Genomic DNA, 49,090 nt, shown 5'->3' with positions numbered 1-49,090 from the left:
CCTCCGGATGGACGACGATGTCGGGCCGCAGCTGCGCGATCATCCGCCGAGGTTCACCGCATCGCCGATGCCGGTGTTCATGCCCTGCCCACCGGCCGGACTGTGGATATGGCCGGCGTCGCCGGCGATGAATACCCGCCCGACGCAAAAATGCTCGGCGACCCGGTGGTGGAGCCGATAGGTGGAGAACCAGTTGGCCGCCTTGACCACGACGCCGGTGAGCCGCTCGACCTCGGCGCGGATCGCCTCGAAGCGGACCGTCTCCTCCGCCGCATGGCTGCCCGGCACGATGCCGATCAGCCGCACCGAGCCCGACTGGCGCACTGGCAGCACGATCGCGAAGCCATGCGTATCGAGGCAGACGTTCAGGCCGCTGCAGGCATTCTCCACCGCCACATCGGCGACATAGAACGACTGCTCGTAGGTGCCGCCCGGAAAGCCGAGCTTCATGCCATGGCGCACCGTGCTGCTCGCGCCGTCCGCGCCACAGAGATAAGCGGCCCGGATGACCTCGCTAGTGCCGTCCTTCGTGACGGTCGCGGTCACGCCTGAGGCATCCTGCTTGAAGGTGACGAATTCCGCGCGCCGCTCGACGGCAACGCCCATTTTTTCGAGGTGGCCGATCAGGATGCGCTCGTGAATGTCCTGCGGTAGCGCGAAGGCGAAGGCATAGCGGCTGAGCCCGGCACCGAAATCGCCGAGCTTCAAGGTTGCGGCGATCCCCGACGGCGTGCGCACGGCCAGGCGCTCGACACGGATGCCGGCCGCCAGCGCGTCGTCGACGATGCCAAGCTGGCGATAGAATTCGAGCGTGCGTGCCTGCACCGCGATCGCCCGCGAGGTCTCGCCCGGCCCGGGCGCCTTGTCGATGATCCTCAAATCGATGCCGAGCCGCTTCAGCCACAGCGCCAGAACCAACCCCGTAGGTCCGGCGCCGACGATCAGAACCTCAGTCTCGGAAGTCTTCATCGAACCTACATTGCCTCCGTGGGCTCCCCGAACAGAGGTCACTTTGAACTACTTCATCGTTCTGTACAGCTGCAAGCAACGAGCTCCGCCTCCACCGGGCGACACTCGGGACTTTAGCGATTGCTCATCAATGGGATCGCACATAGACTGCAACACGCGAGATGAGATAACAGCGGGGGCGATAATGGCCATCTTCATGGACCGGCATGACCTCAAGGGGTACACAGCAGCCGACGTCGCCGAGGCGCATCGCAAGGATCTCGAAATCCAGGATCAGTATGGCGTAAAATTCCTCACCTACTGGTTCGACCAGCAGCGCGGCACCACTTTCTGCCTCATCGACGCCCCGGGCAAGGAAACCGCCCAGTGCGTGCATCGCGAGGCGCATGGGCATGTTGCCGGCGAGATCGTCGAGGTCGCGCTTTCGGCCGTCGAGGCTTTTCTCGGTCGTATCCAGGACCCGGAGCCGCTCGCCGGCGATCTGCAGAACAACAAGGACTGTGGGCATCGCGCCATCATGTTCACCGATATCGTCGGCTCCACGGAAATGACGGCGCGCCTTGGGGACCGCATGGCCACCGAGTTGGTCAGAGCGCACGATTCGATCGTGCACAGGTGCCTGAACGAGTTTGGCGGGCGCGAGGTGAAGCACACCGGCGACGGGATCATGGCATCCTTCGCGTCGACGAAGCACGCGGTTGATTGCGCAATCGCGATTCATCGTGATTTCCGGCGCTACAACAGCGGAAACGCCGAACCGATCCACATCCGCATTGGCATCGATAGCGGAGAGCCGGTCGAGGACAGCAACGATCTTTTCGGCACCACGGTGCAACTCGCGGCCCGCCTGTGTTCGGCTGCTGCCGCCGATCAGACGCTTGTTTCGGAGAACGTCTATCGCGAGCTTGGCAGCCCGGACGCCTTCAGCGCAATGAAACGTCGGCGGCTCAAAGGGTTTTCCCGGCCCGTTGCGGCATTCGAATGCGCCCCGGCAGGGTCCGGATCGCGGTGATTTTTGGCCCATGAAATGAAGACCCGCCGCGCTCGTCGACGGTACAGTCCGCACCGTCACCTCATGAGCCTGGGCAACTGGGCCGCTAAGGCATCGACCGCAAATCGCACCTTCAGCGGCAGATACGGCGTCTGCAGCCATAGCGCATGATTGTCGAAGTGGAGCCCGGGTTGATCGGACAGGAGCGGCACGAGCGCACCTGCCTCGATGCGCTCTCGAACAAGCCAGCCGGGAAGCCAGGCAAGCCCCAGGCCGGCGACGGCGGCGTCGGCGATCGCGTCGAGATCATCGAGGCGCAGGCGGTTGCGCGGCGTCACCTCTGCCGGAAGCCCATCGTCACGCGGAAACAGCCAGGGGTGAACACGGCCCGACCGGCTGTAGATGATGCCGTGATGGCTGCCGAGGTCCTCGATCTGCCGTGGCGGGCCGTGCCTATCGAGATAGGATGGCGAGCCACAAACGACCATGTGATGGCGCGCGAGGCGACGCGCGATCGTCCCTGCCCTGTCCTCCAGATTGCGGCTGCTGGCTGCCAGGCTGCGGATCGCAAGGTCAAAGCCATCGCCCGCAAGGTCGGCGAAGCGATCGTTGAACGACAGGTCGAGTTCGAGGGCCGGATATCGCTCGGCAAGCTTGAGAAGGATGGGGACGACACAGCGCCGACCGAAGAGCGCCGGCATCGTCACCCGAAGTCGTCCGCGCGGCTCGGAAAACTGATCGGCCGCGAGCGCATCCGCAGCCTCGGCTTCGGCGAGCACCACGCGGCAGCGCTCATAATAGGCCCGACCGAAGTCCGTCAGGCTCTGGCGCCGCGTCGTGCGGTTGAGGAGGCGTACGCCGAGCCGCTCTTCAAGGAACCGCACATGCTTGCCGACCATCGGTCCGGACAGATCGAGAGCACTCGCGGCAGCCGCAAACGAGCCGAGATCGACGGCCTTGACGAAGACGGCCATGCTCGCAAGGCGATCCATATTCATAACTCCTGGTTTCGACTTTCCTGCCTTGATCGCTATTTATCCCCCGACAGCGCGCTGGCATAGCTCATTCAGTTAAAATGTTTTGGAGTTGTGCCGATGGTCCGTGTCGTCCGTTTCATGAGCTCGGTGGTCCCGAGGTCCTGCGCATCGAGGATATCGATGTTGCTGGGCCCGGTTCGGGCGAGGTCCAGATCCGCGTCAAGGCGCTTGGCCTCAACAGGGCCGAGGCGCTGATCCGCTCCGGCACCTATATCGAGACGCCGCCGCTGCCCTCCGGTCTGGGTCTCGAGGCGGCGGGCATCGTCGAAGCGGTCGGTGAAGGTGTGGAGGATTTCGCACCGGGCGACGCCGTTAGCGTCGTGCCGCCCCCATCGATGGTCCGCTGGCCTGCCTATGGCGAGCTTGCCAGCTTTCCGGCGAGGCTCGTCGTCAGGCACCCGCCATCGCTGGGCTTCGAAGCGGCCGCCGCCGTCTGGATGCCATATCTCACCGCCTATGGCGCGCTGATCGACATCGCCGGACTGCGCCGGGAGGATTTCGTCGTCATCACCGCCGCATCGAGCAGCGTCGGACTCGCCGCGATCGAGATTGCCAACAGGGTGGGCGCGACCGGGATCGCCGTCACGCGCACGTCCGCCAAGAAGCAGGCCCTCACCGAATTCGGCGCCGCGCATGTGATCGCCTCCGCCGAGGAGGATCTCGAAGCCCGACTAAGGGAGATCGTCGGCCCGGCGGGCGTGCGCGTGGTGTTCGACGCAGTCGGCGGCCCCGTCTTCGAGCCGCTGACGGCGGCCATGTCACGGGGCGGCACCCTCATCGAGTACGGCGGCCTGAGCCCCGAGCCCACGCCCTTCCCGCTCTTTGCCGTGCTGAGCAAGAGCCTGACGCTGCGTGGCTACCTGGTCCATGAGATCGTCGCCGATCCGGCGCGGCTCACTGCCGCCAAGAGCTTTGTCCTCGATGGGCTGGCGGACGGTTCGCTCCGGCCAGTGATCGCCAGGACCTTTCCGTTCGAAAAGATCGTCGAGGCGCATCGCTTCCTGGAGTCGAACGAGCAGTTCGGCAAGGTCGTCGTGACGGTGTGAAAAGCGGCACGCCTCAATCGCCGGGAAAGCATTCGTATTGCGGCAGGTCGTCGGTGATCTGGAACCATTCCGCCTTCGACCCGACGAAGATGTGCGCCGAGGGCCGGATCGCCGGCGCATCGACGAGCGTGCCGAGCGTCACATGCGCATAGGCACCCTCGCGCACGACGGAATAAAGCAGTGAGCCGCAGGCCGAGCAATGAACGTCATGCGCCTCACCCTCGTCTCCATAGACGAGGCGCGCGTCCTCGCCCCGAACGAGGCTGAGTTCGCCGCGCTTGACGCCGGCGAACGGTTTGAAGGCCGAACCGGTGGCACGCCGGCAATTCGAGCAATGGCAGTTCATCGCATATTCGAACCGGTCCGCCACCCGGTATTCGACTGCCCCACAGAGACATTTGCCGGTCAGCATCCTGGCGGTACCGGAACTCGAGTCAGCCATGACCTCCTCCTGTCCTTGGGCGGCAAGCTACACGACAGTCCACCGAATCCGCAACCGCTCGCACCGACCGAGGCAAACTCCGGGCCCGCTCCGCTTTTGCGTTTCAAAAAGTTGGAGCGAAACCGGGTCGCGGCGAAGCAATTTCGCAGAAGTGTGCTGACACCCCTCTGCCCTGCCGGGTATCTCCCCCACAAGGGGGAAGATTGGCAAGGCGCGGGCTCCCCCGCGTGTCTCCTCGACAGGGTCAACCTCACTCTAGGAGGTGGCGGTGGTGCAGAGCGGTGCCTCCTCGGTCTCCTCCCTTGTGGGGGAGATGCCCGATAGAGGGGTGTCGCCCTCGGGAGGTAGAAGAGGCCGCTTAAATCGGATGCGATCCAGATCGCTCGAACCCGCATCAATACCATTGCGATTTAATCGGATACGATTTATATAAACTCCGACAGCAAAGAACCGGATTGAATAATGCCCATGACTCCTTCCCAGACAGCAAAGAACCAGGACGCGATCACGCCCGATTCCCCGCAGCCAGGCAAGGAAAAGCCGAAGCTGGCGAACTTTCTGTGCTTCGCGATCTACTCGGCAAATCTTGCCTTCGGCCGCGCCTACAAACCGATCTTGGATGAGCTTGGCCTCACCTACACCCAGTACATCGCCCTGGTGGCGCTCTCCGAAAAGGACGACCAGACGGTCGGCGAACTCGGCGAAAAACTGTTCCTCGAATCCAACACGCTGACGCCGATCCTCAAGAAGCTCGAGCAGATCGGTCTGATCAGCCGTCGCCGCGACCCGGAAGACGAGCGCCAGGTTCGGGTGAGCCTGACCCCGGCCGGCCGCAGCCTGGTAGACGCCGAGCCCGGCGCGTCGCTGACGGATGCCACCGGGCTCGGAGACGACTTCCACTCGGTACAGCAGAGCGTGGCGAGGCTGCGCGACAACCTCCTGCGCGCCATCCAGGGCGAGCGGTGATCGGCTTACTGCATGTCACGGAACAAAGTGTGAGCTTCGGAATTTATAGGACGTCGTCCTTCATCCGAGGTCGGCGTACACGCCACACACAAACCAGCAGCAGTGTCCGCAATCCGGCGGGCACTGCCGGGGTTGCGGCAATGTCCCTAGTGCGCAACGGAAGAGCCAGGCTCGCACTGGCGTTACCACGTCACCGACAAAAGCTTCGGGCCATCAAAAACCAGGAGATGGAAGATCTGTTCGAAGCCTACGCTCTTGCCGCGGGAGCCATCGAAAGCCTGCGGAACGAGTATCCTCTGCGGGAGGAACTGTTGCGCGAATATCAGAACCTTTGCCTCGACATGCAGGCCGAGGTTGTGGCGTTTCTGGAGGGCGGCCCTGCCCCTGACGCCCCACAGCCGCAAGATGGATGACAAGCTCCCGTCCGGCTCGGACAGGCCTGTAATTAATCCCTTCGTTGAATGAGCAGCAGCAAACAGAGCCCCAGTCATCTCTCAGGGCTCTGCTCTAAATTGCTACTGAAAAGGAATGGGTGATGATATGACCGCTACAAAGTTGTAGCCGAATCATTCTGCCAAACTGAAATTGCATGTCTACTAGCCCATAAGAGCTATTCTGCGAGCGCCGGCGGGAACGCCCAGCACCGCGCTTTTTATCAGACGCGCAAGGGATGCTGCGCCGCCTGCATCGACGTTTCCGGAAGCAGTGAAAAAAGAGCCCGCCATTTGGAATGAAACCGGCGGGCCTGAGTTTGACGTCAATAATGTTGGCCCTGCAATCGTGCCAGAATTGGCCGATTGTCCGCCAAAGCGCGTCGCGTTCAATCGGCCTCGTGCGACGCGCTTGGGTCATTGATCTCATGCATGTCGTTGTCCCGAAAACCGGCACACCCTTTTTGGCGACATGCACTAAATCGATAGGGCCACCAATCGCCGCTTGCGGCGGCAACGGCATTGCCTACGCGAGCGTGTTCGCCATTTGTTGGGTGAGAAGAGGCCACCATCCAAAGGAATTAAAGAAGCCCACTTCCGGAGAAGTGGGCCCTGAAAACGTGCTAAAATGGTTTAACAACACGAGTACAACCTGCCAGATTTTTCCCACTTTTCCACTAACATTTTGGGGGTAATCGCAATCCGGCGTCCATGATGTCTTGACTCGTCATCGACCGACCGGTGGCCCTATGCCGCGTGAGTCGGCTTTTGCGATCGCGCGACGATGATGATGCCGGCGAGCGAAACGACCAGCCCGCCGGCCATGGCAAAGGACAAGGGCTCGCCAAACATCACCCAGGCCCAGATCATCGTCACCGGCGGGCTCAGATAGAGGATTGCCGTAACCCGGGCCGGAGACGATTTGCGAAGGGCGATGTAGTAGAGGCTCCATGCTCCGAATGTCGCGACGAAGACGAGCCAGAGAATGCCGCCGATGAATCCCCTGTCGAGAACCGGGAGAACAGCTCCCTCGTGCCAGGCGAACCCGGCGAAGATCGCGGACGCTGAAAGGCACTGGATGCACAGGCTCTGGTAGACGGGCATGGCGCTGGTGGGGCTGCGTTTCTGCAGCAGCGTCGCCATTGCGAGCGAAAGCGTGCCGAGAACAGGCAGGCCATAGGCCCAGAGCGGCACGTCGCCCATGTTGAGTGACCAGCCAGAGGCGATCAGGACGCCGGCCATGCCGAGCAAGGATCCGAGCCACTGGCGCGCTGTCAGCGCCTGCCCGAGGACTGGCCAGGACAATATCGCGACCGCCAGCGGCAGCATGTCGGCGATCAGGGCGACGAGGCCCGTTGGCACCCCATAGGAGATCGCAAGCGCGAACCCGGCGAGGTAACCGGACATCGCCAGCGCGCCGAATAACATCTGCGAGAAGGCATCTTTCCACCTCATCGCCGGCCCCATGATGAGCGCAAAGGGAAGCAGGAGCAGCCCGGACACGAGGCTTCGCCAGAGAAGGATCAGGAATATCGGCGCGTGATCGATCGCAAACCGGATGCCGACGAAGCCGGCGCTCCAGGAAATCACCAGAGCCGCTTCGAGAATGACCAGGATGAGAACCGACCAGATTCCCTTTCTCGTGCGGTACGAGGCCGCGGCTACAGCTTCGCTCATTTATGGGGTCCGTTCTGGCGTTGGCAGAAGTTGTGAGAATTCGGAAGACTTGAGCGCGGGAAAAAAACGCGCTCTTACAGCGCCGCGCGTCTAACCAGAGGTGCAACAGTGGCTGTAGAACTTTGAATCGTTGCGGGATGAAAACTGCGCGCGGCTTTCCGCCAGCATCTCGCGCTACTTATGAAAATCGCTCCAGAATCGAGATAGCGATCTTGCGCGCCGTCTTCAGCCGTGCGTCATGCCCGTCGAGACCCGCACGCGACATCGCGCCCTCGAGCAGAAAGGAAAGATGTTGCGCGGTCTCGTCGATCGAGACGCCGGCTTCCGGTTGCATCTCGAGGAGGTGTTCCTTGAACAGCCTCTCCACCTCTTCCTTCTGGACGGCGACGACCGCCCGGCCGGGATCACCGACGGGAAGCTCCGCCGCGGCATTGAGGAGCCCGCACCCTCGAAACCCCCACTCATAGGCAAGGGCCGCATGGTCCACATAGGAATCGAACACCGCCAGGATACGCTCCTGCGCAGTTGTCGCGTTTCTCAGCCGCTCCCGATAGACGTCCCGCCATTCATCGAGACGTCGCTGCATATACGCATTGACGAGATCCGCCTTGGACGAAAAGTTGTTGTAGAGGCTCATTTTCGCGACCCCCGCATGGGCGGTGATCGCATCGATCCCCGTCGCCCCCACTCCCTCGCGGTAGAACAGCTCGGCAGCGGCGTTCAGCAGGCGCTCCTTGGCAGGCGTTCGCTCGGTCATTTTGTCTCTCCAACTAATAGGCAGACCGATCTACCTATTTCGGCGACCTGTCAAGTCTGCCTTGCGCAATTATTCGCGCTGGATGGGCAGAAGGCGATTCAATGAACATGCAGCAGTCTCCCAGCGTCGCCGACGCCGTGCGGCGCGTCCGCGCCGTGAATGACTTTGGAAGGTCACTATGCGGCTCGGTTGATCGCGGAGGTTGAGGCTGATAACGCCGCGAGCGGGAAGAAGTTGATGTTTCTTCACCTTACGTGACGACGCAGCGGCAAGCTCCTTCGCCTCCCTGGTCTCGGCCGCCTTGGCATAGCCGCCGTCCACGCCATCGAAGAAATGCAGGTGCGACTCCGACCGGCCGAAGGCACGAGGCAGCTCATCAGGGCATGGGACTGGCGATCCAGTCCGAAGTCGACCTCTCCGCGCGCCTTTGCCGTGACAAGGATGGCTTCGACCGTATTGATCTGTTCAGGCGGCTGTCGGGCATTCGCGTGTCCTATCTTGTTGTCGTGTCAGCAAATTCGGCGAGGCGTCGGGTCCGCCTGCCGGGGCGGCTCACTGCTTCGCTGAGTGAACCGCCCTGCCCTTTGAAGACTCAGCAATTCGGACGGAAAACCGCTTCGCACATTCCCTGGAATTGCTTGAGAGGAAGACCGGACTGATCCCGTTCAGGCGAGGCTGGTAGTCACGTCGATGTTGCCGCGCGTTGCCTTGGAGTATGGGCAAATGCCGTGCGCCGCCTCGATCAGCTCCTCTGCAAGCTCGCGCTCGACCCCCGGCAGGCTCACGTTCAGGCGCGCCCGGAGGAAATAGGAGCCGTCATCGAGGTTCAAGTCGATCTCGGCGTCGACCTCGGGTCCGGCCGGAAGCTTGACGCTTCGCTGCGAGGCGGCGAGCTCGATCGCTCCGATGTAGCAGGCAGACCAGGCTGCCCCGAAGAGCTGTTCCGCGGCCGGGTGCGGCTGCGAAAGCTTCAGGTCGAGCTTGCCGTCGCTGCTCCGCGTGCCGCCATTGCGGCCGCCGGTGTTGTGAGTCTTGCCGGTGAAAAGAAGCTTCTCGGTCATGGGAAATCCTTTCTGTTTCAATTTACATCGTATCCGCTTCAATCGGATGCGCGTTAAATACGTGAGAGAAAGGGTGATGTCAAGCGGTTTCGATTTAATCGGATGCGATTTATTTGATGGCCAGATCCGCGGACGGGCGTTCATTCTGATTTTTCCTGTGCCCGGAGCGCTTTTTGTGCGACATTGTCGCTGCCCATTCTGGAGGCAGTACGGCTCTGTGTGTCTCTAAAGTGCTACAGCGTCCCTTTCGCGTCTTATAAGACGCGCGGCGCTGTGGGGGCCGCAGCGGATATGGAGGATATGCCGCTGCCGCGCGTTGTGAGTTCCGACGTCCGCATCTCGTAAATCGTCGCCCTGTGACATTCCGGCTTCGATCAGGAGGATTCGATGTCTACGCTTGAAACCGCACACGAAATCCAAACCGATTCCCCTCTTTCGCCTGACGAGTTGCATCTGCTCGATGCTTACTGGCGGGCTTCCAACTATCTCTCGGTCGGCCAGATATACCTGCTCGACAATCCGCTGCTCAGAGAACCGCTGAAGCGCGAGCACATCAAGCCGCGATTGCTCGGCCACTGGGGAACCTCCCCGGGCCTCAACATGCTCTATGTGCACCTGAACCGGGTCATCAAGCGCGACGACCTCAACATGATCTACGTCATCGGCCCCGGCCACGGAGGGCCGTCACTTGTCGCTCACGCTTACCTCGAAGGCACGTACAGCGAGGTCTATCCCAATATCAGCCAGGATGCGCAGGGCCTGAAGCGGCTGTTCAAGCAGTTCAGCTTCCCCGGCGGCATACCGAGCCACGTCGCGCCCGAAACGCCCGGTAGCATCCACGAGGGCGGCGAACTCGGATACGCGCTCAGCCACGCCTATGGCGCGGCATTCGACAACCCCGACCTTATCGTCGCCTGTGTCGTCGGCGACGGAGAAGCCGAGACCGGGCCGCTTGCGACCGGTTGGCAGGGCAACAAGTTCCTAAATCCCGCCCGCGATGGCTGCGTGCTGCCGATCCTCCACCTGAATGGCTACAAGATTGCCAACCCCTGCTTCCTCGCCCGCATCCCCAAGGAGGAGTTACGGAAGTACTTTGAGGGCATGGGCTATAAGCCATATTTCGTCGAAGGACGCGACCCCGAGGACGTCCACCGGCAGCTCGCCGGAGTGCTAGACACCGTCGTCGGCGAAATCCGGGAAATCTGGGCCGATGCGCGAACCAACGGCAATCTCAAGCGCCCGGCATGGCCGATGATCGTATTCCGCACGCCAAAGGGCTGGACATGCCCGGCTGAGATCGACGGCAAGAAATGCGAGGACTACTGGCGTTCGCACCAGGTGCCAATGGGCGAGATGGACAAGCTGGAGCATATCCAGATCCTCGAACAATGGATGAAGAGCTATCGGCCGGAGGAGCTTTTCGATGACGACGGCCGGTTCAAGGCTGAGATCGCAGCGCTCGCTCCGGCGGGCAATCGCCGCATGAGCGACAATCCGCACGCCAACGGCGGACTGCTCCTGCGTGATCTGAAGATGCCGGATTTCCGCGACTATGCCGTCGAGTTTTCCGGCCACGGTGCGACAGTCGCCGAGTCGGCCCGCGTCATGGGCATGTTCCTGCGCGACGTGATGAAGGCGAACATGGAGAGCAAGAACTTCCGGCTGTTCAGCCCGGACGAGAACAACTCCAATCGCTGGCAGGATGTGCTGCAGGTGACCAACCGCTGCTACATGGCGGAGATCTATCCGGAAGACGACCATTTGTCGCCGGACGGCCGTATCATGGAGGTGCTGAGCGAGCACCAGTGCCAGGGATGGCTCGAAGGTTACCTGCTTACCGGCCGCCACGGCTTCTTCTCCTGCTACGAAGCCTTCATCCACATCATCGACTCGATGTTCAACCAGCATGCCAAGTGGCTGAAGGTGTGCAACGAGATCCCGTGGCGCAGACCCATCGGCTCGCTGAACTACTTCCTGAGCTCCCATGTCTGGCGGCAGGATCATAACGGCTTCAGCCATCAGGACCCCGGCTTCATCGATCACGTGGTCAACAAGAAGGCCGACGTGATCCGCGTCTACCTGCCGCCGGATGCCAATACGCTGCTGTGCGTGACGGACCACTGCCTGCGCAGCCGCGACTACGTCAACGTGGTCGTCGCCGGCAAGCAGCCGGCACCGCAATGGCTGACGATGTCGGAGGCCGTGCGGCACTGCGCCATGGGCGTCAGCATCTGGGATTGGGCGAGCAGTGACCAGGGCAGCGAGCCCGATGTGGTCATGGCCTGCTGCGGCGACGTTCCAACGCTCGAAACGCTGGCGGCGGTGCAGCTGCTCCGTGAACACCTGCCGGAGTTGAAGGTCCGGGTCATCAATGTCGTTAACCTGATGAAGCTGCAGCCTGCGAAAGAGCACCCACATGGCCTGTCGGACCGCGATTTCGACGGCCTGTTCACGCGGGACAAGCCGATCATCTTCGCCTTCCATGGCTACCCGTGGCTGATCCACCGGCTCACCTATCGCAGGACGAACCACGATAACCTTCACGTTCGCGGCTACAAGGAAGAAGGCACGACGACGACCCCGTTCGACATGGTGGTGCTGAACGAGCTTGATCGCTTCCACCTCGTCGAGGACGTCATCGACCGGCTGCCGCAGCTCGGTGCGCGGGCGGCCTATTTCAAGCAGGCGATCCACGCCAAGCTGATCGAGCATCGCGAGCATATCGAAAAATACGGCGACGACATGCCTCAGATTAGCGGATGGAAGTGGGGAGCGAAGAGCACACCGCCAGCCCGCCCGAGGACATCGACCGAGGGAGACAACGTCTGAGCGAGACTGCTGGCGTAGCGGACTAGCAATATGTCACGGATGCTCTCGATCGCCCCGAAACTCGAGCGCATGCCGACCGAACAGGACCTCGGTCGGCTGCAGTTCACGACGATCCTCTATTGCCTCCATTGCACCAACCCGGACAACGGCCTCGTTCGCGACAAGACCGCGCCTGACGCGCCGGCGAGCATCGCCGCCATCGGCATGGCACTGGCGACGCTTCCTGTGGTCGTCGAGCGCGGCGTCCTGATCCGCAAGTTTGCGGCCAAGCTCGCCCGCAAGAAGCTGGCGTTCCTGCTTGCCTGCCCCGAGGGCCCGGAGCCCGATGCCTCCGGCTACAAGGGCTTCTTCTATCATTTCCTCGACATCGAGACCGGCCGCCGGGTCTGGCAGTGCGAGCTGTCGACGATCGACTCCGCCTTCCTCTTCGCCGGCGCCTTGACTGTGGCCACCTACTTCGACGGAGACAGCGCCGACGAGGTCGAGATCCGGCGGCTTGCCAATACGCTCTACGAGCGGGCCGACTGGAACTGGGCCTGCGACCACGGGCTTACCTTGACCCACGGATGGCGACCGGAAAGCGGCTTCATCCCCTATCGCTGGCGCGGTTACGACGAGGGCCTGCTGCTCTACATCCTCGGATTGGGTTCGCCGACGCATCCGCTGCCGCCCGAAGCCTATGCCGCCTATACCGAAAGCTACGAATGGCGAAACATCTACGGGCGCGAACTGCTCTATTCGGGACCGCTCTTCACCCACCAGCTCTCGCACATGTGGATCGACTTCCGCGGCATCCGCGATGAATTCATGCGCCACCACGACAGCGACTACTTCCAGAACAGCCGACACGCGACCTATGTCCAGCGTGAATACGCCATCCGCAATCCGTTAAACTTTGCCGGCTACGGCGAGCACTGCTGGGGCTTCACCGCGAGCGACGGTCCCGGCTGGATCACGAGAAATGGCGATGGCGGGGAAAGGGAATTTTTCGACTACATCGCGCGCGGTGCGCCCTTCGGACCCGACGACGGCACCGTCTCGCCCTGGGTGGTCGTGGCGTCCCTGCCCTTCGCTCCGGAGATCGTCATTCCGACAGTCTGGAACTTTGCGAGGATGCCTTTGGGAATGACCCGCCTCTACGGCTTCAAGCCGTCCTTCAACCGGACCTTCACGGTCGAAGACAGCGACCCGGGCTGGTGGGTAAGCCCTTACCACTTCGGCATCGACCAGGGCCCGGTCGTTCTGATGATCGAAAACTACCGCACCGGCCTCCTCTGGAACATCATGCGCCGCTGCCAGCCGATCGTCGCTGGCCTGCGCCGGGCGGGATTTACCGGCGGCTGGCTTTAGCTGATGTGCGGGCGCGAGCACCGGATGCCGAACGGCTGCGCGAGGGCTTGAGCAAGCGGGGTTGCCGGCCTGAACCCGTCGCCGCGAGGCTTGCCACCAAGCTGCGAGCGCATCCTTCACAAGGCCCTGAAACAAACCTTACGCGTAGGCGGAACGACCGAAGATTGGTAGACTAGACAATCGGCAACGTTTGGGGGCCAGCTGGCCGATCGAGGCGCGCCGGGAGGGGGCGATCATGGCTTTGGACATCATTGGAGCCGGCTTCGGCCGCACCGGCACGCATTCACTCAAGCTGGCGCTGGAGCAGATCGGGTTCGGACCCTGTCATCACATGAGCGAGGTCGGCCGCAGCCCCGAGCAGAAGGCGCTGTGGCGCGCCGCCGGCAAGGGTCAACTGCCAGACTGGGACGAGGCCTATGCCGGCTATCGTTCTGCGGTCGACTGGCCGACGGCACATTTCTGGCGCGAACTCAGCGCCTATTATCCCGATGCGAAGGTCATACTCACAGTTCGCGACCCCGAAGCCTGGCACAGGAGTGTCATGCAGACGATCGGGCCCATGTCGGATCCGGCTACGAACGACCCGGCCTCCTTCGGCGTGGCGGTGGTTGGACAGACCGTATTCGGCGGGCGCATCGGCGACCGCGACCACGCAATCTCTATTTACGAAGCGCACAATGCGGCGGTAACAAAAGCGTTTCCCGCGGGGCGCCTTCTCACCTACGAGATTTCCGACGGCTGGAAGCCGCTTTGTTCCTTTCTCGGGGTGCCGGCTCCCTCCCAACCATTTCCGCACAGCAATTCGACTGCGGAGTTCCGCTCGCAGTTGGCGCGGTGAAGCGCACCAACGACAGGTGCAATTGTCTTGGGCGGTCGGTGTTCCGGCTGCGCCTCCAGCAATTGCCGACTAGGGTCACTCTGGCAGGCCCGCCTTCAGCAATCCCTGGCGAAACAGCTCGCGCTGCTCGGGCCGCTCCAGAAGCAAGCCGCGGTTGATGAAGTCGTCCGTCGAAAAATCCGGACACAGTTTCAGAAGGCGCGCCTTCGCCTCCTCAGTCGCGGCCGCGTTTCCGGATTGCGCATAGCAGGCAACGAGGCGTGCGCAGGTGAACTGACCGGGATTGGGCTGTTCCTTGAGCGCCGCCGCCGCTTCTTCGTATCGCCCGAGGATGTAGAGGGTGTTGCCGAGGGTCACGCTGTACCATTGCGGAGGGAATGGGTTGAGGCGTAAACCCTCGTCGATCCACCGCATCGCCTCGTCGAGCCTGCCACGCCGCGTGAGCAGCCCGCCCATCTGCACCAGTGTGTTCGCATCATTGGGATTGAGCTGATAGGCGCGGCGATAATGCCGTTCCGCCAGCTCGAAATCCCGGCGGAAGTAATGAATGAGGCCCAGCAAGCGCTCGCAGCCACTATCACCCTCATCGAGCCGCACCGCCTTTCGCGCAAGTGCCAGTGCCGCGTCGAGAATGTCGGCCGGCGCGTTGGCATAGCCGCGAAGCGCGAGCCTCGCGAGTGCCAGATATGCGTGAGCGAGCGCAAATTGCGGGTCGCGTTCTATGGCCGCCTCGAACATGAGCCGGGCCTGCTCATTGTCGTCGGGGCCATAGCTGCGCATATGCACGAGCCCACGCAGGTAGAATTCGTAGGCCGCAAGACTCGTCGTCGGCTTGCGCAGCGCCTGTCGGACATTGGCGCTCTCGATCTGCCCGACGGTTGTCGAGACGATCATCCGCGTCACCTCGTCCTGAACGGCGAAAATATCGGTGACGCTCCGGTCGTAGTGCTCCGACCACAGGTGCGCTCCGCTTGCCGCCTCTATGAGCCGCGCCGTGATGCGGATCCGTTCACCTGACCGCCGAACGCTGCCCTCGACCAGATAGGTGGCGGAGAGCCTTTTGCCGATTTCCTTGAGCCCCGCCTCCTTGCCGCGAAAGCTGAAGGATGAACTGGCGGCGATGACGGAAAGCGACCGAAACCGCGCAAGGCCGCCGATGATGTCCTCGGTAATGCCGTCGCTGAAAAAGTCCTGATCCGGCGCTCCGCTTAGGTTCTCGAACGGCAGGACTGCGATCGACATTCGCGCGGCCGGCGAAGACGTCGATGGCCCCGCCATCGGTGCGTCCCTCCAGTGCCAGACGTGCACGGGCCGCGCAATGTTCTTCAGCGCTACCTCGCCTCCATCCCGGAAATCCGAACGGCACTTTGCGCCAAGCTGCCGGTGAACAATATCGGCGACGCAGATGCCGCCAGGCTCGGCCGACGCCTCCAGGCGGGCAGCGACGTTGACGCCGTCGCCGAACAGATCGCCTCCCTCGATGACCACGTCCGCGAGATTGATGCCGATCCTGAGCAGGATACGATCGTCGAGCGCCACGTCCTTCTGATCGGACGCCAGTTCTTCCTGAAGCGAGATCGCGCAGTCCACCGCGTCGACCGCCGAGCTGAAGACGACAAGCGAGCCGTCGCCCATCAGCTTCACGATGCGGCCGCCCCGGGCAGCGATGTTCGGTGAGAGAATGGAAGCCTGCAACCGCTTGACCGCGTCGAGCGTGGAAGTCTCGTCGGCCTCCATCAGGCGGGAGTAACCGACGATGTCGGTGGCCATAATGACCGCAACTCGCCGTTCGACGCGCTCGTTCATCATCCCGCCTCCACACGCAGCACGTGATAGATTAGCCCGTCCTCATAAAAGTCGAAAGGCATTCGAGCGAGAAGCGGGGCGCCATCCGATCTGCCACGATGGCGAACGCTATCTCCCGTTCTTCACAAAAAGCCATTCGAGGATCGGCGGGATGAAACCCGGATAGTTGTGTGCCTCAGGATCTGGCCCGCGGATCGCCACCGCCTCGTCGATTTCCGGATGCGGGTCGGCCGCGACATGTTCCGCCACCCGCGCAACGATTTCGTCGGCCGTACCCTGCAGCCGGTGGATGCGGAAGACGATCAGGGTGCTGTTCATGTGCACCGCCTGGTAGCCGGGCTCCGCCGTCGCCTCGGAGAGCTCGATGCCGGTCTCCTCCCGCACCTCGCGGACAATGTTGCCATCGAGATCGCAGCGCCCATCGACGATATCCTCGGGTTCCAGCGAGCCGCCGGGGCAGTAGACGCGTCCAGCATTGGCGGTGTGGCTCCCCATGCGGATCGCGATTATCGCCCCGTCCGACGAAAGCAGCAGCGGCATGCCGAAGATATGCAAGGCTTCGGGCGCGCGGCTCCTGCGCCACCAGAGAAAGGTGGAATAGGGAACGATGTGGCCGCTCGCGGCAATGCGTCCGTCCTCGATGCGGATCGCTCGCTGCAGCACCATCCTGCCGTCGAAAAGATGCGGATTGGCGGCGATCTCGCGCTGCCAGCTTTCCCGCGCCCGCTCCACCTCCGCCACATGGAACGGATGCGGCTCCGGGGAAACATCGATTCGGACGACCGAAATCGGAAAGATCGTGCCCTCGGCGGGCCATTCGGCGCGGTTGCTTTGAAGATGGCTCATGGTCAGATATCCAGTGTCATCACGATGGGGCAATGGTCGGAGGCCTTCGGCCGGTCCCAACCGGTGCGCGGGTAGCGCTCCACCTCCTGCCCTTCCGGAAAGATGGTGCGGAATGGCTGGCCGGCGCGGATGATCTCCGGCGTCCGACTGGCATTGCGGCTGTTGAGCGCCGGTGACAGCCAAATATAGTCGAGCTGGCAGAGATGCCGCTCCTGTGGCCCGCGGCTGTGGAACAGCGTCCAGCGGTCGAGCACCGGCCGGCGCAGCATCGGGTTTTCGACGAAACCGTCGAGCGAAAGAATGTCGAGTGCGCTGGTCTCCTCCTCGCTCGGCACGAATTCGTAGCCGTTGCGCCGGTCGCCGCGGATCTCCACCTTCTCCTGGTAGTCGTTCATGTCGCCGCAAATCGCAAACGTCTTGTCGGCGGTGCGGCCCCGCCCGAAGCGGCTTTCGATGATGTGGCGCACGGCCTTGGCTTCGGCGACGCGGAGCGGCATCGTCGCCTGTCGGCCGTCGAGCCCCTCCCGTGCCGGCCCCATCGACTTGAAGTGCACGACATAAAGCGTCAGCGGCCGGCCGCCGATCCTCAAGTCCACCTCCAGGCAGTCGCGCTTGAAAATGCGGTCGCCCGGCCGGTTGGTCTGCGCCAGCTCGTCGTTGAAAAGGTCGAGGTCGGCATAGGTGAGCCCCGCATGGCTCTTGACGTCGAGGCACTCGATCGGCTGGCCGTCGCGGGTCTCCTCGCGCATCAGCACGGCCACATCGATGCCCCGTGAATCGTTGCCCTCGATCAGGTATTTCTGTCGATAGCCATTGCCGACCATGCGGAAGAGATAACCGTATTCGAAGGCCTGCAGCGCAGCCATGTTGTCGGCTTCCTGCAGGCAGAGGATATCCGCGTCGCAATCAGCGATCGCCAGCGCCGACATCTGCCGCGTGTCGTCCGTATGCGCGATCGTGCGCGCCTCCTCCAGCCGCTGATACTCCGCCTCGCTGCGGACGTCGAAAAGCCGCAGCACCCGATCCTGTTTCAACTGATTGCGAAAGCCGGAAAAATCGAAGCGGCTCATGAGGTTTTCAATATTGAAGGTGGCAAGGCGAAGCGACATCAGGCAATTCCGCAAAACAACGTGTCGCGGAGCTTAGGCATTGAACGGCAAATGTCGAGGGGTTCCTGCTGCAGGGTCCGATAAATCGGAGATGATCCGGAGACGAGAATCGCGCGACAAATCAAAGCGCTGGAGAAATCTTTGCGCGTCTGACCAGACGCCTGGCGTTGTCGCCCAACTTCATGCCGGAATGCACGGCATCACCGCGCCGGCGCGCCGTTCGCGTAAAGATGAAGCGCCCGGTAGACCGCCGTGTGCCCCGGGGTCGGCACGCCGAGTTCCTGTCCGAGGGCGTGCATCCGCCCCGATAGCCATTCGAGCTCGATCCGCTTGCCGCGCTGAAGGTCGTTGGCCATGGAAGATTGCGTTTCCGGCGGCAGCATCTGCCAAAGCGACATGGCCTGCTGCACATAGCCCTCCGGCATCGGGTGACCCTTGGCCGCGGCGATCGCCATGCCTTCGTCGCGCAATTGCTCCATGAACTTCCGGCCTTCCGGATCGGCGATGATCGCCCCGATGCCGGAGCGCATCAGGCTGGTGCCGCCGGAAAAGGCCGCAAGAGTCACGAACTTCATCCACAGCACCGGCTCGACATCGTCGACCACCTGGAGGGAGATTCCCTCGGCCCGCGCACAGGCCTCGCGGAAGGCGGCAACCATCAGATCGCTGCGCCCGCCGACCGTCATCTGCGTCATCCCGCTTGTCTGCCTGATCAGACCGGGCTCTTCCAGATAGGTGGACATGTAGATGGCGCCGGCCACGACCTGCGAGCTTGGTACGAAACGCGCGAGGATATCGACACCGTCGACGCCGTTCTGCAACGTCAAGACGGTCGTCTTCGGCCCGACCATCGGGGCGATCGCGGCCCCCGCTTCCTCGCTGTCGTAAAGCTTGACCGCGAAGATCACGAGATCGACGACACCGACCTCGGCGGGATCGTCGGTAGCCTTGACATTCGACAGGCTCACATTGCCGAGCGGGCTTTCGAGCCGGAGCCCCCGGCTGCGCATCGCGTAAAGATGCTCGCCGCGCGCGATGAAGGTGACGTCTTCGCCCGCTTTCGCGAGCCTGAGGCCGATATAGCCCCCGATCCCGCCCGAACCCATCACCGCGATCCGCATGGCCTTTCCTCCCCGCGTTTTCCGTCCGCGCAGGATATCAGCTTCGCCAAGCCAAATCACGCCTCCGCCACACCCCGCAATGTCGCCGTCAGACTCGCCTCAGGCAACCGACCAGCCGCCATCGACAAGGAGATTCAAGCCCGTGATCAGCGATGCGGCTGGCGAGGCCAGGAAGACGACGGCGCCGACGACGTCATCGGTGTCGCCGATCCGGCCGAGCGGAATGTGTGCGAGCGTGCGTTCGTAGAAGTCCTTGTCGGAAAGCGCCGGCTTCGTCCCGTCGGTCCAGATGAAGGTCGGGGCGACGGTGTTGACAGTGATGCCGTAGCGCGCCCATTCGGCGGCGAGACAGCGGGAGAGATGGTTGATCGCCGCCTTGCTCATGCAATAGATCGCCTCCCTGCGCAGCGTCACGGTGCCCGCCTGCGAGCTGATGCTGATGATGCGGCCTGCCTTCTGCGCGATCATCTGCCGGCCGACCGCCTGCGTCATCAGGAACGTGCCCTTGACGTTGACGTTCAGAATTTCGTCGAGATCCGCCACGACGACGTCCTCCGCGAGATTGCCGGGCGCGACCCCGACATTGTTGACGAGCACGTCGATCCGCTCGAACATCGCGATCGCCTCAGCAACCGATGTCTCGATGTCGGCGCGTTTCGAAAGATCGAGCTGCACGGGAAGAACTTTCCGTCCCATCTCCTGGACTTCGCCGATCAGTTCCGCGGACGCCGCGATGTCGCGCAGGCCGAGCACGATGTCCGAGCCGGCGGCCGCGCAGGCCAGCGCGCAGGCGCGGCCGATCCCGCGCGAGGCGCCCGTCACAAAGGTCACCTTGCCCTTGAGGCTGAAATCCGGCGCATGCTTGAGTTCGTTTGCCACGGTCGCCCTCCTCCGCTAGCCGCTCGCAAAGCCATGTCGTGAAGCCGACGGGAGCGATTCCGCGCCGGCCCCACTCGGGTGCGCCGAAATCGATCTTACCCCGCCCGCTCCCTTCGATCACTGCTTCAGTGCGCCGCTTTTCTTCGCCACCCAGGTGGCGACGAAGTCCATCAATTCCGGCGACAGGCAGTCATAGGGTTCCAGCCCGATCCGCCTCAGATGATTGCGCACGCCGTTCATCTTCGCGGGATCGACGCCGCTTTCGATGATAGAGGAGACGAAGGCGGCAAAGCCCGGCTCCGGCCAGCCGCTCTCCTCGAACCGTTCGGGATGGATGAAGTCGAGTCCCTGGAAGGGGTGCTCGCGCTCCACCGGCCCGTACATATGCACGCCGCATTCCTTGCAGGCGTGCCTCTGGATAAGCGCGGTCGGATCGACGATTTCGAGCTTGTCGCCGTTTTCGACGACCGTGATGCTGTCATGCGGCGCAACCGCGACGATCGAGAAGGCCGCCCCCTTCGGCTTCCAGCACTTGGTGCAGCCGCAGGCGTGATTGTGGGCAATCCCGCCGCTGACGCGGACCCTGACGGGACGATCCTTGCAGGCGCAGACCAGCGTCCCACCGTTGAAGGTGGCGCTAGCCTTGCCCATGCCGGCGTCAAGATAAGGGTGTAGTGGAACAGGAATTTCCATGCTTTCCTCCCTTAACCGCTCGCCGGGTGCTCCCGTGCCGGCGGCGGCAACCTCATGTTTCATTCTCCCCTTCAGAATATACCACGGAAGGCCGCTTCAATTCGCGCCTCGCTTCCGCGGAGCGGACATTGGCGGCGTACCCAGATGTGCTACGATCGCCGAGCGACAGGAAAAGGGCGGTGGTGAGATGTCGTTTTCTCAATCGAGGATTTGCAAGGGCTGCTGGGAGCAGATGCGCCTTCCCGTGCCTCTGCGCGGACCGGCTTCCATTCCCTTTCGCGCCTTTGGCATCCGCCCAAGCCGGATGAATCCGAACACCTGCACGATTTGCGAACTCATGTTCACGCGCGTGATGAAGGCTCGCAAGATCACTGTTGATGTGTCTGTGCTTTTCGCGGACCTGAGAGGCTATACGACGCTTTCGCAGTCGCATTCGGCAGATGCCGTCTCGTCGCTGCTGGATGATTTCTACGATGAATGTGCCGCAGCCATTTGGGAATTCGACGGTCTTCTCAACAAGACGGTCGGCGACGCGGTCATGGCTATATTCAACTTTCCGATCCCCCGCGAGAACCACGCCGAACGTGCTGTCCTCGCTGCGAGGGAGATTCAGCGCCGCTGCCAATTGCGTCGTGAACGTCACTCGGCTGAGGGTGTCGGACTGCGCGGAAGTGAACTCGGCGTCGGTATCGGCATCGACTCCGGCGAGGCCAGCTTCGGAGAGTTCGGCCGATCGCATCGCGACCTGACTGCGATTGGTACGGTTGTGAATACGGCCGCTCGCGCCCAGTCAGCCGCTGAAGCGGGGCAGATTCTCGTCACCAGGGCCGTTTGTGAGCGGGCGAAGAGCCAACCGGCCGAAAGCGAAGGCCGCGAATACCGCCTGAAAGGCTTCGATAAGCCGATTGAGCTTTACGCAGTCTGAGCACTGTTGAAAGCGGAGCCTGTAGCGAATGTCCGCCATGAGTCGATGGCGGTAATTCGAGCCTGCGGCGGCCTCTGGCGCCAAAACTGGTCATCCCCGCTTCTTGCTCAGCCTCGACCCGGCATGCGCAGCCCTCGGCGGGCCCCGTCGCGTCCCCGCTTTGCACCAAACAACGCGTCTTCCCTGCCGCAATGGCCGTGCTACAGTCTGCGCATGCGTCAAAGGGGGCTGGCGGGGGTGGGATCCGGATGAAGGCTTTGATTGCGAAGGTTGCTGCGGCTGCCTTCGTTCTGTTCGCCCGCGCGATAACCGCGGTTCGCGCCATCTGGCCGGAAGAGGGATTGCCGGCCAAGCCTTGCGTCTATTTTGCCAACCATTCGAGCCACGGCGATTTCGTCCTCGTCTGGGCCGTGCTGCCGCCGAGGCTCCGCCACCGGACCCGCCCCGTTGCCGGCGCCGAATATTGGCTGAAATCGCAAACGAGCGCCTTCATCGGGCGCGACGTCTTCAATGCGGTGCTGATCGAACGTGAACGGGAGAAGCGGACGCAGGATCCGATCGCGCTGATGGTCTCGGCGATCGATGCCGGCTCGTCGCTGATCCTTTTTCCTGAGGGCACGCGAAACCAGACGGAGGAACGGCTTCTCCCGTTCAAGAGCGGCATCTTCCATCTGGTCGATCAGCGCCCGGAGGTCGATCTCGTGCCGGTATGGATCAACAATTTGAACCGGGTCATGCCCAAGGGCGAGATCGTGCCGATCCCGCTGATCTGCACCGTCACCTTCGGCCGCGCGCTCCGCCTCGCACCCGGCGAAGACAAGGAAACATTTCTCGAACGGATGCGGGCCGCTCTCCTGGCGCTTGCTCCGAAACCGGCAGGGAGCGGCGAATGACTGCGGCAGGCTCCGATCTCGTGACCCTCGTCCTCGGCATCTTCGGCGTGCTCATCGTCGCCTCCACGGTCGGCTACATACTCGAGCGACGTCTCGCGACCAACGAACCGAACGCCGCGGTCGAAAACCTCAACGCCCGCATCCGGGCGTGGTGGGCGATGGTCATCCTGATCGGCCTTGCCTTCATCGCCGGCCGGATCGGTGTCCTTTTCCTCTTCGCCTTCTGCTCCTTTGCGGCGCTCAGGGAATTCATCACGCTGATCTACACCCGGCGCGCCGACCACTGGGCGCTCGCCTCGGCCTTCTTCCTCGTCCTGCCGATCCAGTATTATCTGCTCTGGGCCGAGGAATACGGTATCTTCTCGATCTTCATTCCCGTCTATGCCTTCCTGCTTATGCCGATCATCTCGGTGCTCCGGGGCGATACCGAGCGCTTCCTGCTTCGCGTCGCCGAAGTGCAATGGGCCTTGATGATCTGCGTCTTCTGCGTCTCGCATGTACCGGCGCTGCTGACCCTCGACATACCCGGCTACGAGGGGCGCAACGTGCTGCTGATCGCCTTTCTGGTGATCGTCGTGCAGCTGAGCGATGTGCTGCAATATGTCTGGGGCAAGCTCTTCGGCCGCACCAGGATCGCGCCGAAACTCTCGCCGTCGAAGACGGTCGAAGGCTTTGTCGGCGGCGTTGCCAGCGCCACACTGATCGGGGCCGCCCTGTGGTGGATCACGCCGTTCACGCCGCTTCAGGCCGGCCTCATGTCGTTCATCATCACCCTCATGGGCTTTCTCGGAGGGCTGGTGATGTCGGCAATCAAGCGCGACCGCGGCGTCAAGGACTGGGGCCATCTCATCGAAGGTCACGGCGGGCTGATCGACAGACTTGATTCCGTCGTCTTCTCGGCGCCGATCTTCTTCCATCTCGTGCGCTATTGGTGGTCGCTCTCATGAGATCCGTGTTGAGGGACTGGGCGCGCAGCAGCACGGTGCATGTGCTCTTCGCCTTTCTGTCCATGGGCGGCTGGGCGGTCTTCGCCAACAGCGCTCATCCTATGCCGCAGCCGCTTGTTTCCGGGGTCCTGCAAGGCGCGCTATCGGCCGGTCTTACGCTGTTCCTCAAGTCTGTGATCGACGGGCTTTCGAAGCGCTTCAGCGGACCTGAGCGTTTCTGGGCGCCGCCTTTGATCGCCTGCCTCGGCTCGGCGAGCCTGCTGGTGTCGCTCCACGCCCTCGGTGGCACGCCCGAAATACTCAAGACCGTCGCAGTCCCGCTCTTGGTCTCGACGACCTACGCGTGGTCCTACGCTTATTCGATTTCCAGGAAAAGAGGCGAACAATGACCGAGACAGGCGACCGGCGGCCGCTTGCAAGCCGCAACACACGCTGGGCCGGCGCGATCGCTCGCTGGATGGCGGCGCGGGCGATCACGCCCAACCAGATCTCGCAAGCGAGCATGGTGGCCGCGGCTCTCGCCGGCGGTGCGTTCTTCCTGGCAGGGCAGAACATGGGCGGGGTGCGGATCGCCTGCCTGCTTTTGGCCGCCCTGTTCTGCCAGCTCCGGCTGCTCTGCAACCTCTTTGACGGCATGGTCGCCGTCGAGGGCGGCAAGGGCGAGCCGGATGGCCCTTTCTGGAACGAGTTTCCGGATCGCGTCGCCGACCTCCTCATATTCACGGGGCTCGGCTATGGCATCGGCACGCCGGGACTCGGCTGGGCTGCCGGCGCCTTCGCCGTCCTCACCGCCTATGTCCGCGAACTTGGCCGTGCCATCGGGAATCCGAGCGACTTTTCCGGGCCGATGGCCAAGCAGCACCGCATGGCGACAGTCACCGCCGCCGCGGCCCTCTCCATCGCCGAGCCTCTGTGGCAAGGCCACAACGAGGTGCTGATCATCGCCCTCTGGTTGGTCGCCCTCGGCGCGGCGCTGACGGCGTTCCGCCGCGGGCGGGCATTGGTTCGGCGGCTGAAGGAGGCGGGTGGACGCTAGCCCGGCAAGGAGGGCGAACCGTGGCGCGGCGGCTGTGGCGTTCCGGTATTGTCAACGGTGCGCCGGCGACTACGATCCGTAGCTCTCGCGATTTGGTGGCCACTACAAGAGGAGGATCCGGAGTGCGTGTCGCAACGCGAATATTCGTCGCCATCGCTCTCGCTTTTGCCATCGCGTTCGTCACCGTCTGGGCGGCGCTTGCTCTGTGGTACCGGCTCCCCGGCCCACCGCTAGCAAAAGCCGCAGCGAGCGGCGCTTTTATCCTGCTCGGCCTTGCGGCGGTCGTCGCGCTCTTCACCCGCTGGCGTTACCGAGCCGGCGCCGTCTTTCTCGTGGCGCTTGGCATCATGCTCGCCTGGTGGAGCACAATCAGGCCGCCGAAGGACGCCGATTGGGCCCCGGACGTCGCGCGTCAGGTGACGGGTGCGCTAGACGGCAACCTGCTGACGCTGACGAATGTCCGCGACTTCGAGTGGCGCAGCAATACCGACTTCACCGAGCGCTGGACGATCCGCACCTATGATCTCGACAAGCTGCGTTCGCTCGACCTCTTCATGTCCTACTGGGCCGGTCCCGAAATGGCGCATGTGATCATGAGCTTCGGCTTCGATGGCGGCGACCAGCTCGCCTGGTCGATCGAGGTCCGGCGGCGCATCGGCGGCCAGTTCTCGCCCGTTGCCGATCTCTTCAAGAGCAATCCGCTGGTGATCGTTGCTGCCGACGAGCGCGACGTTGTCCGCGTGCGGTCGAACGTTCGCGGAGAAGACGTCCAGATCTATCGCCTCAGAGCCCCGCCGGAAGCCGCCAGGACGCTGCTGCTCGAATATGTCCGGGACGCCAACGCGCTCGCCACGACGCCGGAATTCTACAACTCGATTACGACCAACTGCACGACGACCATCGTCAAGATGATGCGCGCCGTCGGCGACGTTGTTCCCCTTGACTGGCGGCTGATCGTCAACGGCTATCTTCCCGACTATGCCTATGACCTCGGCGCCCTGGACACGAACCTGCCACTCGCCGAACTGCGCACGCTCGCCCACATCAAGGACCGAGCTCAGGCGGCAGGCCTGTCGCCCGACTTTTCGGGGCTGATCCGCGTCGACGTGCCCTCCCCGCCGCTGCGCACGCAGTGATGCTGTTCGGCACGGTCGGCGCGAGCGCCGTCACGCCTTCCAGGCGGCCTCGCTCCTTTGTTCGTAGTGGCTGAAGGCCTTGACCAGCCCACCGAGCACCTCCGCCGAGGTCTCGAACATCGCCTTGAATTGCGGATCATCGACCTTGTCGATGTCCTCGCGCAGATGGTCGATCAGCGCGTTCAGCTCGCCTTTCATCTTCTGGGTATGATGCGTCGCATTTGCGTCGGTGTGAGCCATCTCTGGTCTCCTTTCGTAATCCGATAACCCGCGGCGCCACGCACCCTATCGGAGGCGCGAAAAACCGCCTGTAACGACTTGAATTTTCGACCAATCCCGTCCTGGTCTGTCCCGGTTCAGGAGGCCATACGAAAGGCTCAACGTTTCGGATTTGGGACTGGTTCCGGAGCAACCGTCGTCGCACGGAAGACAATCGAATTTCGTTACAGATCGCCCTTAAAAGTTACTGGACCCGAGCGTGGGATTTGGCAAATATGAGCTCGCAAATCCGTGAGAATTCTTTTCTAAGAATTCATTTCAGTAGCCATTTAGATCAGAGCTCGCTACCGACAGTGGGCTCTGATTGGGAGTACGAACTCGCAGGAATGGCGGCGATTCCCGAGGGGGGGGGATTACAAGCGGATTAGCCCGAAGTCATCATCGGGCGGGCACGGCGTTTCTGGCAATAGATGAGCGCCAGTATGTGACAGACATTTCGTCGCGAACTACCATCAGAGTCCGTTCCAGCGGAGCGGGCTCTGTTTTTTGGTTTCGGGCCACGCCGTCCCCGGAACCAAAGATTATCAGGATCGGCGGCCAGGGCTTCGGCTGCTTGCAACAAGCCTCAGCCATGGTCCCGAATGGAAGACGCTCATCAGCAGGTACATCGGCACCATCCCGGTCAAGCGCGACGCATCCTCCATCGACGAGCAGTGCATGTCCGCCGACCCGCCAAGAACGCTGGTCAGCAGCGCCATGATCGCGAAGGTCGGCGCCGCCGCGAAGGATAATAGCCAGTCGGCGGCACCGAAAGCGGCGGCGTCGGCGCCTGGGGCGCAGGCAGATCCGCTGCCTGCGGCCGGCATCCTGTTCGAGCTCTCGCGACGGCGCAGCATCTGACTCAGCCCCGGCCATAGGCGTCGCGGTGACGCCACCAGATCCCGTTCTCGTTGCGCCCCAGAGGCGCCCGGTCGAGCCACTGATACATGCCCCACAGGCCATCCAGTCCGCGCGCATAGCTGGAATAGGTGTGGTAGACGACGCCATCATCCAGCGCAAATGCGCTGACCCCCGGCCTGTCACGCGTATAGGTGGGAACGTCCGTGCCGGTCATGGCCGCGATTTGGGCGACCGGTCCCTCGTCGCCGCGCCACTCCTGAACGGTCTTGCCGGCAAGCGGCTCAGGCGCCGGCGGCTCGCGGCGGAAGTTGTATTCTATCGTGCCCTTGCGCTGCTCCTCCTCCGTGAACCAGACGCTGAAGTCGCGATTGAAATCGCCGTCGTTCGAAGAGGCCCAGGGAAAGGTCCATCCCATCCGCTGCTTGAACGCCTGCAGTTTTGCAAGCGGTGCGCGCGATATTGCCGAGAAGGCGACATCGTGGTTTTCAAGATGGACGACGATGCCGTTGAACCCATCCGCGATCGAGGAGCAGGAGGGGCACCCGGCCTTGTAGTCGGGGCCGAACATGAAATGGTAGACGAGGAGCTGCGAGCGACCTTTGAAGAGGTCCTTGAGCGAAACGTTTCCCTCCTCGGTGTCGAACCGGTAGTCCTTGTCGATCCGCACCCAGGGCAGCGTCTGGCGCCTGAGCGCCAACTCGTCGCTACGCCGCGTCAGCTCCTTCTCCTCCTGGAGCAGGTCGAGCCGTGCTGCGAGCCACTCGTCACGGGTTCCGGTCACATGTGCCGTCATCACTCTTCTCCTTTGGCCATCTGTCGTCGTACCTTCCCGGCGCGACCTGTTGCTTCGTTGGTCCTAGGTTAGGAGCGGATTTCGAATGGTGAGAGTGACAAGTGTGACGGGATTCCGATGGACTCGCTGATCACCGCCGCGGCACACGCTCTTGCGACGGGTGATCCGCTCGGCGCATTGAAGCGGGTTGCGCTGCGCGACGACCCGCCCGCGCTCGCGCTCCGGGGCATCGCCATGGCGCAGCTCGGCGACCTTGTCCGGGCAAAGGCGCTTCTCAAGAGCGCCGCCCGCGCCTTCGGCAGGAAGGAGGCGGTGGCACGCGCGCGTTGCGTCGTCGCCGAAGCCGAAATCGCCCTCGTCTCGCGCGATCTCACCTGGCCTGCAAAGGCGCTCGATGCCGCGCGCGCGACGCTCGAAGCGCATGGCGACCGGGTGAATGCCGCGCATGCACTGAACGTCGAGGTTCGGCGCCTGCTCCTGATCGGCCGCCTCGACGAGGCCGAACGGATGCTCGCCGGCTTCGATCCCTCCCCGCTGCCGCCCGCCTTGCGAGCCGCCCATGAACTGGCGGTCGCGGGCATCGCCGCCCGGCGCGTGCAGACGCAGGCCGCGCGCGCCGCGCTCACGCGCGCCGCCGAGGCCGCGCGCGTGGCGGATATCCCGGCGCTGACGGCGGAGGTCGAAAGCGCATCGCTGGTGCTGAAGACGCCAGCGGCGCGTCTGATCGCGCAAGGCAAGGAACGACCCCTGCTGCTCGAAGAGGTCGAGGCGCTGCTTTCATCCGGGGCGCTCGTCGTCGACGCTTGCCGCAATGTCGTGCGCGACGAGAGACTGACGGTCTCGCTCGCGACGCGCCCGATCCTTTTCGCGCTGGCCCGTGCGCTCGCCGAGGCCTGGCCGGGAGACGCGCCGAGGAGCACGCTGCTTTCCCGCGCCTTCCGCGCCAAACACGCTGATGAGTCCCATCGCGCGCGGCTCCGGGTGGAAATCGGGCGGCTGCGCGCCGAGCTTCGGGCGCTCGCGGACATAAGCGCGACGAACCGAGGCTTTGCGTTGGCGCCGCGTCATGCCCGCGAGGTCGTCGTGCTCGCGCCCCCGGTCGAGGAGCGGCACGCGGCGGTGCTCGCCTTCCTTGCCGACGGAGAGTCCTGGTCGAGCTCGGCGCTGGCGATCGCGCTTGGCGCGAGCCCGCGCACGGTGCAGCGCGCGCTAGATTCCCTTGCGGCGGCCGGCAAGGTGCAGTCCTTCGGCCGCGGGCCGGCGCGCCGCTGGATGACCCCGCCGCTCACCGGCTTCCCGACAATCTTGTTACTCCCCGGCCCGCTGCCGAGTGACTAGTTTGGTCGGCGATCTCATCGGTCACGGCCGGATTGCTGCAAGCTGGATTAAGACGGATACTTTTCAGCAGGCTTCCGGCTGCAGCGATGTTCGCCCATCGGACCGATGTAAACCAAAGGTGCGGCGGGCTTCGTGCCATGCTGCAGGAAATCATGTCCCAGGAGGAAATCATGAAACGATCCGCCGCCGAAATTCTTCGTGAATACGGTCCCTTCCCGGAAGCAGAGCAGGTGCATGGCGTCACCTTCGACGGTCATCAGGTCTGGTTCGCCTCCGGCGAAAAGCTGAACGCCGTGGATCCGGAAAGCGGCCAAATCACGCGCTCGATCGATGTCGCCGCCCATGCGGGGACCGCTTTCGACGGTCGGCACCTCTTCCAGATCGCCGAGGATCGCATCCAGAAAATCGATCCGCAGACCGGCCGTGTGCTCGCGACAATCCCGGCACCGGGCGGCGGTGGTGACTCAGGGCTCGCCTGGGCCGAAGGCACGCTTTGGGTGGGTCAGCACCGTGGCCGCAGGATCCACCAGATCGATCCCGAAACAGGCGAGGTCCTCCGCACCATCGAGTCGAACCGCGTCGTCACCGGCGTAACCTGGATCGATGGCGAGCTCTGGCACGGCACCTGGGAAGGCGACGGGGCCGATGTCCGGCGTATCGATCCCCAGACGGGCGCGGTTCTGGAGCGCCTCGACATGCCGCCCGGTATGGGCGTGTCCGGACTTGAGTCCGACGGCGGAGATCGCTTCTTCTGCGGCGGTGGAAGCGCCGGGAAGATCAGAGCCGTACGGAGGCCGAGGTAAGCCTGGGCGCTGCGCCAGCTGCAGATTCTTTTTTGAGGCATGTCGATTTTCAAGCAACTCGTTCGTCTTTGAGAAGCGCCGCCCTTCCGAGGCGCGGCGTCGCCAATTTTTCCGCGAGGTCTTTCCATGTCGAATGCGCATATTCAGAAGCAAAGTCCATATCGCTGGGTAATTGTCGCCGCCGGCGGCCTGTTGGGCTGCATCGCGATCGGCGCCATGTTTTCGCTGCCGGTTTTTCTCCGGCCCATTTCCGAGGAGACCGGGTGGTCCGTCACCGGTGTTTCCAGTGCCATGACCATCGGGTTTATCGCGATGGCGCTCGCGAGCATGATCTGGGGTAGTCTGTCGGACCGCTGGGGCCCTCGTCTTGTCGTATCGATCGGCTCGGCTGTCTTGGCCGCAGCGCTTGCGCTGGCGAGCCAGGCGACTTCGCTTATCGAGTTTCAACTCGTCTTCGGTCTGGCTTTCGGTGGCGCAACCGCCGCGATCTTCGCCCCGATGATGGCCTGCGTCACCGGCTGGTTCGACACGCAGCGCAGCCTTGCCGTGTCTCTCGTGTCGGCCGGCATGGGCATGGCGCCCATGACCATGTCGCCCTTCGCAGCCTGGCTCGTCACCATCTATGATTGGAGAACCTCTCTCCTGATCATCGCTGCCCTGACCGGGGCCGTGATGATCCCGGTCGCACTGCTCGTGCGCCGCCCGCCCGCTCTCGAAAGCCAAAATGCCGTCGCCTCCTCCGACGGAGAGCGGTCCGACATGTCCGTGGCACAGGCGGTAAGATCGCCCCAGTTCATCATCCTGTTTCTGACGAACTTCTTCTGTTGCGCCACGCACTCGGGCCCGATCTTTCACACGGTGAGTTACGCGATCAGCTGCGGCATCCCGATGATCGCCGCGGTCTCGATCTACAGCGTGGAAGGACTGGCCGGCATGGGTGGCCGCGTCGCTTTCGGTCTTTTCGGAGACCGGTTCGGCGCCAAGCGCGTCCTGGTCTCAGGGCTTTTGCTGCAAGCATTCGGCGCACTGGCCTATTTTTTCGTCCGCGATCTCGGAGCGTTTTATGCCGTGGCGGCGGTGTTCGGCTTCATCTACGCCGGCATCATGCCGCTCTACGCCGTGATCGCCCGCGAGAATTTTCCGCTGCGCATGATGGGCACCGTCATCGGCGGAACGGCAATGGCCGGCAGCTTGGGGATGGCCACCGGTCCCTTGGCCGGCGGCCTGATCTACGACACCTTCGCGAGCTACGGTTGGCTCTATATCGGCGCCTGGGGCATCGGTATTGGCGCCTTCCTGATTGCCTTGACCTTCAGGCCCTTCCCCAAGGCCAACGCCGAGCCGGCGCCATTGCCAGCGTAAGGGGAGAACGAATGCCGTCGGCCGCGAACAGAATATGTCGCGGCCGTCCAATTTTCTCACTACAGTAGCGCAGGCCGAAACGCCACCCGCGCTCAACCGTAGAGATATTCCGGCAGCCAGAGCGTCATGCCGGGCCAGAGATACATGATGATCATGCAAAGGATGACGATCAGCATGTAGGGCATCATGCCGGCAAAGATCTGGTTCAGGGTGACATGCGGCGGCGAAACGCCTTTGAGATAGTAGGCCGACATCGCCACCGGCGGCGACAGGAAGGCCGCCTGCAGGTTGACGAAGACGAGAACGCCCCAGAGCACCGGGTCGATGTCGAAGTGCCTCAGCATCGGCAGGAAGATCGGCACGAAGATGATGATGATCTCGGTCCATTCGAGCGGCCAGCCGAGAAGGAAGATGATCGCCTGCGACAGGAACATGAACTGATGGGGCGTGAGATCGAGCGCGAGCACCCATTGCTCGATCAGCGCCTGCCCGCCGAGGATGGCGAAGACGGCGGAGAAGAGTGCTGAGCCTACGAAGAGCCAGCACACCATGGCCGTGGTCTTCGCAGTCAGGAACACCGCCTCCTTGGTGCGTTGCCAGTTGAGTGTGCGGGCCTGGAAGGCAAGCAGGAAGGCGCCGGCGGCGCCGACCGCCGCGGACTCGGTTGCGGTCGTGATGCCGAACAGGATGACGGCGAGCACGACGACGGTGAGAATGCCGAGCGGCATGACGGAGGAGGCGAGCAGCTTCATCACCTGAAGCCGCTCCGCGCTCATGTTGCGATAGTAGCGGATGAGGACCAGGGCAGCGATGGCTGCGGTGATACCGAAGGACACATAGAAGGCAGTCGTCGGCCCGTTGACGACCGCCGGTCCGCTATCGGCGGCGGGCGCGCCCAACTGCTCCAGCCCCTCCGGCGCTTCCGCCTCGGCCGTGGCCTGCGGATGGATGACGGCATACCACCATACCAGCGCGAGGGTGAAGGCAGTCAGCGAGAATGGCACGAGCGCCGCCGCGAAGTTCTTGACGAGCCGCCAATAGGTCAGTCGCCCCTCGCCGGTCTCCAGCGCCAGCGCCTTCGCCGGCGAGACCAGTGCGCGGAAAAGCCCGGCCAGCATGTTTGGCGAATAGGCGGCCTGCAGTTTGGGCATCCAGGCAGACACCGGAACCCGCGTCTGCTCCTCGGGTAGCGTCGGCGCGATCTTCGGATTGATCGCCGCCCAGCCGAGTATATAAGCGAGATAGAGGAACGACAGGAAGAAGCCCGGCAACATCGTGGCGGCATAGAGCTTGACGACAGACTGCCCCGCCACCGCCGCATAGACGATGATCATCACCGACGGCGGGATGAGGATCCCGAGCGTGCCGCCCGCGGTGATCACCCCGGAGGCAAGCTTGACGTCGTAGCCGGCGCGCAGCATCGGGCTCATGGCGATCACGCCCATCAGCACTACCACGGCGCCGACGAGACCGCTGGCGATGCCCCAGAAGGTGCAGACGATCAGCGTCGCGACGGCGAGCGACGCCGGCACCCGCCGGAACGAAAGCTGGATGCTGTAGAACATCTTGTCGACCAGCGCGCCGCGCTCCATCACATAGCCCATCAGCACGAAGAGCGGGATAGAGATCAGCACGTCGTTGGTCATCGCCCCATAGGTCCGCTGGACCATCAGGTCGAAGACGCGGTTGTCGATCCAGTGCTCGGCCGGATTGTAGAAGGCGTAGAAGCCGAACAGCATGCCGAGCCCCATCAGCGTGAAGGCGGTCGGAAAGCCCATGATGATGACGACGACGATGAGCACCAGCATCGTCAGTCCGAGGAACTGATCGCTCACGGTTCGACCTCTCCCCCCATTCCCCGTTGCCGGGCCGCCTTTTCGATGTTTTGCGCCCGCTCGATCGCCGCTTCGCGGGCTTCCAGATCGACATATTCGCTGTGCGCGAGCTGCTCGGCGACCACGTCGATCTCCTCGACGTCACGCAGCCGCTCCGGCCACTCCCCGGTCCTGATACAAAGGACGCATCGCGCGATCTCGCCAAGCCCCTGCAGCATCACCAGCGCGCCCGCGATTGGGATGACCGTCTTGAAATAGTAGATCGGCGGCCCCTCCGCCGTCACGGTCGAATGCTCGCCGATCCGCCAGGAGAGCGCCGCGTAGTCGTAGCCGGCATAGATCAGGGCGGCGACGCCGGGCAGGAAGAACAGGATGTAAAGCAAGAGGTCGAGCACTGCCTGCGTGCGGGGCCTAAGCGAACTATAGAGAAAATCGCCGCGCACATGGGCGTTCTGCGCCAGCGCATAGGCGCCGGCAAGCATGAACAACGTGCCGTAAAACATATTGCTGGCGTCGAAGATCCATGCCGTCGGCATGTTGAGGATGTAGCGCTTGACGACCTCGACGCAGACGAGCGTCATCAGGCCGATGATCAGCCAGGCGGAAGCCTTGCCGATCCAGACGCTGATCGCATCTATTCTCAGGAGAATATGCTGAACGTTCACCCCGCGCCTCCCACGGCGGCGGCAGACGCAGCCGTGGCCGCATCACCGCTCTCTCTTATTGCAATTTGCAATCGGTGACGTTGCGGTCTTGGGCCTGGAAGCCCAAGACCCTCTCAAACTAAAGCTCCTTGGCCACACCCTCCTGGCCGAAATAGTGGTCGAACGCCATCCGCCGGCCGACGACGGTGTCCTGTTCCCATCGCGTTGCCCGCTCGGCGAAAGCGATCTGTGATTGCAGGATCTCCCTGAACAGCGGGTTTTCTCCGGCCTTCTTTTTCACCACCTCGTCATAAACTTCCAGTTGCTTTTTGAGGATCGCATCCGGTGTCTTGTAGAACTTGACCTTGTCGGTGGTCTGCATCGCCACATAGTCCTGCGAATAGCGGTCGATCGCCTTCCAGGCCATGTCCTGTGACGCCGCCTCGACCGCGTTGGTGATGATCGCCTTCATCTGGTCGGGCAGTCCCTCGTATTTCGGCTTGTTGAACAGGATCTCGAATTGCTCGGCATTCTGGTGGTAGCTCTGCAGCATGCAGACCTTCGAGACGTCGGGGAAACCCAGCACGCGGTCGGACGAGGCATTGTTGAACTCCGCGGCGTCGAGCAGGCCACGGTCGAGTGCCGCGACGATTTCGCCGCCCGGCAACGCGTTGACGGCCGCACCGAGACCGGTGAAAACGTCGATCGAGATGCCGACCGTGCGGAACTTCAGACCCTGCAAGTCCTCGGCCTTCGACACCGGCTTCTTGAACCAGCCGAGCGGCTGTGTCGGCATCGGCCCATAGGGGAACGATACGACATTGGCGCCGATCGATTCATAAAGCTTTGCCAGCAATTCCTTGCCGCCACCGTATTTGTGCCAGGCGAGCAGCATGTTGGCATCCATGGCGAAGCCCGGGCCGGAGCCCCAGAGTGCGAGCGCGGTCTGCTTGCCGTAGTGATACACGAGTACGCCGTGGCCGCCATCGAGCGTCCCTTCCGAGACGGCATCGAGCAGGCCGAATGCCGGCACAACGGCGCCCGCCGGCAGCACCTCGATCTTGAGGTCGCCGCCGGTCATGTCGTTGACCTTCTTGGCGAAATCGAGTGCGAATTCGTGAAAGATGTCCTTCGAAGGCCAGGTGCTCTGCCAGCGCATGTTCACCGGCCCCTGTGCCTTGACGACACTCGGCGCAGCCACCATTGCCGCCCCGGCCATTGCTGCGCCGCTCAGGAATTTGCGACGCGACGTCCTCCCCCCGAACTGGGTTCTGCGTTTCATCTTTTCCTCCCGAAAACATAGGCTTTTTCGCCCAGGCATCGAAGAATACTCCTCAATCGCGCCCCACGCAAAGATTGCAGGGAACGATGGCCGGGCGCCGCTATTAGGAATGAGGTGAGGAATAATGGGGAGCGGCATTTTGTCTTATTCCGAGGTGTGAGTTTACCCCGTTTGGAGGACGCAAGATGAAAATCGGTTCGCTTAGAATTGCAGTTATCGTCCTCAATGGTGCGCTCGTCACGGCTTGCGCCGGCGTTTCGGCACAAGGACGCGTGGAGCAGAGCGGTGGCTACGGTCCCCACCCAAAACTGCCGGCGCCCAGCCGCACGCTGATCCCGACGGTCAACATCGCGGAAGCCAAGGGCTGGCCGAATGGCGCGAAGCCGAAGGCAGCACGCGGGCTGAAGGTGAACGCCTTTGCCGGCGACCTTGACCATCCGCGCTGGCTGCATGTCCTGCCGAACGGCGACGTGCTGGTCGCCGAAAGCAATGCTCCCGCCAAACACGACGAATATTTCAGCATCAAGAAGGTCTTCACGGACCAGGCCCAGAAGCGGGCTGGCGCCGCCACCGAGAGCGCCAACCGCATCACGCTCCTGCGTGATACCAACGGCGACGGTGTCGCCGACAAGCGCAGTACCTTCATCGAGGGTCTCAACTCACCCTTCGGGATGACACTTTCGAAAGGCAGACTTTACGTCGCCAACACCGATGCCGTCGTCGCCTTTCCCTATTCCGAGGGCCAGGCCCGGATGAGAGCGGCGCCCGAGAAGATCATCGACCTGCCCGCGGGCAACCTCAACCATCACTGGACCAAGGACGTCATCGCCAGCCGCGACGGCCGCAAGCTCTACGTCACCGTCGGATCGAACAGCAATGTCGGCGAGAACGGCATCGAGGCAGAGCGAAACCGCGCCGCCGTTCTGGAGGTCGATCTTGCGAGCCGCCGCGCTCGCGTCTTCGCCTCGGGCCTCAGGAACCCGAACGGGCTTTCGTGGAACCCGGACGACGGCAGGCTCTGGGTCGCGGTCAACGAGCGCGACGAGCTCGGTGACGACCTCGTGCCGGATTACATGACTTCCGTGCGTGCCGGCGGCTTTTACGGGTGGCCCTACAGCTATTTCGGCCAGAATGTCGACGAGCGCGTGAAGCCACCGCGCCCGGACCTTGTCGAGAAGGCGATCAAGCCCGACTATGCGCTCGGCGCCCACACCGCCTCGCTGGGGCTGACATTCGCCAACGGCGCGCGGCTCGGGCCGGACTACAGCAACGGCGCCTTTGTCGGTCAGCACGGCTCGTGGAACCGCAGCGTGCGCAGCGGCTACAAGGTGATCTTCGTACCCTTCCGCAATGGCAAGCCCGCTGGCCCGCCGAAGGACGTGCTGACCGGTTTCATCGACAGGGACGACAAGGCGGCGGGGCGCCCGGTCGGCGTGGCGATCGACAGGAAAGGCGCCCTACTGGTCGCCGACGACGTCGGCAACACAATCTGGCGTGTGACACCGGCAGGCGGGCGTTGAACTGCGCTATCGCCCGGTTCCTCACATGCTTTGCGCCGTCGCTGATCGAACAAGCTCCGTAGCAGCGCCTGCCTTCATGGACTCCCGATGCTGCGATTGTTACTCTTCCACAGCAAGTCTCCCTAAATTTTGGGGGCGATCTAAATGCTACAGCGGCCTTCGAGCGCCTGAACGGACGCAAGTGCGCTGTAGGAGACGGAGCGCATGAAGCGGCGGCTGGCAGCAATCCTCGATGCGGACTTTTCCGGCTACAGCCGGATGATGCGGCACGACGAGGCCGGCACGTTCGCGGCGCTGAAGGCCCACCAGACGGAAGTCATTCTTCCCGCCATTGCCGGACACGGCGGGCGGGTCGTCAGGTATATCGGCGACGGCCTGCTCGCCGAGTTCTCGAGTGTCGTCGAGGCGGTCGCCTCAGCGCTCGAGATCCAGCAGGCAATGCTCCGGCGCAACGAGACGGTGGCCCCCGACCGCCACATGCACTTACGCATTGGCATTCATCTTGGTGACGTCATAATCGACGATGATGGCATCCATGGCGACGGCGTCATCGTCGCCACGCGGCTTCAGGAAATCGCCCCGCCGGGCGGTATCTGCCTGTCGCAACAGGTCCACGACCATATCGGAGCAAAGCTCGACCTCCCCTTGACTGATCTCGGCCGCTGCACGCTCGCCGACATTCGCCACGCCGTTCGCGCCTGGCGCTGGACGCCGGACGAAGCGTCCGAGACCCCGACGACGGCTGGAGCCGACAGACAGGCGCGGTCCGACCGGCCCCCGTCCGCTCGCACCCTGCCCGACCGCAAGCGGCCGTCGATCGCCGTACTGCCTTTCATCAACCTGTCGAGCGTCGACGAACAGGAGCATTTTGCCGACGGCTTCACTGAAGAGCTCATCCACACGCTCGCGCGCTGCCGCTGGCTGCAGGTCGTCGCCCGCAACTCCTCCTTCGCCTACAAGGGCAAGCCCGTCGATGTCCGGAAGGCGGCCGAAGACCTCGGCGTCAAATACGTGATCGAAGGCAGCGTCCGGCGGTCCGGAGACCGCATCCGCATCACCGCCCAGCTTCTGCGCGCGGAGAGCGCCACCCTTCTCTGGGCGGAGCGCTACGACCGGACACTCGACGACCTCTTTGTGCTCCAGGACGAGATCGCCGGCGAGATCACCGGAACGGTCGGGCCCGAGCTCGGCATGATCGAATTTGCCGCGCTGCGCGGGCAGACGGCCGCCGACATGGATGCCTGGGACATCTACCTGAAAGGTCTCTGGCACCTCTATAAGTTCAACCTCGACGACCTGAGGATAGCAAAGGACCTCTTCGAACGCGCAACCAGCGTCGATCCGGCATTCGCGCAGGCCTATGCGCGGCTCGCCTATGTCCATATCCAGCTCGGCTGGTACGGCGCCCTAGAGGAGCGGGGTGCAAGGATCGCCGATGCCATCCGGCTCGCGGAGCGGGCGATCGCGCTCGACAGCCGGGAGCCCGCTGCCCATCTCGCGCTTGGCCGGGCGTTGGCGCTGCGCGGCCAGCCGGAACGCGGCATCAGATATCTGGGCAATGCGCTCGAACTCGACGCGAGTTTTGCGCAAGGCCACTTCGCCCTCGGTCAAGCCCTTTGCTACGTCGAGCGCCCCGAGGAGGGCATCGCCGAAATCAACGAGGCGTTCCGGCTGAGCCCGCGCGATCCGCATCTCTGGACTTTCTACAACATGCTTGCGATCGCGCATTACCAGTCGGGCCGGCTCACGGAGGCCGAAGCCGCCGCCCGCGCGTCGCTCAGGCAGGAAAACACCACATTCTGGCCGGCAATGGTGTTGACGGCCGTCCTCGGCGCCCAAGGCAACGCCGGGGCGGCACCTGCGGCGCTCACCGAGCTTCTAAAATTCCGGCCGGAGATGACGCTCGAAAAGGCGCGCGCCGAATTCTATTTCGGCGGCATTCCGGCCATGCCGGAACACTTCATCGACCGCTTCGCCACCGACCTCGAGCGGGCCGGATTGCCGGGATAAAAGCATTTGTAGGCGAAGTGTAAAGCGGTTCGCCGTCCGGACTGTCCGAAAAGACAGTGCCGGAGAAGCTTGCAGCGCGAGAAGGCTCGCCTTTTGCCGCTGCTTCTCCGGCTCCCCCGCCTGAGCAATTCCAGGAAAGTGTGTAGCGGTTTCCCCTCCGGAATTGCGTCAAAGAACTATTGCAGCGTGCGCGATGGAACCTGTGCCGGCTGGCCGTTGGCCAACTCGGGCTGTCCCTGAATGTCGCCGGTCGTGCGCGGGCTGTCGAGACCCGTTGCCACCACCGAGACGCGGAAGGTGCCGTCGAGCGTGCGGTCGAAGATCGCGCCGACGACGATGTCGGCCTCGTCATAGACCTCCTCGCGGATGCGGGTTGCCGCCTCGTCGACCTCGAACAGCGTCATGTCCATGCCGCCGGAGATCGAGACCAGCACGCCCTTGGCGCCACGCATCGAGACTTCGTCAAGCAGCGGATTGGCGATCGCCGCTTCCGCCGCCATCATCGCGCGGCTCTCGCCGGTCGCCTCGCCCGTTCCCATCATCGCCCGACCCATGCCCTTCATCACCGTCTTCACGTCGGCGAAGTCGAGGTTCATCAAGCCTTCCTTGACGATCAGGTCGGTAATGCAGCTGACGCCCGAATAGAGCACCCGATCGGCGATCATGAAGGCGTCGGCAAAGGTGGTCTTGGCGTCGGCGATACGGAAGAGGTTCTGGTTGGGGATGACGATGACGGTGTCGGCGCTCTCACGCAGCCGATCGATGCCCATCTCCGCCGTCTGCATGCGCCGCTTGCCTTCGAAGCTGAAAGGCTTGGTAACGACCGCGACCGTCAGGATGCCGGCCCGCCGCGCAGCCTCCGCAATCACCGGCGCCGCCCCGGTACCGGTGCCGCCGCCCATGCCGGCCGTGACGAAGCACATATGCGTGCCGCCTAAGTGATCCATGATCTCGTCGATCGACTCCTGCGCCGCCGCATTGCCGATATCCGGCAGCGAACCGGCACCGAGACCCTCCGTGACGGCGGCGCCGAGCTGGATGCGCCGCTCCGCCTTTGACATCGAAAGCGCCTGCGCGTCGGTATTGGCGGCGATGAAATCGACGCCCTGCAGGTTCTCGGCAATCATGTTGTTGATAGCGTTGCCGCCCCCGCCGCCGACACCGATGACAGTGATTTTCGGACGCATCTCGGTGATGATCGGCTTCTTGTACTCTGTCATTGGCTCTTCTCCTTGGGCAGTTTCGTGGGGTCTCGTCCGTCCCCGGAAACTGCGACGAAAGCGGTGCGGGCGCGAATCAGTCACATATTTTAGGAACTCAAAAAGGCCACGGAGAAGGCAAGAACGGCAAAAACGAGGCGAGTCCACAGCTACGTGCGGCCGGCCTCAAAAAAATGGCGAGCGCGTATCGGCAGCGGCCAAGGCTCGCGGGCTATGTCCGCTCGACCGGCGATGGGTTGCCCATCGCCGAACCGGAGGCTCGCTGTGGGCGCGGCGTCGCCGCCTTACGCGTTCCAGCTCGGCCGGCTCCTGACCCGCTCATTCCAGCGCTTCACGTTTTCGAGCGTTCCCGGGATTTCCATGCCGAAGGCCTCGCCCAGCCAGCCGCAGACGCCGGCGGTGATGTCAGCGATCGAGAAATTCTCACCGGCGAGGAACGGCCGGCCGTCGGCAAGCTCGCGATCGAGCCAGGCCCATTTCTTCGGCACGGCCTGCCGCTCAGTCTCCGCGAAGGCCGGAAACTGCGTCAGGCGGTCCTTGAAGAACTCTTCGGAATGGAGCGGGACATTGCCGATCGTGGCGAAGATCACCAGTTCCGCGCGCCGGTTCCACATCTCGACCTTGGCACGGCTGACGGCGCCGGTGCCGAAGAGCGGCGGCTCGGGATGCGTCTCCTCGAGATATCGGCAGATCGCGACGCTTTCGGTGATGATCGTGCCATCATCGAGTTCCAGCACCGGGATCTGTCCGAGCGAATTGAGCTTGAGGAAGTCCGGCGCCCTGTGCTCGCCCTTGAAGAAATCGATGTTCACCATCGGCAGCGTGATGCCCTTTTCGGCCATGAAGATGCGGACCCGATAAGAGTTCGGCCCAATGCCCTGATAGAGCTTCATTGTCACCTCCCTTGTTGATCACCATGGCACTATGACAACAATGATTGCAAAAAGCAACTGGTTTTGTTTTTGAGTCTGTCTTCAGGCGGCGGAGACGCCAACCCTCGCATCCTCCGCGGTCTGATCTTTCCCTTGCCGGCTGGCCCTCCGTGTTCGCTCGGTCGAGTTCAAGCCTATCAACTCCGTCATGCTTGACCCGAGGATCCAAACACAAGGCGTTGAAAAGCGCCGCCGACAAAACCCATTGACGATGGATCCTCGGTCAAGCCCGAGGATGGCGGATGGGGAATTGTGCACCCCGCAGCGGAGATCGTCCCCCGCCTTCACGGCACCGGCGCACCGGCACCCTTGTCCCGTGCTGGGCCCGGGGATGGCGGGTGAGTGGCGGGGCCGACGCACTGAACGCGCAGGCCCAGCGCCAATTTCAAAGCCGCCAACCGCTCGCGATCACGAAGGGCACCGTCTGCCCTTCGGCGATCGCCACGCTGCTGAAGGCCTTCAGCCGCTGGCCATCTCCAAGCGCAAGATCGAGCGCGAAGCGCTCGCCTTCGAAGACGCACGACATGACCCGCATCAGAATGCCGTCCGTGCCGCGGTGGACGTGTTCCGGCCTGACCAGCATGTCGGCAGGGGGCACGTCGGCAAGCAGCCCGCCGCTCGCACCATCTGCACCGCGCGACCCAAGGGCCTCACGCAGCACCGGCCAGCCGAGTTGCCTTTCGCCGCTCTCCGCCAGCGGCAGCCGGAGGATGCTGCCGCGGCCGATCAGTCCGCCGACGATGCGGCCCTCCGGCCTGGCATAGATCTCCGCCGGCGGCGCCACCTGCAGAAGCCGGCCTTCCGACATCACCGCGACGTCGGTCGCGAGCGCCATCGCCTCCGCCTGGTCGTGGGTGACATAGACCATGGTGGCGCCGGAGCGCTCGTGGAAGGCGCGAAACGTCTCCTCCATCGCCTTCCTCAGATGCTGGTCGAGATTGGCGAGCGGCTCGTCGAGCAGCACGACATCCGGCTGCGTGACGAGGCAGCGGGCGAGCGCCACCCGCTGGCGCTGGCCGCCGGAAAGCTCGGCAGGCCGCCGTTCGGCAAGGTCGGTGAGCCTGACCAGCGACAGCGCCTCGCCCACGAGCTTGCGCCATTGAGCACCGGAAATGCCCCTCACCTTCAAGGGATAGCCGACATTCTGCGCGACGGTCATGTGCGGCCAGAGCGCGTAGGATTGGAACACCATCGCCATGTTGCGCTTTTCCGGCGGCAGCGCGCGTTCGGCATCCGAAAGCCGCCGCTCGCCATAGGAGATCGAGCCGTCCGTCGGCTGCTCGAAGCCGGCGATCATGCGGAGCACCGTCGTCTTGCCGCAGCCCGAGGGGCCGAGGAGTGCGAGGAAGGCCTGCCGGCGGAGCGTCAGCGAGACGTCCGCCACCGCCGGCCGGCCGCCTCCGAAATCCTTGGTCACGTGATTGAGGATCAGTTGCGCCACGGCAGCACGCCCTCCGGCAGGTACTTTGCGAAAAATTCGAGCGCCGTCATCAGCGCGATCACCAGGAGGACGACGAGCACCGAGAGCGCCGAGGCGAGATCGGACGAGCCGCTGTCGTCGAGATTGAAGATCGCGACGCCGAGCGTCTGCGTGCCCGCCGACCAGAGCAGCGCCGAGACCGTCAGTTCGTTCGCCGCGATCAGGAAGACGAGGATGACGGAAGCTCCGGCCGCCGGCGCGATCAGCGGCAGCAGCACGTCGCGCATCCGCCGGGAGAAACCCGCACCGGCAAGTCTTGCCGCCTCCTCGAGCGAGGGGTCCATCTGCAAAAACGCGCTCATGACAGGCTTCAGGCTGACGGCGAGGAAGGAGGAGAAATAGGCGGCGAGAATGATCCAGATCGTGCCGTAGAGCGAAACGCCGACGAACGGCAGCCGCGCGGCGAAGGTGAGGATGAAGGCGACGGCAAGCACGATGCCGGGCAGCGCATAGGGGATCTCGATCAGGATGGCGACGAGATTGGCAAGCACGCCCTTCCGCCGAGTCAGAAGATAGGCGGCCGGCACGGTGACGACCAGCAGGCCGAGCGCCGCGGCGGAGGCGAGGAAGAGCGAATTCTTGAGCGCCGTCAGCGTGATCGACTGGCGGAAGAGGATTTCACCATAGGCACTGAGCGATACCGTCTTGAAATTGACCGGCACGCCATAGGCCGGCACCAGCGAGCTTGCGATAAGCGCGAGAAGGGGCGCCACCAGCACCAGCGCCAGCGCGGCCCATAGCAGCGCTTCGAGAGCGATGCGCAAGCGCCCGAGCGCGAAGGCGGCGCGCGCGCCGGAATGGCCGATGAGGCGATAGTCGCGGCCGGAAAGCGCCCGCTGCTGCACCAGCAGACCGCCGGCGGAGATCGCCGCGATCAGCGTCGAGATCAGCGCGATCTCGCCGAAGGTGGCGGCGCCGAAACTCGCCAGCCGGCTGAAGATCAGCGTCGGCAGCGTCTCGATCCCGGCGGGAATGCCGAGGATCGCCGGAATGCCGAAATTGCCGACGCCTGAGACGAAGGCGATCGCCCCGCCGGCAATCAGCCCCGGAGTTGCCAGCGGCAGCACGATGTCGCGGAAGACCCGGAACGGCCCCGCCCCCGCAAGCCGTGCCGCCTCGATGCCGTCGCGCGGGCTCGCCGCAAGCCCGGCCTTGAGCGCCAGGAAGACGAGCGGCGCATGCTGCACGCCCAAAAGAAGCGCGATGCCGGAAAGCGAATAGAGCGGCTGCGGGCTGCCGAGCGGCGGCGCCAGCCCCAGCGTCTTGAGCAACGGGCTCGCCGGCCCCGACATTCCCACCCAGGCAAGCGCCGTCACCTGCGGCGGGATCATCATCGGCAGCATGAAGGCGAAGCTTAAAGTGAGCTTGCCCCTGGTATCGGTGAGCGCCACCGCGAAGGCGAAGAGCGAACCCAGGATAAGCGAGACGGCCATGCCGCCGGTGGCGGTGACGAGCGTGTTGCGGAGCGCCGCGAAGGTGGCTGGCTCGAAGATCAGCCGCGCCGCCTCACCGTCCACAAGCCCGCTCACCCCCGCCCCGGCAAGGCGCGCGAGAGGCAACACGGAGAGCAGCAGCACGGCACAAAGCACGAAGGGCAGCAGCCAGCCCGGCTCGCCGCCGGATGCCGCCCGCCGCTTGCGGGCGCGGAAGGCGCGCCCTGCCCCGGCGCCATGCGGCGGCATCGCCTTGAGGGAGTTATCTTCCGTGACGTAAGGCATCGCCGGCAACTGGACGCGCAACGTCCGCGTCAGTTCGCCGGGCAGTTTTGCGGGAGCCGTTTGGGGAGGCCGGCTTTCCGCCGCCTCCCCGCCGCCGAAGAAAAACCGCAATGGGCCGAAACGCCGCACCCTCGACAGCAGACGCCGAGGCGGCTCCGGGAGTTTCAGCCCGGAGCCGCCTTCCGCGTCAGCTTCCACCGGAGCGCTCGCGCTCCGGCTGCGGGCGATCTCGTCCGCTCGCGTCATGAGGCGATCAGTTCGTCCCGAAAATGCCGGAGAAGGTCTTGAGGTCCGCTTCGGAATTCTTGACCGCCGCCGCGGCATCGACCGGCAGCACCTTGATCGTCTCGCGGGCCGGATAGCCTTCCGGCAGCGCCACGCCGTTGCGGGCCGGGATATAGCCCATCTTCACCGCCACCTTCTGGCCTTCCTCGGAGAGAAGGAAGTCGACGAATTTCTTCGCGGCATCGACGTTCTTCGCGGTGTTCAGAATGCCGACCGGCTCGGTGACGGCGGAAACGCCTTCGGCCGGGAAGACGAACTCCACCGGCGCGCCCTTGGCCTTCTCGCGGATCGCCATGAAATCGACGAGCATGCCATAGGCCTTCTCGCCGGTCGCGACCGCCTTCAACACGCCGCCATTGCCGCCGGCGGCCGTCGCGCCGTTTTCGGCAAGCGCCTTGTAATAGTCCCAGCCGAGGCCGGGAATGCCGGCAAGCGTCTCGGCATGGATCAGGGCAGCACCAGAGGTGAGCGGGCTCGGCATGGTGACGAGGCCCTTGGCCTCGGGCTTCACGAGATCCTGCCAGCCTTCCGGCTTCATCGCGGCGGATGTGTTGTAGACGATGCCTGTCGTGATCATCTTGGTCGAGTAATAGGCTCCGTCCGCATCATAGAGCGCGGCATCGTAGCCCGCCGCCTCCGGCGACTTGTAAGGCAGCAGATGCCCGCCCTCCTTCAGCCGCTGCATCGTCACCGTGTCGGCGATCAGAAGCACGTCCGCCACCGGATTGCCCGCCTCGATCTCGGCCATCAGCTTGGCCATGATCTTCGTCGTCCCCTCGCGCACCCACTCGACCTCGACGCCCGGGTTAGCCGCCTCGAACGCATCCACCGTCGCCTGCGCATCCTCATTCGGCTGACTCGTATAAAGCACCAGGCTTTCGGCATAAGCCGTGGTGGACATGAGGCCGGCGACGAGCGCTGCGGCAACGGCGGAGAGAAGCGTTTTCATGGGATTGCCCTCGGTGGGAGAAAGATGGTGCCGAGGGATAGAGCCGGTGTTTTACAGGGGTGTGACAGCGGACTCGCCTACCTTGGCCGCTCACACGTACGGCACGTCGCGCCATATTCCAGCCATCAGGCAATCAATTGCTTGAGAAGCCCCTCGATTGCTCGCCAGTTGTCAGTTGTCGGGACTCCGCGCATCCGCTCCATGATACGTCGCTTGAAACTCCGCATCGGAATCTTCATAGAAATATTTTGCTGCAGTTCCCGAAAAAGCCGCTTTCCATCACAGCGCTCTTTCCATTCCGCGTCCCAAAGCGGCAGCAGTTCCGCCTTTCGCGCCTCGCACATTCTGACGAATTTCACCTGCCAATCCCGCTGGTGAAGACCAGATATCTGCTGCGAAATCTGCTCGAGCCGACCGTACAGAATAGCGGAAACCTCTTCGAAGGTTTTGCCGCTAGTCTCGCGCGGCCGTCGACCCGGGTTTTCGTACGCCATGCCGTCATAGACTTCTTTGACGACTGCATCATCCAGATGCCCCAAAGCGAGTTGCTTTAGAAGTCGGCTGAGTTCGCCCTCACTCGCAATCGGTGTCCTGACAATATCCGTATCCTTTAATAAGGTGGTCAAGATGTCTACGTCGATAAGATAATTTTCAAGACAACGACGATCCCACTGCAATACCTTGATGTTGCTCGAACTCTCCAAATTTGTGGGCACGTCATCTTTATCAAAAATGAAATATCTGGGCGTCAACGTCACGCCGGACTTCTCTGCTTCTTGAAGCTGTCTGATTTGCTTTTCGACCTCTGTTCGGCCTCCCAGATCTTTCAGTTTGTGTTGCCGCAAAATAGAGCCAAAGCCCAACTCGAGCAGCTCAACGTCATGCTCCCCTTCAACAAAAATCGTCGCTTTGTATAAAAGCCCCTCGCTCTCCGATGTACCCAACTGGCGAAGTGCTTCGGCGACGGCCTCTCCATCACTTCTCCGCACGCGGCTTAGAAGAGTACCGGATACCAGGTGAAATAGCGCGCATTCCTCGCGCCCAAATGTGCCAGCAAGTATCTCTGGGGAATGGGAGCACAGAATTACTTGCAGATCTTTTCTGATCGCGTAAGCATCTACCATGAAGGCGAGAATATCTTTGCAAACTGCTGGGTTTAGATGCAGCTCTGGCTCATCAAGTAGAGCGACGCCGCCGTTTGCGAGAGTTCGTTCAATCAAGAGAAATGTGAGAATTAGTCCCTTTTCGCCGCTGCTCATTGCATCAATGTCGAAAACGCGTCCGGATTCCAAATCTCTCACGTTGATCGTCAACAGACCGTACTGATTAACGCCCGCTCCTACTAACTCACGGCCTTTCAGCACGCCGGAGAAGATCCGTTCAAAGTTTTCACGGATCGCGTTTCGTCCTGATTCAGAACCCACTATCGCGTTGAAAATCGTGTTCTTCAGGCGATTATACTTACTTTGCGGCTGTGAATTGTGTGCTTCAAGCTGCTGAACCGCGTCTTGTATTCCAAGTTGTATTGGCTGTTCACCGCGAGGTAGAGCTCGGTCAGCGGGAAAGTAACTAAACTTCGTCTCTTCAGGAGACAAGCGCTCATCAAGGAAAGCGATGATCGCTGCGCCCGTCGGGTCCGGTGTGGAAATTTGCGAAGATCGAAAATCGATTAGCAAATCGAGCCGGCAAATGCCTCTCATTGCCTGGAGTCTTTCCAGCCCTTGAGCAATTTCCTTGCTCGCCTCCTGCAAAGTTGATTGCCCGGCCTGAGAGGACAGAAAAGCTGCGAAATTTGCAGGTGAAAGATTGTCGTTTAATCGCGAACGTATAAGTCGAGTTACTAGTTGCTGCTGTCCATCGGCGACTGTTGCAATCTCATCGGCATTAAGTTGGTAGCCGCATCGGATTATTACGGGCTTTAAGGGGTCGCGAGCGATCGCCTCTGCAATAAGTTGCTGAGGATTGTGGGGAGAAACCGCACCCATAGAAATAAGTGCTTGAGCAGACTCGTTTTGAGTACGCGGAGCCAAGACTGCCTTGGGCAGACGGATCGCCTCCAGAATTGTAGTCTTCCCAACCGCATTCGGGCCAACGACAACGTTAACACGCTCCGTAAACTCAACATCAATTGACTCGATAGCGCGAAAGTTTTCGATGGACAAAGTCCTCAGATGCATCGCTCAATCCTAATTAAACTGATTCTCGTGCAGCGAGTTATAGCAGCAGAATCGAATTCTCCACCATAGGTAGAATCCGATCAAGACGCTTAACAACGATTTGAATTCGATCACTGCTTGCCGCCGCGGCAAACGCGACGCCCTCGCCCCTTGGGCCCCCAGTGCAGTTGGTCTCGCTTAACGCCAACCCTATTGTCCCATCTGTGATTCAGCGCTCCGCCGCCGCAAAGCAAGGCAATCAACTTGACCACCATCCACATCGCCGCTGCCCTCCTGATCCGCCCCGACGGGCAAACGCTCCTCATGCGCAAGCGCGGGGCGAGCGCCTTCATGCAGCCGGGCGGAAAGATCGGCCTCGGTGAAATGCCGGATGCGGCCTTGGCGCGGGAGCTCAGGGAAGAGATCGACCTTGACGTCGAGCCCGCGTCCTTCGAGGTCCTGGGTGCTTTCAGCGCCGAATCCTCCAATGAACCGGGACACCGCGTCCATGCGGATGTCTTCCTCGTTAGGACGGAGCAGCTTCACTTTCACCCCGCGGCCGAAATCGAGGAAGTGAATGGGTTTCGCCGTTCGACATTGACGGCGTGGCGCTCGCCCCGCTCACCGCGGATCACATCTTTCCGCATTACCGGGAGCTGATCGGGGAGCATACGCCGCCGCTGACTGCGGATGGACAGGCAGCGGCGCCAAGCGAATGACAGGAAGAAGTCGGGGTAACCCGAGGATTTTTGTTTCTTGCCTCAGATGCGGTAGCTCGCTGCGTTGAAAACAACGACATCGAAGCTCACGTCGTCGGAGGAGATTCGGCCTGTACTACAGCGCCGCGCGTCTTATCAGACGCGCAAAGGACGCTGTAGCACTTTGGATTGCTGCACGTTTTTATCCTTAAATCGGCTACGACTTAAGGAAACATGCAGGAGGGGTCCGCTCGTCGCCCCCTCTCACCCCGCAAACCCACCCGCGTCGAGAAACCGTTGCTCCTCTTCCGTCATCGTCCGCCCGAGAATCCCGTTCCGGTGCGGGAAGCGGCCGAAGCGGCGGACGATATCGCGGTGGCCTATGGCGTGGGAAAGGCTCGGCTCCCCGAGACGGCGGGCAAGTTCGACGGAGCGCTCCTGGTCGGCAAGCTCTTCCGAATGGCCGAACGGAAGATAGAAGAAGAGCTGCAGGTCGGCCGGTCCCTTGAGATCGTAACCCGCGTCCACGGCGGCGCGTGCGATGCCGAGCGCCAGGGCGTCGGTCTCATACATGCGCGGCGTGCCGCGAAAGGCGTTGCGGGGGAATTGATCGAGGAGAAGAAGGAGCGCAAGCGCCTTCTCCGGCGAAACCGTCCAATTCAAGAATTCACCGCGGGCCGCCGCCTCGTGGCTCGCGAGGAAGCGCTCGCGAAAGGCGCGGTCGAACTCCGGCTCCTTTGCAAACCAACGTGTCGGTCCCGCGTCGCGCCAGAAGTTGATGACCGCCGCCGCCTTGTCCTCGCCGACAAGCGCCTCGCCGGTGAGCGCTTCGCGCAGCCGCGCGTTGACGGCCGCATCGGAACGCGCCGGTGGTTGGCCCTGCCCCTCCGCTGGCTGCAAGCTGCAGAGCGCCAAGCTTTCGATATACCCGATGAAGTCGCTCATTTCGTCCTCCAGTTGGTTGGGAGACCGCAGGGGCCTCCCCGAAGACCTACGACTTTGTGGATACTGAATGAAGTGATATGATTTCAGCATTATGCTGAATGAAATCGACCTGTCGCGCGCCGACCTCAACCTGCTGGTGCTCTTCGAAACAGTGCTTGACGAGGGGAATGTCGGCCGCGCCGCCGAAAGGCTGAACCTCTCCGCCTCGGCCGTCAG

The 49,090-nt window shown here is 62.9% G+C and carries 45 protein-coding genes and 1 pseudogene (1 of these 46 only partly in view); 20 read left to right on the top strand and 26 right to left on the bottom strand.

Going from position 1 to position 49,090, the window contains the following annotated elements:
• Positions 1 to 39: 39 nt before the first annotated feature.
• The gene (locus GHK62_RS23445) at positions 40 to 969 is read right to left on the bottom strand and encodes an FAD-dependent monooxygenase (protein WP_153441445.1); all 930 of its coding nucleotides are present in this window, start codon (positions 967 to 969) and stop codon (positions 40 to 42) included.
• Positions 970 to 1,153: 184 nt separating this feature from the next.
• On the opposite strand from GHK62_RS23445, the gene GHK62_RS23440 reads away from it, so the two are divergent.
• A complete protein-coding gene (locus tag GHK62_RS23440) occupies positions 1,154 to 1,981 on the top strand; it encodes a nickel-binding protein (RefSeq protein WP_153441444.1) in 828 nt (275 codons plus the stop codon).
• Positions 1,982 to 2,037: 56 nt separating this feature from the next.
• On the opposite strand, the gene GHK62_RS23435 is transcribed toward GHK62_RS23440, so the two are convergent.
• Positions 2,038 to 2,952 carry a LysR family transcriptional regulator gene (locus GHK62_RS23435; RefSeq protein WP_153441443.1) on the bottom strand — a complete coding sequence of 305 codons (915 nt, stop codon included), beginning with the start codon at positions 2,950 to 2,952 and terminating at the stop codon, positions 2,038 to 2,040.
• 83 nt (positions 2,953 to 3,035) lie between these two features.
• On the opposite strand from GHK62_RS23435, the gene GHK62_RS23430 reads away from it, so the two are divergent.
• Positions 3,036 to 4,043 (top strand): zinc-dependent alcohol dehydrogenase family protein, encoded by a 1,008-nt coding sequence (locus GHK62_RS23430; RefSeq protein ID WP_153441442.1) that lies wholly within the window; start codon positions 3,036 to 3,038, stop codon positions 4,041 to 4,043.
• A 13-nt stretch (positions 4,044 to 4,056) separates the two neighbouring features.
• Here GHK62_RS23430 and GHK62_RS23425 read toward each other — a convergent pair whose 3' ends face one another.
• Entirely contained in the window at positions 4,057 to 4,485 is a 429-nt protein-coding gene (locus GHK62_RS23425; protein WP_153441441.1) for a GFA family protein, read from the bottom strand.
• 468 nt (positions 4,486 to 4,953) lie between these two features.
• Between GHK62_RS23425 and GHK62_RS23420 the strand changes: the two genes are divergently transcribed.
• Entirely contained in the window at positions 4,954 to 5,451 is a 498-nt protein-coding gene (locus GHK62_RS23420; RefSeq protein WP_153441455.1) for a MarR family winged helix-turn-helix transcriptional regulator, read from the top strand.
• A gap of 182 nt (positions 5,452 to 5,633) precedes the next feature.
• On the opposite strand, the gene GHK62_RS23415 is transcribed toward GHK62_RS23420, so the two are convergent.
• The 5 genes and pseudogenes from GHK62_RS23415 to GHK62_RS23395 form a co-directional block, all read right to left on the bottom strand.
• The gene (locus tag GHK62_RS23415) at positions 5,634 to 5,867 is read right to left on the bottom strand and encodes a hypothetical protein (protein ID WP_153441440.1); all 234 of its coding nucleotides are present in this window, start codon (positions 5,865 to 5,867) and stop codon (positions 5,634 to 5,636) included.
• Positions 5,868 to 6,629: 762 nt separating this feature from the next.
• On the bottom strand, positions 6,630 to 7,559 hold the full coding sequence (locus tag GHK62_RS23410) for a DMT family transporter (RefSeq protein ID WP_153441439.1): 930 nt from the start codon (positions 7,557 to 7,559) through the stop codon (positions 6,630 to 6,632).
• Positions 7,560 to 7,737: 178 nt separating this feature from the next.
• The gene (locus tag GHK62_RS23405; RefSeq protein WP_153441438.1) at positions 7,738 to 8,316 is read right to left on the bottom strand and encodes a TetR/AcrR family transcriptional regulator; all 579 of its coding nucleotides are present in this window, start codon (positions 8,314 to 8,316) and stop codon (positions 7,738 to 7,740) included.
• A gap of 270 nt (positions 8,317 to 8,586) precedes the next feature.
• A pseudogene (locus tag GHK62_RS34475) lies at positions 8,587 to 8,786 on the bottom strand (DUF3095 family protein); the annotation flags it as partial.
• Between the two features lie 195 nt (positions 8,787 to 8,981).
• Positions 8,982 to 9,377 (bottom strand): organic hydroperoxide resistance protein, encoded by a 396-nt coding sequence (locus GHK62_RS23395; protein WP_153441437.1) that lies wholly within the window; start codon positions 9,375 to 9,377, stop codon positions 8,982 to 8,984.
• A 387-nt stretch (positions 9,378 to 9,764) separates the two neighbouring features.
• On the opposite strand from GHK62_RS23395, the gene GHK62_RS23390 reads away from it, so the two are divergent.
• From GHK62_RS23390 to GHK62_RS23380, 3 genes are all read left to right on the top strand, one after another.
• Positions 9,765 to 12,206 (top strand): phosphoketolase family protein, encoded by a 2,442-nt coding sequence (locus tag GHK62_RS23390; RefSeq protein WP_153441436.1) that lies wholly within the window; start codon positions 9,765 to 9,767, stop codon positions 12,204 to 12,206.
• Positions 12,207 to 12,236: 30 nt separating this feature from the next.
• Positions 12,237 to 13,556, top strand: a complete 1,320-nt coding sequence (locus GHK62_RS23385; RefSeq protein ID WP_153441435.1) for a glucoamylase family protein — start codon at positions 12,237 to 12,239, stop codon at positions 13,554 to 13,556.
• A 235-nt stretch (positions 13,557 to 13,791) separates the two neighbouring features.
• The gene (locus GHK62_RS23380; protein WP_153441434.1) at positions 13,792 to 14,394 is read left to right on the top strand and encodes a sulfotransferase family protein; all 603 of its coding nucleotides are present in this window, start codon (positions 13,792 to 13,794) and stop codon (positions 14,392 to 14,394) included.
• A gap of 75 nt (positions 14,395 to 14,469) precedes the next feature.
• Here the strand turns inward: GHK62_RS23380 and GHK62_RS23375 are convergent, their stop codons facing one another.
• The 6 genes from GHK62_RS23375 to gfa form a co-directional block, all read right to left on the bottom strand.
• Positions 14,470 to 16,200: an adenylate/guanylate cyclase domain-containing protein gene (locus GHK62_RS23375; protein WP_234887019.1), complete on the bottom strand. Its 1,731-nt coding sequence runs from the start codon at positions 16,198 to 16,200 to the stop codon at positions 14,470 to 14,472.
• 108 nt (positions 16,201 to 16,308) lie between these two features.
• On the bottom strand, positions 16,309 to 17,046 hold the full coding sequence (locus GHK62_RS23370) for an NUDIX hydrolase (protein ID WP_153441432.1): 738 nt from the start codon (positions 17,044 to 17,046) through the stop codon (positions 16,309 to 16,311).
• Between the two features lie 2 nt (positions 17,047 to 17,048).
• The gene (locus GHK62_RS23365) at positions 17,049 to 18,155 is read right to left on the bottom strand and encodes an endonuclease/exonuclease/phosphatase family protein (protein WP_153441431.1); all 1,107 of its coding nucleotides are present in this window, start codon (positions 18,153 to 18,155) and stop codon (positions 17,049 to 17,051) included.
• A gap of 200 nt (positions 18,156 to 18,355) precedes the next feature.
• Positions 18,356 to 19,276, bottom strand: coding sequence for a ketopantoate reductase family protein (locus tag GHK62_RS23360; protein WP_153441430.1), 921 nt, complete (start codon positions 19,274 to 19,276; stop codon positions 18,356 to 18,358).
• A 99-nt stretch (positions 19,277 to 19,375) separates the two neighbouring features.
• A complete protein-coding gene (locus GHK62_RS23355; protein ID WP_184108556.1) occupies positions 19,376 to 20,155 on the bottom strand; it encodes an SDR family NAD(P)-dependent oxidoreductase in 780 nt (259 codons plus the stop codon).
• A gap of 117 nt (positions 20,156 to 20,272) precedes the next feature.
• Positions 20,273 to 20,848, bottom strand: a complete 576-nt coding sequence (gfa, locus tag GHK62_RS23350; protein ID WP_153441454.1) for an S-(hydroxymethyl)glutathione synthase — start codon at positions 20,846 to 20,848, stop codon at positions 20,273 to 20,275.
• A 187-nt stretch (positions 20,849 to 21,035) separates the two neighbouring features.
• On the opposite strand from gfa, the gene GHK62_RS23345 reads away from it, so the two are divergent.
• The 6 genes from GHK62_RS23345 (at position 21,036) to GHK62_RS23320 (ending at position 25,785) form a co-directional block, all read left to right on the top strand.
• A complete protein-coding gene (locus tag GHK62_RS23345; RefSeq protein ID WP_167528341.1) occupies positions 21,036 to 21,773 on the top strand; it encodes an adenylate/guanylate cyclase domain-containing protein in 738 nt (245 codons plus the stop codon).
• Positions 21,774 to 22,021: 248 nt separating this feature from the next.
• A complete protein-coding gene (locus tag GHK62_RS23340) occupies positions 22,022 to 22,666 on the top strand; it encodes a lysophospholipid acyltransferase family protein (protein ID WP_153441429.1) in 645 nt (214 codons plus the stop codon).
• Entirely contained in the window at positions 22,663 to 23,613 is a 951-nt protein-coding gene (locus GHK62_RS23335; RefSeq protein WP_153441428.1) for a phosphatidate cytidylyltransferase, read from the top strand. Before GHK62_RS23340 ends, GHK62_RS23335 begins: the two co-directional genes overlap by 4 nt.
• Positions 23,610 to 24,002, top strand: a complete 393-nt coding sequence (locus tag GHK62_RS23330; RefSeq protein WP_153441427.1) for a hypothetical protein — start codon at positions 23,610 to 23,612, stop codon at positions 24,000 to 24,002. The genes GHK62_RS23335 and GHK62_RS23330 overlap by 4 nt, the downstream gene beginning before the upstream one ends.
• Positions 23,999 to 24,649, top strand: a complete 651-nt coding sequence (locus tag GHK62_RS23325; protein WP_153441426.1) for a CDP-alcohol phosphatidyltransferase family protein — start codon at positions 23,999 to 24,001, stop codon at positions 24,647 to 24,649. The genes GHK62_RS23330 and GHK62_RS23325 overlap by 4 nt, the downstream gene beginning before the upstream one ends.
• A gap of 122 nt (positions 24,650 to 24,771) precedes the next feature.
• Positions 24,772 to 25,785, top strand: a complete 1,014-nt coding sequence (locus tag GHK62_RS23320; protein ID WP_184108555.1) for an Lnb N-terminal periplasmic domain-containing protein — start codon at positions 24,772 to 24,774, stop codon at positions 25,783 to 25,785.
• Positions 25,786 to 25,815: 30 nt separating this feature from the next.
• Here the strand turns inward: GHK62_RS23320 and GHK62_RS23315 are convergent, their stop codons facing one another.
• Positions 25,816 to 26,025: a hypothetical protein gene (locus tag GHK62_RS23315; RefSeq protein ID WP_153441425.1), complete on the bottom strand. Its 210-nt coding sequence runs from the start codon at positions 26,023 to 26,025 to the stop codon at positions 25,816 to 25,818.
• A gap of 525 nt (positions 26,026 to 26,550) precedes the next feature.
• Here GHK62_RS23315 and GHK62_RS35055 point away from each other — a divergent pair.
• Positions 26,551 to 26,904, top strand: a complete 354-nt coding sequence (locus tag GHK62_RS35055; RefSeq protein ID WP_153441424.1) for a hypothetical protein — start codon at positions 26,551 to 26,553, stop codon at positions 26,902 to 26,904.
• Position 26,905: 1 nt separating this feature from the next.
• On the opposite strand, the gene GHK62_RS23305 is transcribed toward GHK62_RS35055, so the two are convergent.
• Positions 26,906 to 27,697 carry a DUF899 domain-containing protein gene (locus GHK62_RS23305; protein WP_153441423.1) on the bottom strand — a complete coding sequence of 264 codons (792 nt, stop codon included), beginning with the start codon at positions 27,695 to 27,697 and terminating at the stop codon, positions 26,906 to 26,908.
• A gap of 117 nt (positions 27,698 to 27,814) precedes the next feature.
• Here GHK62_RS23305 and GHK62_RS23300 point away from each other — a divergent pair, with 117 nt between their 5' ends.
• The 3 genes from GHK62_RS23300 (at position 27,815) to GHK62_RS23290 (ending at position 31,200) form a co-directional block, all read left to right on the top strand.
• The gene (locus tag GHK62_RS23300) at positions 27,815 to 29,035 is read left to right on the top strand and encodes a helix-turn-helix domain-containing protein (RefSeq protein WP_153441422.1); all 1,221 of its coding nucleotides are present in this window, start codon (positions 27,815 to 27,817) and stop codon (positions 29,033 to 29,035) included.
• Between the two features lie 170 nt (positions 29,036 to 29,205).
• Positions 29,206 to 29,838 (top strand): Vgb family protein, encoded by a 633-nt coding sequence (locus tag GHK62_RS23295; protein WP_153441421.1) that lies wholly within the window; start codon positions 29,206 to 29,208, stop codon positions 29,836 to 29,838.
• Between the two features lie 126 nt (positions 29,839 to 29,964).
• Positions 29,965 to 31,200: an MFS transporter gene (locus GHK62_RS23290; protein ID WP_153441420.1), complete on the top strand. Its 1,236-nt coding sequence runs from the start codon at positions 29,965 to 29,967 to the stop codon at positions 31,198 to 31,200.
• 92 nt (positions 31,201 to 31,292) lie between these two features.
• Here the strand turns inward: GHK62_RS23290 and GHK62_RS23285 are convergent, their stop codons facing one another.
• The 3 genes from GHK62_RS23285 to GHK62_RS23275 all read right to left on the bottom strand — a co-directional run bounded on the left by GHK62_RS23285 (position 31,293) and on the right by GHK62_RS23275 (position 34,961).
• Positions 31,293 to 33,035 (bottom strand): TRAP transporter large permease, encoded by a 1,743-nt coding sequence (locus GHK62_RS23285; protein ID WP_184108554.1) that lies wholly within the window; start codon positions 33,033 to 33,035, stop codon positions 31,293 to 31,295.
• Positions 33,032 to 33,700, bottom strand: coding sequence for a TRAP transporter small permease subunit (locus tag GHK62_RS23280; RefSeq protein ID WP_184108553.1), 669 nt, complete (start codon positions 33,698 to 33,700; stop codon positions 33,032 to 33,034). The genes GHK62_RS23285 and GHK62_RS23280 overlap by 4 nt, the downstream gene beginning before the upstream one ends.
• Before the next feature lie 118 nt (positions 33,701 to 33,818).
• The gene (locus GHK62_RS23275) at positions 33,819 to 34,961 is read right to left on the bottom strand and encodes a TRAP transporter substrate-binding protein (protein WP_153441419.1); all 1,143 of its coding nucleotides are present in this window, start codon (positions 34,959 to 34,961) and stop codon (positions 33,819 to 33,821) included.
• Positions 34,962 to 35,146: 185 nt separating this feature from the next.
• Between GHK62_RS23275 and GHK62_RS23270 the strand changes: the two genes are divergently transcribed.
• Positions 35,147 to 36,481 carry a PQQ-dependent sugar dehydrogenase gene (locus tag GHK62_RS23270; RefSeq protein ID WP_153441418.1) on the top strand — a complete coding sequence of 445 codons (1,335 nt, stop codon included), beginning with the start codon at positions 35,147 to 35,149 and terminating at the stop codon, positions 36,479 to 36,481.
• Between the two features lie 204 nt (positions 36,482 to 36,685).
• Complete coding sequence (locus GHK62_RS23265) at positions 36,686 to 38,491, top strand: adenylate/guanylate cyclase domain-containing protein (protein WP_153441417.1); 1,806 nt, start codon at positions 36,686 to 36,688, stop codon at positions 38,489 to 38,491.
• A gap of 176 nt (positions 38,492 to 38,667) precedes the next feature.
• Here GHK62_RS23265 and ftsZ read toward each other — a convergent pair whose 3' ends face one another.
• The 6 genes from ftsZ to GHK62_RS23235 all read right to left on the bottom strand — a co-directional run bounded on the left by ftsZ (position 38,668) and on the right by GHK62_RS23235 (position 47,252).
• On the bottom strand, positions 38,668 to 39,711 hold the full coding sequence (gene ftsZ, locus GHK62_RS23260; RefSeq protein ID WP_153441416.1) for a cell division protein FtsZ: 1,044 nt from the start codon (positions 39,709 to 39,711) through the stop codon (positions 38,668 to 38,670).
• Between the two features lie 284 nt (positions 39,712 to 39,995).
• Positions 39,996 to 40,604 carry a glutathione S-transferase family protein gene (locus tag GHK62_RS23255; protein WP_153441415.1) on the bottom strand — a complete coding sequence of 203 codons (609 nt, stop codon included), beginning with the start codon at positions 40,602 to 40,604 and terminating at the stop codon, positions 39,996 to 39,998.
• Between the two features lie 424 nt (positions 40,605 to 41,028).
• Positions 41,029 to 42,084 (bottom strand): ABC transporter ATP-binding protein, encoded by a 1,056-nt coding sequence (locus GHK62_RS23250; protein WP_184108552.1) that lies wholly within the window; start codon positions 42,082 to 42,084, stop codon positions 41,029 to 41,031.
• A complete protein-coding gene (locus tag GHK62_RS23245; protein ID WP_153441414.1) occupies positions 42,072 to 44,087 on the bottom strand; it encodes an ABC transporter permease in 2,016 nt (671 codons plus the stop codon). Before GHK62_RS23245 ends, GHK62_RS23250 begins: the two co-directional genes overlap by 13 nt.
• A 7-nt stretch (positions 44,088 to 44,094) precedes the next feature.
• Entirely contained in the window at positions 44,095 to 45,075 is a 981-nt protein-coding gene (locus tag GHK62_RS23240; protein WP_153441413.1) for an ABC transporter substrate-binding protein, read from the bottom strand.
• A gap of 125 nt (positions 45,076 to 45,200) precedes the next feature.
• The gene (locus GHK62_RS23235; protein WP_153441412.1) at positions 45,201 to 47,252 is read right to left on the bottom strand and encodes an AAA family ATPase; all 2,052 of its coding nucleotides are present in this window, start codon (positions 47,250 to 47,252) and stop codon (positions 45,201 to 45,203) included.
• Between the two features lie 243 nt (positions 47,253 to 47,495).
• Between GHK62_RS23235 and GHK62_RS23230 the strand changes: the two genes are divergently transcribed.
• Entirely contained in the window at positions 47,496 to 47,891 is a 396-nt protein-coding gene (locus tag GHK62_RS23230) for an NUDIX hydrolase (RefSeq protein WP_234887018.1), read from the top strand.
• Between the two features lie 302 nt (positions 47,892 to 48,193).
• Here the strand turns inward: GHK62_RS23230 and GHK62_RS23225 are convergent, their stop codons facing one another.
• The gene (locus GHK62_RS23225; RefSeq protein WP_153441411.1) at positions 48,194 to 48,874 is read right to left on the bottom strand and encodes a DUF924 family protein; all 681 of its coding nucleotides are present in this window, start codon (positions 48,872 to 48,874) and stop codon (positions 48,194 to 48,196) included.
• 91 nt (positions 48,875 to 48,965) lie between these two features.
• On the opposite strand from GHK62_RS23225, the gene GHK62_RS23220 reads away from it, so the two are divergent.
• Positions 48,966 to 49,090: the start of a LysR family transcriptional regulator gene (locus GHK62_RS23220; protein WP_153441410.1), read on the top strand. 778 nt of this gene lie beyond the right edge of the window; only the first 125 of its 903 coding nucleotides appear in the window; the start codon lies at positions 48,966 to 48,968; its stop codon lies beyond the right edge, outside the window.

It is taken from the genome of Sinorhizobium terangae (assembly GCF_009601505.1).
In the GTDB taxonomy this organism is placed as follows: domain Bacteria; phylum Pseudomonadota; class Alphaproteobacteria; order Rhizobiales; family Rhizobiaceae; genus Sinorhizobium; species Sinorhizobium terangae.
Note: the sequence above shows the minus strand (reverse complement) of the source record. Positions and strands in the feature narration are given on the sequence as shown.

Coding starts and splice junctions, on each gene's coding strand:
- GHK62_RS23445 (WP_153441445.1), bottom strand. CDS start 969: ATGAAGACTTCCGAGACTGAGGTTCTGATCGTCGGCGCCGGACCTACG.
- GHK62_RS23440 (WP_153441444.1), top strand. CDS start 1,154: ATGGCCATCTTCATGGACCGGCATGACCTCAAGGGGTACACAGCAGCC.
- GHK62_RS23435 (WP_153441443.1), bottom strand. CDS start 2,952: ATGGATCGCCTTGCGAGCATGGCCGTCTTCGTCAAGGCCGTCGATCTC.
- GHK62_RS23430 (WP_153441442.1), top strand. CDS start 3,036: ATGTTTTGGAGTTGTGCCGATGGTCCGTGTCGTCCGTTTCATGAGCTC.
- GHK62_RS23425 (WP_153441441.1), bottom strand. CDS start 4,485: ATGGCTGACTCGAGTTCCGGTACCGCCAGGATGCTGACCGGCAAATGT.
- GHK62_RS23420 (WP_153441455.1), top strand. CDS start 4,954: ATGACTCCTTCCCAGACAGCAAAGAACCAGGACGCGATCACGCCCGAT.
- GHK62_RS23410 (WP_153441439.1), bottom strand. CDS start 7,559: ATGAGCGAAGCTGTAGCCGCGGCCTCGTACCGCACGAGAAAGGGAATC.
- GHK62_RS23405 (WP_153441438.1), bottom strand. CDS start 8,316: ATGACCGAGCGAACGCCTGCCAAGGAGCGCCTGCTGAACGCCGCTGCC.
- GHK62_RS23395 (WP_153441437.1), bottom strand. CDS start 9,377: ATGACCGAGAAGCTTCTTTTCACCGGCAAGACTCACAACACCGGCGGC.
- GHK62_RS23390 (WP_153441436.1), top strand. CDS start 9,765: ATGTCTACGCTTGAAACCGCACACGAAATCCAAACCGATTCCCCTCTT.
- GHK62_RS23385 (WP_153441435.1), top strand. CDS start 12,237: ATGTCACGGATGCTCTCGATCGCCCCGAAACTCGAGCGCATGCCGACC.
- GHK62_RS23380 (WP_153441434.1), top strand. CDS start 13,792: ATGGCTTTGGACATCATTGGAGCCGGCTTCGGCCGCACCGGCACGCAT.
- GHK62_RS23375 (WP_234887019.1), bottom strand. CDS start 16,200: ATGAACGAGCGCGTCGAACGGCGAGTTGCGGTCATTATGGCCACCGAC.
- GHK62_RS23370 (WP_153441432.1), bottom strand. CDS start 17,046: ATGAGCCATCTTCAAAGCAACCGCGCCGAATGGCCCGCCGAGGGCACG.
- GHK62_RS23365 (WP_153441431.1), bottom strand. CDS start 18,155: ATGTCGCTTCGCCTTGCCACCTTCAATATTGAAAACCTCATGAGCCGC.
- GHK62_RS23360 (WP_153441430.1), bottom strand. CDS start 19,276: ATGCGGATCGCGGTGATGGGTTCGGGCGGGATCGGGGGCTATATCGGC.
- gfa (WP_153441454.1), bottom strand. CDS start 20,848: ATGGAAATTCCTGTTCCACTACACCCTTATCTTGACGCCGGCATGGGC.
- GHK62_RS23345 (WP_167528341.1), top strand. CDS start 21,036: ATGTCGTTTTCTCAATCGAGGATTTGCAAGGGCTGCTGGGAGCAGATG.
- GHK62_RS23340 (WP_153441429.1), top strand. CDS start 22,022: ATGAAGGCTTTGATTGCGAAGGTTGCTGCGGCTGCCTTCGTTCTGTTC.
- GHK62_RS23335 (WP_153441428.1), top strand. CDS start 22,663: ATGACTGCGGCAGGCTCCGATCTCGTGACCCTCGTCCTCGGCATCTTC.
- GHK62_RS23330 (WP_153441427.1), top strand. CDS start 23,610: ATGAGATCCGTGTTGAGGGACTGGGCGCGCAGCAGCACGGTGCATGTG.
- GHK62_RS23325 (WP_153441426.1), top strand. CDS start 23,999: ATGACCGAGACAGGCGACCGGCGGCCGCTTGCAAGCCGCAACACACGC.
- GHK62_RS23315 (WP_153441425.1), bottom strand. CDS start 26,025: ATGGCTCACACCGACGCAAATGCGACGCATCATACCCAGAAGATGAAA.
- GHK62_RS23305 (WP_153441423.1), bottom strand. CDS start 27,697: ATGACGGCACATGTGACCGGAACCCGTGACGAGTGGCTCGCAGCACGG.
- GHK62_RS23300 (WP_153441422.1), top strand. CDS start 27,815: ATGGACTCGCTGATCACCGCCGCGGCACACGCTCTTGCGACGGGTGAT.
- GHK62_RS23295 (WP_153441421.1), top strand. CDS start 29,206: ATGAAACGATCCGCCGCCGAAATTCTTCGTGAATACGGTCCCTTCCCG.
- GHK62_RS23290 (WP_153441420.1), top strand. CDS start 29,965: ATGTCGAATGCGCATATTCAGAAGCAAAGTCCATATCGCTGGGTAATT.
- GHK62_RS23275 (WP_153441419.1), bottom strand. CDS start 34,961: ATGAAACGCAGAACCCAGTTCGGGGGGAGGACGTCGCGTCGCAAATTC.
- GHK62_RS23270 (WP_153441418.1), top strand. CDS start 35,147: ATGAAAATCGGTTCGCTTAGAATTGCAGTTATCGTCCTCAATGGTGCG.
- GHK62_RS23265 (WP_153441417.1), top strand. CDS start 36,686: ATGAAGCGGCGGCTGGCAGCAATCCTCGATGCGGACTTTTCCGGCTAC.
- ftsZ (WP_153441416.1), bottom strand. CDS start 39,711: ATGACAGAGTACAAGAAGCCGATCATCACCGAGATGCGTCCGAAAATC.
- GHK62_RS23255 (WP_153441415.1), bottom strand. CDS start 40,604: ATGAAGCTCTATCAGGGCATTGGGCCGAACTCTTATCGGGTCCGCATC.
- GHK62_RS23245 (WP_153441414.1), bottom strand. CDS start 44,087: ATGACGCGAGCGGACGAGATCGCCCGCAGCCGGAGCGCGAGCGCTCCG.
- GHK62_RS23240 (WP_153441413.1), bottom strand. CDS start 45,075: ATGAAAACGCTTCTCTCCGCCGTTGCCGCAGCGCTCGTCGCCGGCCTC.
- GHK62_RS23235 (WP_153441412.1), bottom strand. CDS start 47,252: ATGCATCTGAGGACTTTGTCCATCGAAAACTTTCGCGCTATCGAGTCA.
- GHK62_RS23225 (WP_153441411.1), bottom strand. CDS start 48,874: ATGAGCGACTTCATCGGGTATATCGAAAGCTTGGCGCTCTGCAGCTTG.